This window comes from Arthrobacter sp. TJ-170, assembly GCF_058269305.1.
In genome coordinates this window covers 115,344-169,553 of the sequence record NZ_JBZCNL010000006.1, presented here as the reverse complement: position 1 = coordinate 169,553, position 54,210 = coordinate 115,344, and the positions used below count along the sequence as shown (strand labels likewise).

The window sequence follows — 54,210 nt, the reverse complement described above, 5'->3', positions numbered from 1 at the left end:
CAGTCCGGACCGACCCTCAGCTATTCACTCAACGCGCACAGCCCCTGGGAAGGCTACCGGGTCGCGGTGAACGGAACGCTCGGGCGTGCCGAGCTCGAGGTCGTGGAGAGAGCTGCGGTCTCCAACAGCACCGATCAGAAAAACGTGGTCGACCCAAGCGCCACCCCGGTGGAGGAGGACGACGCGGTCCGGGTCAACGGTGAACGCCTCATCCTCCAGCGCCACTGGGAGCCCGCCGTGGAAATCCCGATCGTGAACGGAGAGGGAGGGCACGGCGGCGGTGATGCCCTGCTGCTCGCGGACCTGTTCGAGGGGCCGGGGGATGACCCGCTCGGCAGGCCGTCCGGCTACCTGGACGGACTGCGCGCCGTCGCCGTGGGCATTGCCGGCAACGCGTCGCTCGAATCCTCGCTGCCCGTCAGGATCAGCGAGCTCAACCTCGGTGCGGATCTCGCCGCGGACCGTGCGGAGAACGGGCGAGTACGCCGTGGCTGAGCGGGCGCAGACCATGGTCCTCATCACGGGCGGCTCCGGCAGGCTTGGCCGCAGCGTGGTGACCGGCCTTGCTGGAGCAGGCTACGACGTCGTCTCCGTGGACCACGCGCCCGTCCCGGAAGGTGCGTTCCCAGCGCATGTCCGGCAGGAGTCGGTTGACCTGCTGGCGGCGGGCGAGGCCCGCCGGGTCATCGAAGAGCACCGGCCCGATGCCGTCATCCACCTTGCTGCGATCGCCGTCCCCTTCAGCGCCCCCGAGGATGTCATCCTCCAGACCAACAGCCAGCTCGCCTTCCAGGTCATGGGCGCGGCCACGGAGCTGGGCGTCAGCCGGATCATCACCGCGTCCAGTCCGACGGTGCTCGGCTACGGCTCACCGGCCGGGTGGATGCCGGAGGCGTTCCCCCTCGATGAGGAAACGACGCCGAAACCCTGGAACGCGTACGCCCTCTCCAAACTGCTCGCCGAACAGACCATGCGTATGTTCGCTGCCGCACAGGGCGACCGCATCCGTTACGCGGCGTTCCGGCCCTGCTATGTCATCTCGCCGGAGGAATGGGCGGGTGCGCCCACGCAGCAGGGGAACACCGTCGTCGAACGGTTGGATGATCCGTCGCTTTCCGCACCGGCCGTCTTCAATTACGTCGACGCGCGGGATGTGGCGGATTTCCTCGACGTCCTGCTGCAGTCCATGGACCGCATTCCGAATGCGGAAACGTTCTTCGTTGGCGCTGCGGACGCGCTCGCCCGTGAGCCGTTGTCCGTACTCATTCCGCGCTACCTTCCTGCTGTGGGCGCGCTCGCTTCCAACCTGAGCGGCACCAGCCCGGCCTTCTCGATTGAGAAGGCGCGCAGGCTCCTCGGGTGGGAACCTAAGCGCAGCTGGCGCACTGAACTCAGCGAATCTCAGGAGTCCGAGTTGGCCTCCACAATCCAGGAAGCCAGGTAAGTCATGCAGTTCAACGGAGTGCTGTTTTTCCCCGTCACACCCTTCTCACCCACGGGGTCAGTTGATACCGCAAAGCTTCGCGAGCACATTGAGTCCCGGCTCAGTCACCAGCCGGGTGGGGTCTTTCCTGCCTGCGGCACCGGTGAGTTCCACGCCCTCGACATCGAGGAGATCCGCGCCGTCGTCACGACGGCTGTGAGCGCTGTCGATGGGCAGGTCCCGGTGATCGCCGGAGCCGGTGGCCCGCTCGGCCACGCCCGCGCTGCGGCGAAGGTTGCGGAGGAGGCCGGTGCCGATGCGCTGCTCGTGCTGCCGCCCTACCTCGTAAAGGGCCCCACCGACGGGCTGGTTGCCTATGTCGAGGACGTAGCCGCCGCGTCGAGCCTTCCGGTCATCATCTACCACCGCGCCAACGGGGTGTTCACGGCCGACGCCGTTGCCCGGCTGGCCGCCAACCCGAAGGTGATCGGCTTCAAGGACGGTGTGGGCGACGTCGGCCTGGCACAGGAGATCGTGTCCGCAGTCGCAGCCACGGGTCGCACCGATTTCCAGTTCTTCAACGGCCTGCTGACCGCCGAACTCAGCCAGGGGGCCTACCGCGGACTTGGAATTCCGCTCTACTCTTCCGCGGCATTTGCCATGGCACCGGATATTGCCACCGCGTACTACCGCGCCTACATCGACAATGACGAAGCGGCCCGGCACCGCCTGCTCGAAGGCTTCTACGCACCGCTGGTGCGCCTGCGCGACCAGACGCCCGGCTTTGGCGTCTCGCTCATCAAGGCGGGCCTGCGGCTGGACGGGTTCGACGTCGGCTCCGTCCGCCCGCCGCTGGTCGACCCCACCGAGAGCCAGTTGGTTGAGCTCAAGGCGATCCTCACCGCCGGCCGGGAGCTCGTGGGAGCATGAGCCCGAAGATCACCGGCCTCACCGCACGCCTCATCACGGTGCCCCTGCGGCGCGCCTGGGGAGCGGACGTCCCGGAAAACCACTTCATCGCAACCACGGTGACCACGGACGACGACGGTGTGGGCCACGGCTTCTCCTGGACCCCCACCATCGGGCCGCAGGCAGTACTGGCGTTGCTGGAAAATGACATCGCACCGTTCATAGCAGGACTTCCTGCCCGCCCCGAGGAGGTCTGGGACGCGCTATGGGTCCGGCTCCACGAGGCTGGCGGGGGAGGGCTGACCACCATAGCGATGGCCGGCGTCGACCTCGCCCTCTGGGACCTGGCCGGGCGCCAGGCCGGCTGCTCGGTTCCGGACCTGTTGGGCCGGCGTCGTGAGAGCGTGCCGGTATACGGGTCCGGAGTGAACCTGCATTACAGCCTCGACGAGCTGGTTGAGCAGGCACAGCGCTGGGTCGCCGAGGGCAGGCAGGCTGTGAAGGTGAAGGTCGGGAAGCCGGACCTGCGCGAGGATGCCGAGCGCATCGCCGCAGTCCGGGAGGTCATCGGCCCGGATCGCGCGCTCATGATCGATGCCAATCAACGGTGGGACCTGCCCACCACCCTGCGCGCGCTTGAGTGGCTCGCAGAGTACGGCCTGCACTGGCTCGAGGAGCCCATTCGTGCCGACGACCTCTCGGCCTACCGCCGGCTGCGCCGCTCCTCACCGGTGCCCATCGCATTGGGCGAGAACGTGCACACCATCTACCGGTTCCGGGACTTCATCGAGGCGGACGCGGTCGACATCATCCAGCCCAACATCATCCGGGTCGGTGGCATCACTCCGTTCCGGCGCATCGTGGAGCTCGCGCGGGCCAACAGCATCGCCGTGGCCCCGCACCTGCTTCCCGAGCTTTCCGGTCAGCTTGCTTCCACCCTCGCGGAGACGGCGTGGGTCGAAGCGGTCGACGGCGCCACTCTGGGCGAGTTGGGCATCCTTGCCGGACCGTCGCCGGTCAGCATCACGGAATCGGGGCTCACCGTGACCGGGCAGCCGGGACTCGGCTTGGAGTTCACCGCGCCGCGCTGAGTGCTCGGCCTGCTGACGCGAGGAGCGGGCCCACAAGCGCGGTCAGCTCTTCCAGTGCCGCAGCGGGATCCTCGTTGGGGAGGGCTGCCGCGTCGCGGTGTCTGCCCTGCCTCGGTGCCCGCGACGACGTCGACGGCGAGCTTCCAGCGAAGTGCGATCGCGGCGTGGAAGCCCAGACGTATCTCCTCGAAGGTGATGTCGTGTACCTCCAAGCGGAGAGCATCGGCGTAGCTGTCCAGCATCGTCATTGACGATCGGCACTACGACGCCGGCCAGGACATCACGTCGGCGGACCGACGAGAAGGCAAGTGATGCCAGGTCCGCTCCCACCGGACCAGCACCGACCGATTCCCAGTCAATGAGAATCGTCCCGGCGCCGGAGGAGAAGATGTTCGCACCGGCGGCGTCGTGGTGGCACAGCGTGTGCGGAAGTACTTCCAGGATTTTGCGGAAGCGGACTTGCTCGAGGATCAGTTGCTCGGCGCCGGCCAGTGGGTCACCGAGATGCGCGACGGCGTCGGGGTGGGCTCGGCGCAGCGTCGCCAACCCTTGTTCGACGGCTTCAGGCTGGCTGTGGCGGTCGATCCACTCCGTGAAGTACCAGGGCTCAGCGAGTTCGCGGTGGGCCCACTGACCTGCCATGCCGCCCAGGTCGCGTGCGGCGTCGAACTCCCGCCTGCCGTCATCCAAGAGGTACGGAGAGGCCAAACCAGAGCCCTCGGTATGCTTCTCGATCAGTGACCACGGCACGTTCCCACGGTCGACAGCTGCATACCCCCGGAGCCGACTTACCGTGCAGTGGGCGAGGAACGCATCGTAATCCAGGGGCGCCCGTTCGACTTCCGTCAGCGCGGTGACGTGGACGCCCACTGCCTCCGCGACGGCCGCCATCAGCGATTCCTCCATGCGGACAGGGTAACGCCCGGTCGAGGGAATAACTTCGAAGGAACATGTATTTGCATGTATATGCGTCGACCGCAGGGGCCGGCTGAAAGTTCCGGAGGACCACCATGACAGCGCAAACCCCGGGTCTGCACCACGTCACCGCCATCGCAGGTGACCCGCAGGCCAACGTCGACTTCTATATCCGTGGCCTCGGGCTCCGGCTCGTGAAGAAGACCGTCAATTTCGATGACCCGTCCACCTACCACCTCTACTACGGCGACGACGCAGGCAGGCCGGGCTCTCTCATGACCTTCTTCCCGTGGGGTCAGGTAGCGCCCGGGCGGATTGGTTCCGGCCAGTCGACAACCACTGCGTTCTCTGTCCCCGAGGGAAGCCTTGGCTGGTGGCAGGATCACTTCCGCGCCCTCGGCGTGGAGTCCTCCGTCGCGGGGGTCTCCGCGGATGAGGAGAGGTTGTCGCTGCGCGATCCCGACGGACTCCAACTCGACCTTGTGGCCTCCTCCATCTCCGACCCCCGAGATCCATGGGATTCATCCTTTGTCCCCGCTGAGCACGCCGTGCGCGGCCAACACTCGTCGGTGCTTACAGTCGCCAACCCTGAGCGCACACTGCGCGTGCTCACCGAAGACCTCGGCCTACGGATCACCGGCGAGTCACAGGGCCGTACCCGTCTGGAAGCGGGTGACGGCGGCGCAGGAAACACGATCGACGTCGTCGCTGATACGTCCGGGCAACCCGGCCTGGTGGCCGGCGGCACCGTGCACCACATCGCCTTCCGGGTCCCGGACAAAGCCACCCAGGAACTGTGGCGGCAGGACCTCGTTGAACGGGGCTTCGCCGTCACGGCCATTTTGGACCGTCAGTACTTCACCTCGATCTACTTCCGGGAACCGGGCGGTGTGCTCTTCGAGATCGCGACCGATACCCCTGGTTTCAACGTCGACGAACCGCTGCTTGAGCTTGGCCGGTCGTTGAAACTCCCGCCGTGGCTTGAACCCTCACGTGAAGACATCGAAGCGTCCGTGGCAGCCGTGGAAGTGCCGGAGGACAACAACGTACTCACCGGCCGCACCGCCGCTGGCTCCACCGACAACGCCTGATGGCCGGCCCACAGCTCACCGACTGGCCTCACCTGTACCGGGAGGGCGCTACTGACCGACCCGTGCTCCTGATGCTGCACGGCACCGGCTCGAATGAGCACGAGATCACCGCGCTGGCAGCGGAGTTGGATCCGAACGCGTCCGTTCTCGCGCCGCGCGGCCGGACGCAGGAAAACGGCATGCTTCGCTGGTTTGCGCGGCGTGCTGAGGGAGTGTTCGACGTCGACGACGTTCTTGTGAGAGCCGGTGAGCTTGCTGGCTTCATCGAGAACGCACGGGAGGGCTATGTTCTCGGCGACCGGCAGATCGTCGCTGTTGGCTTCTCCAACGGCGCCAATATTGCGCTGGCAACGGCGATGCTTCATCCCGAGTCCCTCGACTGCGTGATCGCATTCTCCGGGATGTACCCGTTCGGCGAGCGGCGCCAGGAGATCGACCTGTCCGGCAGCCGTTTCCTGGTGCTCAATGGACAAGCGGACCCTATGGCACCACTGGACAGTGTCACCACACTGGTGTCCGAGCTGCAGCGCCAGGGGGCCGCCGTCGGACAGGTTTTGCGGGCGGGCGGCCACGGCATTGATCGCTCGGACCAGAGCGCCGCCGTCGACTGGCTTGGCAGCCTGTAAAAAGAAGCACCTCTGATGGGTTCCGGCGTCGTGAAGCCACCAGAGCTGCGCAAAACTTCCCTAGATCTCCGGGGTCACCGGCCGCACATCAGACCTTGCGGTTATCCCGCACGTAAACCGTCAAGTCTTGCCGCTTGACTTGGAACATGCCCGTCGCTTCAACCAGCTCACTCAACTTCGTGTAGCCGTAATTCCGGGAGTCGAAGGAGGCCTGATTACTAATCTGATGGCCTACTACGCCCAAATGTGCCCAGCCATCATCTCCGCTAGCTGCGTCCACGGCGCTGCGCAGCATCAGCATTAGGCGGGCATCGCCTCTCAACTTCTGTGATTCGCGAGGCGCCGGTACCGTTCCGTTGCCTTCTGCTAGTTGCTGGCCGAGACCTTCAACATAGGTGAACTGAGAGCACGCGTTGATGAAAGGCTTGGGTGTCTTCTGTTCTCCGAATCCGTATACCTTGAGACCGTCGGTCAGCACGCGCATAACCAGTGGGGTGAAATCGGCGTCACTCGAAACGAAGGCAAATGCGTCAACCGATCGGGTATACAGCAGGTCCATGGCGTCAATAATCATCGCCATATCGGATGCGTTCTTGCCCGTGCTGTAGGCGAACTGCTGGATTGGACGGATTGCGTACGTGTGGAGTGTGTCTTCCCACGGCTTCATACTCGGGCTTTTCCAGTTGCCGTAGGCGCGTCGAATATTGGCCGTGCCATACCGGGCAACTTCCGCAAGGATCACATCGACCTTTGAAGCCGGCGCGTTTTCAGCATCGATCAGTAGGGCGATGCGCTTCTCGTCAGTCACTTGCTGAGCATGTCGGGGAACTGGCACAAGGTCAACTGCGCAAAACTTCCCTAGACCTCCAGGGTAACCGGCCGCAGGAGTCCGTTGACCTCGACCGTCGGCCAGCGCTCGTCAACGCTGAGCACTTTGATGCCCTCGGCGGTGAGGAGCACAGTGTCCTCGATCTTGACCCCTGGGCCGGACGGGTTCCACGTGAATGCCTGATTCAGTACCACCTCGTCATCGGTGGACGCCGTGACTCTCGGGTCCCTGCCCGCATACCCTGCGGGACCGCCCTGGTGATGCAGCCGCCACTGGTCCGGCCCAAAGCCGTGGGCGTCATACGAGCGCTGGATGACGTCGAAGATTGCATCCAGCCGCGCACCCGGGACCGTCGCCGCGAAGATGTCCGATTCAACTGCGGCAATCCGCGCCTCGGAATCGCGCTCGGCGGCCGTCGATCCGTCGAAACGAACCCAGCGCGTGACATTCGCGACCATGCCGTGTCGCCTCGCGCATACAACCGCCATCGCCCGCCGCCCCAACGGTGACGCCGTCGGGAGCGGGTGGCGGAAGGCGGAGCGTTCGCGGCCGTTGCACAGCAGGACCAGGGGCTCCGCGTCCATCGCGATGACCCGAGCTGCCAGTTCCGCGGAGATGTCACGTTCAGGCGTGTGCGGCCGCGCCGCTGAGAGGACATCGGTCATGGCCCGTGCTACCTCGCGGTTGAGCTCGGCGTACTGCTCGGCTTCGACCGGAAGGAGGGACCGCCGCGCCTCGCGCAGTTCCCGCCGGACGCTCGCCTCGTCGAGCGGTTCGGCTGGGGATAGCCGGCGGGCCACCTCGTCCACGGAACCGTGCCACGGGACGGGATGAACGACGACGCCGGTCGGCAACTCCTCGCGCATCAACCGGTCCGCCTCGTTGTTGAAAGTCACCAGGTGGTCCCGCTCGCGGTCAATCAGCAGGGCGGCGATCGGATCGCCCGCGAGGCTGATATGCAGGCGGCTGCCGCCCAGATACCAGGTCATAGCCGTGTTGGTGGTGAGCAGCAGGGAGTCATGGCCGGTGCGGTCGAGGATGTCGAGGACCCGACGGCGTTTGATCGCACGCTCGTCGGCGAGATCCGCTGTTGGCTCCGCGACAGACAGCCCGGGCTCTGAGGTGGTGGTCATGGATGCCTTTCTTCGGCCGCGAGTGCACGGATTGCCTCGGCGGTCAGGGCGCCGTCGGCAATGAGAACGGTGACGGAGCGGGTAAGCGGGGATTCGCGTGTGGTGGTAACTGGGCGGTCCCAGGCGAGTGCCAGACCCACTCCCGGGTAGCCTTCGGCCCGCACGAACCAAGGGTCAGCGGTGTTGTCGTCGGGCAGGAAGAGAAGCGTCGCCAGTTGACCATCGAAGGTCCCTTGCCAGCACAGCCAGTCGGACACGGTGCCGTGGACGTCCGCTTCACCGGAGGCGTCCGCCGTCGTAATCGCGGGGTTTTCGCAGGCGGGGAGGCGCCAGAAGAAGCCGCCGTAGCCACCGCCGTCCCGCCCGTTCGATCCCGGGCTTCCGAGGTGCACGGGACCGTCCATGACGGGAGTGAGGGCGAACTCGAGCGAGAGTGCCCACACTGCGTCACTCACGGAGCGCCAGGTGATCCGGCGCGTTTCGTGCAGTAGCGTGGCGCCGTCAGGGCCGCTCCAGCGAAGGGTCTCCTCGAGGAAATCATTCTGTTGGGTGATCGCGGTGCGGGAGATCCGGCCGTGGTCCGGGCGCCAGACGTAGCCCTGCTGCTCGCGCCGATAGGTGCGCCCGCCCCAGAAGTTGACGCCGTTGACGTCCTGAATGGCAACGCCGACCCCGAGGTGCCAGACGTGGTCAGCGGGGAAATGATCGGTGACAACCACTCCGCCGCGTGTCGTGAGCGGGTGCAGATAGGGGCGGGGCGCCAGCAGGGGAGTGACGGCGGAGCCGTCCCGGTAGGAGCCCACCGGGCGGCCGTCGAGCACAACAGGCAAGGACGACGACGCGCGCGCCCAGCCCGGATCAAGCTCACTGAACGTCGCCTGCGCCAGGCAGGCCCGCTGCAGGAGATCCTCGATGCCGTGTACGACGGGGCGCGCATCCTCCCCGTCGCCCTCCCAGGTGACGTACGCGGGGTCGATGGGGTGGGGTGGCGGTGCCAGCCGGACTGCGTCGAGGACCCGCATGAAAGCACCCGAGGAGTCGAGCGGACTGATCAGCGGAGTTCCGGCTGCTCGGTGCTCGAGGAGGTTTTCCAGCAGGTCGGCGCGCCCGAAGTGCTCAGCTACGGTCCCCTCGGCGGTGGTGACCGCCAGTTCGTCTTCGGTGTAATACAGCACGGCGGTCCCCTGTGTGCCGTGGAGCGTGACGCTGGGTCGCGTCTGCTCCGCGGCACACAGGGTAAGTGCGAGTGTGACGACGGAGCCGGGAGCTGTGCGCACCCGGATAGCCGAGGTGTCGTCGCACTCGATGTCGTGTGCCCGGTACAGGTCAGTCTCGACGGTAGCCACGTCGGACGCCTTCCTTGCACCAGCCACACGGAGGGCGGTCGCAACCGCATGGGCGAGTGGGTTCGTGGCCACGCCGTCGACCACGTCCACTCCATCCAGGGTCCGTTTCCCCGCCCAGCGTGAGCGCGCAAAGTAGCCCCGGGTTCGCACCCAGGCTCCGAGCGCGCTGACGCCGCGGACCGAACCCAGCGATCCCGATGCCACGAGATCGTCGATCCGGTCCAGCGCTGCCGAGCCCAGACTCTGAAACCCGGTCTGCACGGCAACGCCTGCTTTTTCCGCAGCAGTCAGAAGCGATTCGTATTGCTCCATCGACGCCACGGGAGGCTTCTCGACATACACATCCGCGCCCGCCGCGATCGCCGCGTGGGCGAGCGGCGCATGGGCCTGGATTGGGGTGGCGATAACGACGACGTCGGGCGCCACCCCTGCAGCAAGCAGGTCCTCCAGATTGTCGAACACGCCGACCTCGCTACCCAGCGTCCCCTCAGCGGGAGGGCGGGGGTCCGCCACGGCTACCAGCCGCGCGGCGCCCCCGGCCTCAAGCCGCCGAAGGTTGTCCAGGTGCCGGGCGCCGTACCCGTGGACGCCGACCAGGGCCACTCGCGCAACGCGGACGGATCCGTCGTGGCCCTGATGGTCGGCGGTATCTGCCGAGGAGTTCAGCGGACGGGGTGCGGGGTCGAGCATGATCGTTGTTCCGTTCCGGATGATCAGCCTGCGCTGATCATGCCTTCGATTTCGGCTGTCAGCTGTTCCGTTGCCTGCTCCGGAGTGAGCTTCTCGAACAGCACCTCGGAAACGTAGCGCTTGACCGTGTCCTGGACGCCGCCTGCACCCACGGGGGAGGGCAGCGGAGCTTCGGCCATGTCGGGGCGGATCTCGTCGAGGAAGTCCACCACGGTCTGATCTGTTTCATTCAGCTCCGGAGCAATGGCGGCAGCCATGTCGGGGTTCGCGGGAACCCCGCGGTCCACGAGCATCTTTTTTGCCGCCTCCGGGTTGTTGGCCAGGTAGTTCACAAACTTCGCAGCTTCCTCCTGGTCATCGGACTGGCTGGAAATGGACCAATACATCGACGCCTTGTAGTACATGCCGTTTTCGGAGGCATCGCCTGACTTCGAAGGAGGACGAAGCATCGTCACCTCACTGCCGCTCGCGGACTCCACCGCCGAGAGCTGGTTTGACCAGTACCACCCCATCGCTGCGCGGTTGGTTGCGAAACCACCGGCCTCGAAGGAGCCCGACATTTCCTCTGTGTACCGTGCGGCACTCGGTCCGCCGCCGTCGCGCACCTCGAGCAGGTGCTCGAACCAGGCGGTGACGTTCTCCGGTGAGTAGCCCACGGTTCCGGGCTCTTCGTCGTTGTAGAGGTTCTCCCCGTGCTGGCGGAGCCAGATACGCAGGTCGACATCCTGGGCGCCATATTCGGTGCCGACGATGTCTCCGCCCAGTTTCTCGCTCAGCTCCGCCGAGATGCGGTAGTAGTCGTCCCAGGTCCAGCTGGTGTCATCCGGGAGTTCCATACCGGCCTGCTCGAACAGGTCATTGTTGGCCATCACCACGTAGGCATTCTGCCCGGTCGACAGGCCGTACAGACCTTCCTCGTACCGGCCAAGGTTCAGCGACGCCTCATTGAACTTGGACGTGTCCAACCCTTCGAGGGTGCTGAGGTCCGCCAAAGCTCCGCGACCGGCGTATTCCTGCAGGTACTTCTCGTCCATGGTGATCACGTCCGGGGCGTCACGTCCCGCCGTCGTCGTAGCGAGTTTGTCCCAGTAGCCGCCGAAGTCGGAGTACTCACCCTCGATGGTGACGCCCTCGTTCTCGCCCTCGTACATGTCGATGATCTCCTGATTGGCCACATGGCGGGGGTCCGAGCCCCACCAGGAGAACCGCAGGTTGCCGTCACCGGCAGCAGCGCTGTCGCCGCTGCTGCCGCCGCAGGCGCCAAGGGTCATACTGAGCGCTACGACCGCGGTGGCGGCCGTGACTGCACGGGTTGCGCGAGAGAATCGCTTCATTGAATCTCGTCCTGTCTATCGGATGGATGTCGTTCGAGGATCAGAGGAGTCAGCCTGCGCTGATCATGCCTTCGATTTCGGCAGTCAACTGTTCGGAGGCCTGCTCCGGAGTGAGGTTGTCGAACAGGACCTCACCGACGTAGCGGACGATCGTTTCCTGCACGTTCCCTGCACCAACGGGTGAAGGCTTCGGTGAATCGGAAACCTCCGGAGCGATCTCCTCGAGGAAGGTAACGACGGTCTGCTGGGACTCGTCCAGCTTGGGCTCAATCGCGGTGGCCATGTCCGGGTTGGCGGGGACGCCGCGGTCAACGAGCATCTTCTCGGCGGCTGCAGGGTCATTCGCAAGGAAGTTCACGAAGTCGGCTGCTGCTGCCTGGTCGTCCGACTGGCTGGAGATGGACCAGTACATGGAAGCCTTGTAGTACATGCCGTTGTCTTCGGCGTTGCCGCTGGGTGAGGGAATCCGAAGCATGCGGACGTCATCACCGGTGGCAGACCGGAGGGCACCCAGCTGGTTGGACCAGTACCAGCCCATGGCGGTCTTTTTAGTGGGGAAGTTTTCGGCTTCGAAAGTGCCCGCAGCGGCCTCGGTAAACTGGGCAGCGCTGACGCCGCCGCCGGTGTCACGGACGTTGAGCAGGTGTTCGAACCAGGATGTCAGGGTCTCCTGCGAGTAACCGACCGTGCCCGGCTCGTCCTCGTTGTAGAGCTCCTCCCCGTTCTGGCGGAGCCAGATCCGCAGGTCCGCGTCCAGTGCGCCGTAATCGGTTCCCTTGACCTCGCCCAGCTTTTCGCTGATCTCGGCCGAGATCTCGTAGTAGTCGTCCCAGGTCCAGGTGGTGTCATCCGGGATTTCGACACCGGCCTCGGCAAAGAGGTCTGCATTGACCATCACGGTGTAGGCGTTCTGTCCGGTGCTCAGCCCGTAAACGCCGTCCTCGTAGCGGCCAAGGTCCAGAGCGGACTCAGGGAACTTGGACAGGTCCAGATTCTCGAGTTCGGTGAGGTCAGTCAGGGCGCCGCGGCCCGCATACTCCATGATGAACTTCTCATCCATGGTGATGACGTCGGGCGCGTCTCTGCCGGCCGTCGTCGTCGCCAGTTTGTCCCAGTAACCGGAGAAGTCCGAGAATTCGCCGGTGACGGTGACGCCCTCGTTGTTCGCTTCGTAAATGTCGATGATTTCCTGCGTGGCCTCGTGGCGGGGGTCTGATCCCCACCAGGAGAACCGGAGGTTGCCGTCACCGGCGGCTTCGTCGCCGCCGCTGCCGCAGGCGGCCAGGGATGCGCCGAGCACCACGGCCATGGAGGCCGCTGTTACGGCACGGAGGGGTCGGGAGAACTTCCTCATTGAATTTCTTTCCTAACTATCTGTTGTCTGTCGAGTTTTGCTTTTCAAACAGGGACGGCTATTTGATGCCGGTGGTGGCGATGCCCTTGACCAGGTACTTCTGACCGAACAGGAACACCAGGAAGACGGGCAGGAGGGAAACGATGGACATGGCGAACATGGAACCCCAGGAGGATGTTGCGGTGCTGTCCACGAAGGACCGCAGGGCGACCGGCACCGTATACATGTTCGGGTCGGTCAGGTAAATCAGCTGGCTGAAGAAGTCGTTCCAGGTCCAGATGAAGGTGAAGATGGTCGTTGTCGCGAGGGCGGGCACCATCAGGGGGAGGATGATGCGGGTGAAGATCCGCACGTGGCCGCAGCCGTCGATCCGCGCTGCTTCATCCAGCTCCTTGGGCAGCCCGCGAATGAACTGCACCATGAGGAAGACGAAGAACGCGTCCGTGGCCAGCAGCTTGGGAAGCACCAGCGGGATGAAGGTGTTCACCCAGCCCAGCTCGGAGAAGATGATGTACTGCGGCACGATGATCACGTGGATGGGAAGCATGATCGTCATGAGCATGATGGCGAAGAGCAGGTTACGGCGGCGGAACCTCAGACGGGCGAAGGCGTAGGCCGCCATGGAACAGGACACCAGGTTGCCGATGATGGAGCCGATGACCACGATCATCGAGTTGATCATGTAGTGCCCGAATGGTGACTGAAGTGCGTTCCACCCTTGGGTGTAGTTGCTGATCTCGAACGAGGTGAGCCAGAGGCCCGCCTCCCGGAAGATTTCGTCGTTCGGTCGCAGTGAGCTCACCAGCATCCAGAGCAGCGGGTAGAGCATGATGATGCCGAAGGCGGTGAGCGCAATGTGCTTGAGCAGTCGGCGTCCGGCGCTTCCGGTGACGTCCTCGTTACGGCTGCGGCGGCGGACCCGCGGCGGCTCGGGGGTCTCGTGTTGCCTGGTCGCAGGGGACGTAGTTGTCTGGGGCTCGATATTAGTCGTCATAGAACACCCACCATTTCGAGGCGATGAAGTTGATGAAGGTGAAGGCGGCAATGATGAGCAGGAGCAGCCATGCCATGGCTGAGGCGTAGCCCATATTGAAGTTGCCGAAGCCCTGCTGGTAGAGGTACAGGGTGAAGAACATGGTCGAATCCGCTGGGCCGCCCGTTCCGCCTGACACGACGAATGCCTGGGTGAAGGACTGGAAGGCGCCGATGATCTGCAGGACCAGGTTGAAGAAGATGATCGGGGTGAGCAGCGGGACGGTGATGGTGGTGAACTGCCGCACCTTCGATGCGCCGTCCATGGCCGCTGCCTCGTAGTACATCGACGGGATCTGGCGGAGGCCCGCCAGGAAGATCACCATCGGAGCGCCGAACGTCCACACGTTGAGCACCATCAGTGTGCCCAGCGCCGTGGAGGGATCGGCAATCCAGCCCATGCCCTCGATGCCCACAAGCGCCAGGAGCTGGTTGATCAGGCCGGAGGTTCCGAAAATCTGCCGCCACAGAACTGCGATAGCGACGGAGCCGCCAAGCAGGGAGGGCAGGTAGTAGACCGACCGGTAAAAGCTCAGGCCCCGCATGCCGCGGTCCAGGACCAGTGCGAGCGCCAGCGCTGCGATGAGCTGGAGGGGTACGGAGACGAAGACGTAGAGGAAGGTGACTCCGAGCGAGTTCTGGAGACGGCTGTCCTCAAACATCCGCATGTAGTTGTCCAGCCCGGTCCATTCGGGGGGCTGGAGCAGGTTGTAGTCAGTGAAGGAGAGGTACAGCGAAGCCGCCATCGGGCCGATTGTGATGACCACCAGGCCGATCAGCCAGGGTGCCAGGAACAGGTAGCCGGCCCGCTCTTCCTTCTTTTCCGCATCGGTCAGCTTTCGCTTCTTTCCACGCGGCTCTTTTTTCAGCCGCGACATCTCACTCAGAGCTGACATGGCCGGTCCTTTCCGCGATCGCGAGGGCGCGTGATCGCGCCGTCGCGCACGCGTCGCTGGGAGGCTTCATCGGGAACCTTCTGTCCGGTTGTAGGGCAAATGCTTAGGTCCGAGAAAACGCTTTCTCGGGATTGCACTTGACCCTAGTGTGTCATCCGCCACACGTCAAGGAAAACGTTTTCTGACGTGACCGGGAACTGTCACACTCCGCCCGGGAAGGAGTCCGGCCAGTCTTCCACCCGGATCCTGTTGATCTGTCGGACATCACCGAGCGTGCCCCATTCATTGCGCCCGAGCCGTGACAGCGGCTTGAGCAGATCCACGCGCGGATGGTTTCCGTCGAGCACGTGTTCGGAGACTGCCGCGTGCACTACCTCACCCAGAACCAGGGTGCAGTTGCCCACGGGGATCAAATTGTGCAGGCGGCATTCCAGCGCCACGGGTGATTCGTGGACCCGGGGGGCGCCTACAACGGTGCTCGGCTCGCGTTGCAGACCCGCGGCGTCGAACTCGCTAACCTCCGGGCCGAATGCCGTGGCCGTCGCGTTGACTCGTTCGAAGAGCTCCTCCGAAGTGAAGTTCACGGTGAATTCGCCGCGTGCGCGGATGTTGCGCAGGCTGTCCTTTTCTCCCACCGATGTGAACTGGATGATCGGCGGGTCCGTTGACGCAACGGTGAAGAAAGAATGCGGCGCGAGGTTGTCTACGCCGCTCTCGGATTGGGATGCCACCCACGCAATGGGCCGCGGCACCACTGTGGCGGTCAGTAGTTTGTAGAAGGCGCCAGCTGAAAGTTGGTCACGGTGGAAGTCCCTGCGCATGTACCGAGCGTATGTTGCGGCGGGGGTTAGCGCTCGCCACCGAGCAGTTCTTCGAGGCGCTCGTAGCCCTCGGTCATTCCGCCTTCCATCCCGGACTGCGCCATGCCGTCCCGAGCTTCCTGGGTGGGGTACACGGAGTGGCCCAGCAGTTTGGAGCGTCCGCTGCCCAGATCCTCGAACCGGAGGAATTCAAGGCTCACGACGTCGGGATAGCCGTCGAATTCGAACGTCTGGATGGCGAACTCGTTCTCCCGGACAGTGTGGAAGACGCCGCTGAAACCGTACGAAACGCCGTCGGGGCCGGTGTGGGTGTAGTGGTAGCTGCCGCCGCTGCGGAAGTCGTAGTGGTCCACCTCCGCGGTCATGCCGCGCGGGCCGAGCCACTGGGGAATGAGGGCGGGGTCCCTGTGTGCTTCGAAGACTGCCTCGACCGGGAAGTCGAACTCCCGCTCGAAGTCAATGAAGGGGACGCCTGCAGGGACGGAGAGTTTGAGTTGGTTGCTCATGATTGATCCTTGGGTGCGCGGCCGTTTCTGGCCCTGGATTCGAGTAGATCATCGAGTGCGCGGAACTGGCTCTCACGTACAAGCCTGTACTGGTCAATCCACGCGGTGAGCGCCTCCAGTTTTGCGGGGTTCAGGTGCACTGGGCGACGCTGCGCATCACGCGAGCGGGTCACCAGTTCGGCCTGTTCAAGAACCTGGATGTGTCTGGAGACCGCCTGCTTGGTGATGTTGAATGGCGCGGCCAATTCGTTGACGGTTGCCGGGCCACGGCTGAGGTGGGCAATAATGCTGCGGCGCGCGGGGTCCGCCAGGGCCATGAAAGCCCGGTCGAGATGGTCCGCCTCCGATTCCATTGTCAACCTAATCCTTTATCAACGAACTGGTTGAATACAAGGATAGACCTGACCGCGAAAGGGGTCAAGGGTTTCTAACGCTTGAGCAGTTCTTCCAGGCTGGTCGGTTCCGATCCGGTCAGGTCCCGGACCACCGTCGTCGTGCTTTCCAGCTGCCCGGAAGCGATGGCGGTGTACGTACTCACCCACGCGTCCAATTGCCAGTCGGGCACACCGTAGGAAGCACGGGAGGCGTAAGCCTCCTCGACCGTTTCCTCCTCATACCGGGTATTGCGGCCGGTCACGCGGGTGATGATGGCCGCGACCTCAGTGAGGGAGAGGGCTTCAGGGCCGGTGAGATCGTAGGTGCGTCCAACGTGGGCCTGTGGATCCTTGAGAACGACGACGGCAGCGCGCGCCACATCAGTCCGCGCCACTGCCGCTACCCGGCCGTCTCCTGCCGGTCCGCGCAGCACGCCTTCATCTCCCGCGAAGAGGGGCAGGACGTCGAGGTAGAAATTGTCACGCAGGAACGTGTGGCTCATTCCGGAGTCTCGGATGTGCTCCTCCGTTGCCCAGTGGTCCCGGCCCAGCGTGAAGGTTGCCTCAGGACCGGCGGCAAGGAAAGAGGTGTAGACGATGTGTTGGACTTCGGCTTCCGCGGCGGCGTCGATGAAGGTGCGGTGTTGATCCACGCGGTCTTCTGCCTCCGAGCCCGAGACCATGAAAAGCACCTCGCTGCCGCGGAGTGCATCAACGGCCGCCTCCCGGTCGGAGTATTCGGCCCGGGCGACCCTCCATCCCGGGAGATCCGGCGCCCGGGCAGGGTCGCGCACGATGAGTTTTTGTTCGTATCCTGCGTCGGACAAACGGCGGGCTACTTCCCCGCCTACGTGGCCGGTGGAGCCGGTAACCGCGATTCGTGGAGTCATGCTGGGTGGAGCGTTGAGTCCTGTCCGGATATTCCGAATTCACCGGGACTTTTCTTCACCGACACATGAGCGATGAGCCGGCGTCGTCCGTCTTCCCTACCGTGGAGCGGGTGTCCAGGCTGTTTGTCGCGATCGGTGATTCCTTCACGGAGGGTGTGGGGGACTGGGACTCCCGCTATCCCAACGGTGTGCGCGGATGGGCCGATCGCGTGGCGAAACAGCTGAGCAAACAGGACCCCACCTGGCGCTACGCCAACTTTGCCATCCGCAGCAAGCGGCTTCGGCAGATCATCGACGAGCAGCTGCAGCCCGCGCTCGACCTCAACCCTACGGTTGTCAGCGTTTATGCGGGCGGCAACGACATCCTCGAACTGCGCACCAGCATTACGCCCCTCATGGAAAGCTACGAGGAAATGGTGTCGCGCATCGCCGGAGCCGGAGCCCGACCGCTCCTCTTCACCGGATTCGACGTGCGGCTCCACCCGGTCCTGGAACCGATGCGACGCCGGAACTGGACCTACAATGATCACGTCCGCCGGATCGCTGAAACCTACGGCGCACTGCTCGTGGACTATTGGTGTTTCGACGAGTACCACGACCCCAGGCTCTGGGATGTCGACCGCCTCCACATGTCTCCGGCGGGCCACAAGAATATGGCCGCCCACGTGCTGCGCGTGCTGGGCGTCGATCATACCCTCACGTCTAAACCCCTCCGTCCCCGGCAGCGGTTCACCGTCGCCGAACTGCTCCGCAGGGAGTCGGCCTGGTGGGGCGAATGGGTGATCCCGATGTTTGGACGGCGCCTGCGCAACGTTACGCTCGGGGATCATCTTGAGCCGCGGTGGCCAACACCCATCCGTCCGGCTGAGGGACTGAAGCGATTGGCCGCTTCCGGGAGCGCTCACCTGGCGTCCCGGGACTAGGCCAACGGCGGCGGGCCCGTCGGCTCAGTCCTTCAGCGGGTCGTGCCCCCAGTTCATGAGCGAGTAGCGCCACTTTGAATGTTCGACGTCGGAGGACGGCTTCTGCGCAAGGTGCCGGTGAACGTAGCCAACCACCTTGCGCATGTGTTCAATGTCCGAGTCTGTCAGGTCGGCCTTCTTCGTGGACAGGATCTTTATGATGCGACGCCCGGACGCATGCCCAACCGATTCGCCGCCGTCGTCCTTCTGACCGACCTCCTGAGACTGATTCGTGTCCAGCCACTGGTCCAGCTCAGAAGCGGTCATATTGACCGCTTCCTTCCAGTCATCCCAGACCCCGTCAATGCCGGTGTTGTCACCCATGTCTACTCCTGCCCTCGTACACTGGTTGCATCATGACTTTCATCAACAAGTACCGCGTCCCGATTGTCTGGCTCGTCGTCATCGCTATGGTGGCCTCCGTTGGAGCAGGCTTCTTCGCCACCATCTTCTAGGCAGATCTGCCCGCTGAGGGCGTCACCACAACCGTCCGCTGCCCGGCGCCTGGATCCGCAGCCAGCGGTACCCGTATGGCGGCAGGCTCACTTTGAGGTCGTCGTCCGGTTCGATTTCCGTCTTCCTGTCCTCCAGTAGATCGGTGAGCGCGCCACCTCCGCGGGGCACGTCTCCGGCCTTGAGGGGTACTACAAAGTCCGCCGACTCATCAGAGAAGTTGTGGAAGAGGAACAGCGTATTGCCCTCCCAATCACAGCGATGGGCAAAGACGGCGGGATTGGCGATGTCGATCAGGGTGAAGGAACCCCACCCGAGTTCGGGACACTCACGATAACGCCGGATCAGCGTACCCATGAATCGAAGTAGCGATGAGCGGTCACGGCGGGACGCTGCCACGTTGACTTTTTCGGGCCCGAATTCGCCCTGGACAAGAGGAGCAACAAGCTTGTCCGGTGGCGCGGAGGAAAACCCGGCGCTGTCCTCGTCGGTCCATTGCATGGGCGTGCGCACGGCCATCCGGCCCTTCGCCGCCAGGTTTTCCCCCATGCCGATCTCTTCGCCGTAAAACAGCACGGGAGTGCCGGGCAGGGAGAACAAAAGCGAGTAGACCATCCGCATGCGCTGCTGATCGCCTTCAAGCATGGGAGGAAGCCGGCGCTTGAGGCCGCGATCGAAAATCTGCATGTTCTTCTCTGGTCCGAAAGCTTCGAACACCTCCTGCCGCTCTGAGCTCATCAGCTTGTCCAGTGTCAGCTCGTCATGATTGCGTACGAACGTTGCCCACTGGCTATCCGGGTCGATGGTGGGCCGGTCGGTGAGTGCCCGCGCCAACGGGCGGGCATCCCCGCGAGCCAGGGAAAGATACATCTGCTGCATTGTCACGAAGTCGAACTGCATAGTGAGTTCGTCCGCGGCATCGCCGAAAAATTCAGCCTGCTGCTCGTAGGGGAGATTGACTTCGCCCAGAAGGACGGCGTCGCCTGCCCGCCGTGAAAGGTACCGGCGCAGGTCCCGCAGGTAATCGTGCGGATCCCCAGCCTGTTTGTCGATACCCCGGGTCTCCAGGAAAAACGGAACAGCATCCACGCGGAATCCGGAGAGGCCCAGTTCCATCCAGAAGCCGATCGCCTTCGCGATTTCGTCGCGGACTTTCGGATTCGCGACGTTGAGGTCGGGCTGGTGCGAGTAGAAGCGGTGCAGATACCACTCGCCCGTCTTCCGGTCCTTGCTCCAGATCGAGTTTTCCTCGTCCGGGAAGACCACCTCGCCGGACGTATCCGGCGGTTCTTCCGACCGCCAGACGTAGAAGTCGCGGTAGGGGTTGTCCTTCGACGAGCGTGCCTGCTTGAACCAGGGGTGCTGGTCCGAAGTGTGGTTGACCACCAGGTCGGCGATGACCCGCATCCCGCGGTCCTTGGCGGTCCTGATGAACTCGACCACGTCGCCCAGGGTGCCGAGCCGTTCGTCCACCCCGTAGAAGTCAACGATGTCGTACCCGTCATCGCGCTGGGGAGATGGGTAGAAAGGCATGAGCCAGACGCACGTGACACCCAGTTCCGCCAGATAGTCCAGCCGCTGGGCGGCACCGGCAAAGTCTCCGACGCCGTCACCGTTGGAATCGCAGAACGTCTCGATGTCAAGGCAGTAGACGACCGCATTTTTCCACCAGAGGTCAGCGGTGTCGGTGATCCGCATCAGCGCACTTCCGGGAGGACGTGCTCGGCGAAGGCCTCGATGAACGGCTTCTGTTCTGTTCCCACATAGTGCAGGTAAAGCTCATCGAAACCAAGGTCCGCGAACTCCCGGAGCCGCTGGGCATGCGTGGCGAGATCGGCTGAAATCTGTACGGTGTCCCGAAGCTCCTCCTCGGTAAGGTCCCGGGTGGCTTCCTCAAAGTCGGACGGACGGGCGAGGTCCCATGTGGTCGGCGGCTTCACACAGTTCGAACTCCACTGCCTGTAAGCAACGTCCACGGCCTCCTCCTCAGTAGGCGCCCAGGACAGGTGTACCTGCAGGATGAGTTTCCCCTGACCGCCGTTGTCCCGGTAGGCGTTGATCATTTCCGTCAGCTTCTCGTGCGGCTGGTTCACTGTCACCAGGCCGTCGGCCCACCGTGCGCTTCGGGCGGCCGTTTCGACGCTCACCGCCGGCGCGATCAGCGGGGGCTTTACCTCCGGCGCATCCCAGAGCCGGGCCTGCTCCACGGTGACCAGGCCGCGGTGCGTGACTTCCTCGCCGTCGTGCATTCGCCGGATGATGTCAACACATTCTTCTATTCGCCGCTGGCGCTCCTCCTTGGGCGGCCAGGGATCCCCCGTGATGTGCTCGTTCAGGTTCTCTCCGCTGCCAAGGGCAGCCCAGAACCGACCCGGGAACATGCTCGCCAGTGTGCCGCTCGCCTGAGCAATGATGGCCGGGTGGTAGCGCTGCCCCGGAGCGGTTACGACGCCGAAGCGCAGCCTGGTGGTGGCAAGCGCGGCCCCCAGCCAGGACCAGGCAAAACCCGAATGTCCCTGCACCTCGGACCACGGTTCGAAGTGGTCGGAGCACATTGCGGCGTCGAAACCGGCCTGCTCCGCCAGCTGGACATCCTCTAGGAGCTGTCCCGGCGCGATCTGTTCGTGGGAGGCGTGAAAGCCGATGAGGGGCATACGGGGGCCTTTCCTTGGGTGGTGCTTGAACGCTTGAGCAGGTCCGTCCTAGTGTGATCAGCAGGCTTAGCAATACCTTTTGAGCCTATCTGTACTGCAGGTGGCCCTCAAGGGTGCTACCAGAAACTTCCACGTACCAGGAGGAACGCATGAGTGATCAGTACACATTTCAGAACCCCGTGACCCGTTTCCCGGAAATATCGCCACCCAAGCAGGACCAGCCGGAACCCGGGCTGGACCGCGACCTCGAGCCGCAGAGTGACCGCGGTGAAGAGTCGTACCGTGGCATGGGCCGCCTGGAGGGCCGGAAGGCTCTTATCACTGGAGCGGATTCAGGGATCGGCGCGGCAGTGGCGATCGCGTTCGCCCGGGAAGGCGCCGACGTCGCGCTTTCCTATCTGCCCGAGGAGGAAGCCGACGCCGATGAGATTGTCCGCCTGATCGAGGAGTGCGGGCGGACCGCGGTCAAGCTTCCCGGTGACATCAAGGACGGTGAGTTCTGCAAGGAGCTGGTCACGCGGGCGGTGGAGGGCCTCGGCGGTCTCGACATCCTGGTCAACAACGCAGGCAAGCAGATCGCGGTGGAGCGCCTTGAGGACCTGGACGACGAGCAGCTCGACCATACATTCAAGACCAACATCTACTCGTTCTTCCGCATCACACGCGAAGCGCTGCAGCACCTGCCGGCTGGATCGAGCATTATCAACACCACGTCGATCCAGGCGTACAACCCGTCGCCGACCCTGCTTGACTACGCGAGCACCAAGGCGGCAATCAACAACTTCACCAAGGGTCTCGCGCAGCAGCTTGCTCCTCGCGGAATCCGCGTGAACGCCGTCGCGCCCGGTCCGTTCTGGACGCCGCTTCAGGTGTCTGACGGGCAGCCGAAGGATGCGTTGCCCGAGTTCGGAAAGTCCACGCCGCTGGGTCGCGCCGGCCAGCCTACCGAACTGGCACCGGCCTATGTGTTCCTGGCATCGCCGGAGTCGAGCTATGTGCTCGGGGAGACCCTCAATGTCAACGGCGGAAGCCCGACACCGTAACCTGCGGGCTGCTGGCGGTTGGTGCCGGGAATGAACGCCCCGGGTAGTGCCCGGGCGGGACCGCCTCAGTCGGGGAAACGTGGCGGTCCCGCTCGGGGGGCTCTGGGAATACCAGTGCCGGCAGGAGGAGCCGGTGGTCTCGCCCGTCTCTGTCCTGCTCCATCAATATGACGGCCGCACCTTGGGAATTTCTTGGAGAAAATTCCCAGAAAAATAAGCGTGCTTACTGCTTCCCCTCAAGTGGGAGGGCGGGTTAACGTCGAAAAACATGGTTCCGTGTTCTCCAGCCCGTACAGATGAGTTGGCCGTCCAGGCCCGGAGCCACAATCGCGGAGGTATCCCCGTGTTCTTCCACAAGCAGGAATTGCAGTTCAAATCCACACCCGACAAGCCTGACGCCGTTTACGCAAGAAAGCTGCAGGAGGTCCTCGGCGGCCAATACGGTGAAATAACCGTTGCCATGCAGTACAGCTTCCAGGCCTGGAACACGCACATACCTGGCAAATACCGGGACCTGCTCTTCGGGATCGGCGCTGAAGAGTTCGGCCACGTGGAGATGCTGGCGACCATGATTGCCCAGCTGCTGGAGAAGGCGCCTCTTGGCATCACCGACGACGCCGTCCAGTCTGACCCCGCCATTGCCGCCGTCGTTGGCGGTACGGACATGCAGCAGGCAATCGTTGCCGGCGCCGGTGCGCGTCCCGTGGACAGCATGGGTAACCCATGGCAGGGCAGTTACATCACCGCCAGCGGGAACCTGCTGGCGGACTTCACAGCCAACGCCAATGCTGAAATGCAGGGCCGGCTGCAGGTCGCCCGGCTTTACCATATGACTGACGACCACGGCGTGCGGGACATGCTTTCCTTCCTGCTGGCGCGCGACACGATGCACCAGAACCAGTGGATGGCAGCCGCTCGCGAGCTTCAGGAAGAAGGGGCGGAGAATTTCCCCGTCCCCAGCAACTTCCCACTGAAGAAGGAAGAGCGAAGCGTGTCCTACCAGTACCTGAACTTTTCGGACGGCAAGGCGGCGTCTGAGGGGTCCTGGGCCTCCGGACCTACTCCTGACGGGCACGGCGAATTCACTTACCACGACGGTCCTACGACGTCGGCTCCCATGCCGCCGCCTACGCACCCCGATTCGCGTTTTTATGGAACCACGGAATTGCCGAACACCATGGAGAAAATGGCCGGCAGCGTGCAGGACAAGCTGCACAAGGAATAGGACTCATCCCTCAGCGGGCAGCCCTCTCACTCAGGTGCGGGGGCTGCCCGATGTTCGCACCTACCCAAATAGACAGTAGGCTTAGCACTGTGTGGTTTTAAGGGGACGACGACGTCGTCCACCGGGTAGGAAGGTTGTGCCATGAGGAGTCCCGAAGCGCGCGGAATCGCGAGCAAGGCTTTGCTGGAGTTGCTACCGCAGGAACCGAACGCCGAGGGCATAGACGCCCTGCACGGAGCGGTACGGGCTGCACTTGGAGGTTCCCCGGCAATACTGTCGGATGACGATCTCCAACTGACGCTCTTCTGTCTCTACGAACTGCACTACAGCGGTATCGACGGAGTCCACGCCGACTGGGAATGGGAGCCTGGCCTCATCGGGATCCGCCGTGAAATTGAGCGGGACTTCGAAGCGGCTCTGCGTGCCGCCGTCGACCTTCCCTCGCTGGAACCGCGCGACAGCGACGGCGTGGCCGCCGTTCTCTTCGAGCTGGCCGCTGCCGATACCGGCCCGAGCGTTTCGCGATTCGTCGCCAGGAAGGCCACCCTTGAACAGGCCCAGGAATTCCTGATCCACAAATCCATTTACCAGCTGAAGGAAGCCGACCCCCACACCTGGGCCATACCCCGCCTGAGCGGCCGGGCAAAGGCAGCCATGGTCGAAATCCAGGCTGACGAGTACGGTGGCGGGCGCCCCGACCGCATGCATTCCACGCTGTTCGCGCGCACCATGCGGGGGTTGGAACTCGAGGACAGCTACGGACACTACGTTGACGCTGTCCCTGCCCTTACACTCGCGTCCACCAACATGATGTCCATGTTCGGGCTGAACCGCAGGCTCCGAGGCGCCATAGTGGGCCACCTGGCAGCGTACGAGATGACCTCATCCCAGCCCAACCGCCTGTATGGCAACGGATTCCGGCGGCTTGGTTTCGGCGAGGACGTCACCTGGTACTTCGACGAGCACGTCGAGGCCGATGCCGTCCACGAACAGATTGCCGGTCGGGACCTCGCCGGCGGTCTGGTGGAAGCGGAGCCGGAGTTGCTCGAGGACGTGTACTTCGGGGCCTCCGCTGCCCTCACCCTCGACGGCATGCTCGGTGAGCACATCATGGCCGCATGGGAGAAAGGTCAGTCGTCGTTGCGGGCAACCGCACCCGCACCGGTATGACCGGGCCCGCGGCGACCTACATCCTGCCGCTGCGGTGGACTGAAGACAGCGGGATTGAGGCGCTGGCAGCCTACCTCGATGAGGTGAGGCAGTGGGCCGAAGTGCTCGTGGTGGACGGATCGCCGGACGGCTTGTTTGCTCATCACGCGGCAGTCCTCCCGTCCCGGGTTCGCCATCTTCGCCCACGGTTCGCCTGCCGAAACGGCAAGGTGGCCGGAGTGCTTACCGGGCTTGCCGACGCCTCGTGTGAGCGGATCATCATTGCCGACGACGACGTCCGCTACGACGCCTCCACATTCCAGCGCGTTATCGACCTGTTGGATGAGGCCGACATCGTCCGGCCCCAGAACTACTTCCTGTCTCTGCCGTGGCACGCCCGCTGGGATACGGGCAGGACGCTGCTGAATCGGGCTTTCGGCTCGGACTTCCCCGGCACCGTCGGCGTGCGCCGATCCATTCTGAGTGCGACCGGCGGCTACGACGGCGACGTTCTGTTCGAAAATCTCGAGCTCCTCCGCACGGTGCGTGCAGCAGGCGGGCTGGAACTGCGTGCGAATGACCTGTTCGTGGGCAGGGTCCCACCTCCAGTGGGGCACTTTCGCCGCCAGCGAGTGCGGCAGGCCTATGACGACTTCGCCCAGCCGCCCCGGCTGCTCCTGGAACTGTCCCTGCTTCCCACGCTCATCCTGCTTGTGCGACGCTACGGTGCGGTCTCCTGCCTGCCGGCAGCCGCCGTCGTCGTTGGTTTGGCAGAGCTGGGACGGCGACGGTGGGGCGGCAGGCAGGTTTTCCCGGCTGCCGCTCCGCTGTGGGCGCCCCCATGGCTGGCTGAGCGGATGCTGACTGTCTGGGTCGCGCTGGGTCTGCGCCTGACCGGCGGAGTGCCCTACTCCGGCTCAAAACTGACAAACGCAGGCAACTCCCTGCGGATGCTTAGGCGAAGGCACACGCCGGCGCGAGCTTGAGGGTTATTGCCGATCGCGTTGTAGTCCGTGCGGTCAATCCTGCGGTGGTACCGCATGCCGGCCAGTCCGCCCAGCACGGCGCCGGCCAAGCTGCAAGCAGCGCCACGACGACGGCGATGATGCCGGCCGTGGTCAGCGTGCCTTCATTCAACGGCCAGTATTCCGCCGACGTGGAAACAAGGACGCCACCCCGGCGGTGGCATGCTTGGGAGCATGGACTGGGAAATTCTTGTGACCGTAATCTGCGGGCTGGCCATTGCGGTTGGAGTGGCGGGCGTGGTCATTCCGATCCTGCCCGGCAGCATCCTGATCATCGTGGCGCTACTGGGGTGGGCACTCGCAGTAACGAGCGGTCCCGGTTGGGCTGCGCTCGCGGTGGGCGGCGCATTGGCGCTGGCGGGGCTGTTGGCTGGGACCATATTGACCGGGCGCAAGTTGCGTCAACGCAGGATCCCCGGGCGCTCCATCACCATTGGCCTGGTCCTCGGCGTGGTGGGCATGTTCGTTATCCCCGTGGTGGGACTGATCGTCGGCTTCGTCGTCGGTCTGCTGCTGAGCGAAGCCGCACGACTGCACGATTTCGGCGCCGCCCTGTCTTCGAGCGGTGCCGCGCTCAAGGCTCTGGGTGTTGGGATTTTGGTGGAACTCCTGCTTGCGTGTGCGGCGGGCAGCGCATGGGTTCTTGCCGTGTGGGCGCATTTCGCCATGCGCTGACCCGCCTGACGCTTCGCTTACCGCTTGTAGCCGCGGTTCTTTCCTCGGCCGTACTTGGAGTTGGTACGGCCCTGCTGGCGCTTACCGAGCACTTTCGAAGCAATGACCGGTGCGAGCATCCAGAGGATCTTCTTCAGCATATTGTTCCGCCTTTCGAGGAATGGACCTCCATAGTAAGCACACTGACTAATTACCTGTCGACCGGAAGGAGACGAATTCCCCGAGGGTGGTGAGCTGAGCGAGTCTGCATTCGGGCTTGAGGTACATCATGTGGCCGGCCTCGTGATAGTGATGGGAAATCCGGGCTCGCGCGTGTTCATTGAGCGCCATATGTGCGAACACGTACTCAGCTGCGAAGTGCGGAGTAGCGCCGTCCTGATATCCGTAGTCCACGTGCACCCGCAGCGCCGGATTGTGGACCATAAGGCGCTCGAGTACGTCGCTGACGTCAACGGGTGCGCCTTCGAAGGTCCGGTAGCTCCACGGTTGAACCCGTGCGGTGAGGATCTCGTAGGGAAGGTCGTTTTCATACCCGAGTTCGGCGCGTACGTAGTGGTTGATTGCCGCCGCAAATGGCCCGGTAATGGCACGCATGCTCGGATCATCCGTTGAGCTGGAGGACTGCAGGTTGGCGGGCGGAGCGGTGAATCGACCGTCAATCCTGCCCACTACCAGGCCCTCTGTCCTAAGCAGTTCCGCGGCGAATTCGTGGTACTCCCAGCGCAGGTTGGTGCGCCGGATGAAGGCCTCATCGAGGGTGGTGAGGGCACTGAGGCGGGCAACGGCGTCGTCGTATTCGGACTGTGTCAGCCGCGCGCCCTGGGTGAGGGCATACCCGAAGTCGCGGGAGGCGAATTCCTCCGCTTCACGAACCACGTCCGTTAGGTCCCTGCCGGGATGGCGGCCGTGATAGTGCGCAATCGCTGCGTAAGTCGGCAGGTGGAGCGCGTACGGGGTGTCGCTGCCGGGGAAGAACCGAAGGGTGGACATGTTCAGCACTGTCGAAATGAGTCCCAGTCCGTTGACTGCCATGCCGTAGGCGTCGAACAAGCGTCCTGCGACGGCAACCGCACGGAGTGTTCCATAGGACTCACCGACGAGGTACTTCGGCGAGAGCCACCGGTTGTTGCGCGTGGTCCAGAGGCGGATGACTTCGGAGACGAGGTCACGGTCTTCGATGAATGCGTGGAACTCGTCGGTCTTCTCGCCCTCGATGACCCGGGAGAAGCCGGTGCTCACGGGATCAATCAGGACCAGGTCGCTGTGTTCGAGCAGGGTCTCAGGGTTGTCCACAAGGCCGAAGGGTGGAGGAGTCATGGCGCCGACGTCGCCTGAGTCCACCCTGCGTGGGCCCAGCAGGCCGAGGTGCAGCCAGACCGACGAGGAGCCTGGCCCACCGTTGAATGCGAATGTGACCGGGCGGCTGGAGTCGCTGTTGTCCTTCGTGTATGCGATGACGAAGATCTCCGCCTTCGGTTTGAAACCCTCGGACTTGCCGTCCTTGGTCTCTTCACGGCGCAGCACGAGCCGCCCGGTTGTTGCGGTGTACGCAAGGCCTGAGGGCGTGGTGTGCTGCCGTGTCACGAAGTCGTCGCTGACTTCCTTGACAGCGGCCGGCTCACTCTTCTCGGCGGTGGTATCTTCGGTTGCGAATTCTTCAGCCATGACCCGAGCCTAGCGGTGGTTACGGAAGGCAACTACCCCCGTTTAGAGGTTTGCATGGTGTGGCCGACGTCCGCGCTCCACGGCTGATGCTGTTCGGGGCGGGCGAAGAAGAGGGCCGCAACCAGGCCGATGACAATAACCGTTGCCGGCAGGAGCAGCGACTGCCCCATTGCCGCAGCGTACTCCGCGGCGCGCTCCGGTGCGTCCACCGCATTATTGGCGACGAGCCGTGCCTGCATAATCGCCGCGATACCGGCGCTGCCAATCACGGCTCCTACCTGCCGTGTGGTGTTGTAGACGCCGGAACCCGCGCCGGCTAACGACGGCGGGAGGTTGCGTGTGGCTGTCAATGAAACTGGAGCCCAGATCCCTGCACTCGCCAGACCGATCAGCGCGATTGGCAACGTCAGGAGCCAGATCGGTGTATCCGGCCTGAGCAGCGACGCCAGCCAGAACAGCGCAACCGCCATGCCCGTAAACCCGAAGATGGCCATGTATTTCGGGTTGCCGCGCTGGACGAGTTTGCCGACGAAAGGAGCGAGCACACCGGAGATGACCGCCATGGGAACCAGCAGCATCGCAGCTTCCGTGGGGGACAGGTTGCGGACGTTCTGGGCATAGAGCATCAGTGGGAGGCTCATGGTGGTGATAGTGAAGCCCATCGACGATATTGCGGTGTTAGCCAGTGTGAAGTTGCGGTCGCGGAACAGCTTCAGAGGGATGAGCGGTTCCTTGCGGTTGAAGCGTTGCCAGAGGAGGAAGGCGCTGAACAGGACTGCTCCGGTGATGATAAGGGACCATACGGAGATTGGCCCTGCGATGGGGCCCCAGTTGTAGCTCTCGGCCTCCTGGATACCGAATACCAGGCAGAACATTCCTGCTGCGCTGAGAATAACTCCGAGGAGGTCGAAAGAGTGGCTATTGGTGGTTAGCTCGGGAACGTACCGGTAAGCAAGCACCAGGCCGATCACGCCCACCGGTACGTTGACGAAGAAGATCCACTCCCAGCCGAGAGTGTCCACCAGCACCCCACCCAGGATTGGGCCCACGAGAGTGGCTATGCCCGCGACGGAACCCCAGAGACCCATGGCAGAGCCGCGCCGGTCGGGTGGGAAAATCCGGGTGATGACAGACATTGTCTGTGGTGTCATCAGCGCGGCGCCCAACCCCTGGACCACCCGGGCGAGGATGAGCAGCTCGATGGTGTCGGCAAAGCCGCACAGGGCGCTGGACACAGTGAACACGGCGAGACCGGCGAGGTAGACCCGCCGGGGCCCGAACCTGTCACCCAGCCTTCCCGTGATGAGCAGCGGCACGGCGTAGGCAAGAAGATATGCGCTGGTGACCCAGATGGCGCTGTCAATATCCGCTTCCAGCGACTCCATGATGGCGGGGGTGGCAACGGACACGATGGTTGAGTCGACAAGGATCATGAAGAACCCGATGACGAGCGACCATAACGCCGGCCATGCCCGGATCTCCGTAGCGGAGGAACGCATGGTTCGAGGGTACAACCGGGCCCGGACATTTGGTTTCACGCCGGGATGCTGGGGTATCTTTGTTGCTGCGGGGCCTTAGCTCAGTTGGTAGAGCGTTTCGTTCGCAATGAAAAGGTCAGGGGTTCGATTCCCCTAGGCTCCACTTGTTTCCCCTGGTATCACTGGGCAGTTTCGGGTTGTTCCAATAATCGATATACCCAACGCGCCGCCGTCTCCCGGCTTGCCCGGTGAGTAAAACGCATCGTGCGCTAAACAGTGGTAGGAAAGAAACCATCCGTGGGCTGACAGGCTGCGAATTCCTAAGTCCGAACCACGATGAAAAGAGGTGGAGATGTCGGAAACAGATCTTTGGAGCACCGAAAGACTGCTGACCACCGCCGCCCGCCTCACCGAAAACGCCTGGAATGAACGTCTCCTCGCGATTGGAATAACTCACGCGGCCTTCATTGCTTTGCGCTCGATCGAGGCGAAGGGTCCGCTGTCCCAGACCGAGCTGGCGGAGCAGTTGCACGTCACAGCCCAAACCGTCGGCCGAACGCTGGTTCGCCTGCAGGACCAGGGGCTGGTGTCGCGCCAGAGCAGCGAGAATGACCGGCGAACGTTCGTCGTGAGCCTGACTCCACGCGGCAGTTCCCGGCTCTCTGAGGCCGAGCACCACGAACGGGAATTTATGCAGGACCTGCACCGTGCTTCTCCGGAACTGCGGCGGCTCTTGATGGAGCTGATCGAGGATCTGCTGCCCTCCCGGCCCGATCCGGCGGCAGCGGTCCAGCCGGAAGGAACTCCTGAATAAACAGAACAGGCCGGTGGCGCTGCATGTTTTTCATGCAGCGCCACCGGCCTGTCGAGCGTCAGTTACGGTGTGCTCGAGCTGTCCTTGACGTTGGACTTGGCATCCTGCGCGCGGTCCTTGACGTCGGACGCTGCGCTTGTGCCCTCTTCCTTCACCGTGTTGGCCGAATCGGTGGCGGTCTCCTTCACAGAGTCCATCGCCTGCTGTGCCGGCTCCTTCATATCCTCAGCGACCTGCTTGGCTGCGTCAGAAACTTCGGAAACGAGCGGCTGGGCCTTCTCCTTGACGGTTTGAGCCGCCTGCTTCTCTTTCTCGCTTGCGGGGATCAGCGATGCTGCAAGCAGGCCCGCACCGAATGCGATCAACCCGGCGGCGAGGGGGTTTCCCTGCGTCTTCGAGGTAATGCGCTGCGGTGCTGACTGAACGGCCCCGCCGGCCTGGTGCATTAGATCTCCCGCGGAGTGGGCTTTGCCCTTGGCCGAATAGGAAGCGTCCTGGGCGGAACCCGCCACGCTGTTTTTGGCGTCGTGGGCCGTGCCCATCACGCTGTCCTTGGCGTCCTGGGCCGTGCCCATCACACTGTCCTTGACATTGCCCAGCTTGCTTTTGACCTTGTCGGTCTGCCGCTGGGCGATGTTCGACGGGTTTACCTTATCGGCAACCGCGTCTACATCGGCGCCCAGTTCGCTGCGGGTGCGTTCAATGTCCGCGCGGATCTCATCAGGTGTCTGGTTCATGGCGTGTGCTCTCCTGGTTTCAACGTAGGCGGAATTTCCTTGGCTGTCTCAGCGGTCTGCGGCATGCCCTTGATCGATTTCATTTCCTTCTTGCCCTTCAGAGCGAGGACCGCAGCGATGATTCCCCAGATCACTGCAACGATCACTGAGGCCCAGCCGAGGCTCTCGATGAGGTCTGCCAAGCCCCACATCAGGGCGAGGGAAAGAAAGAGAAGTACAAAGTGCCCTGCGACGGCAGCGCCGCTCAACATTCCAGCGCCCTTGCCGGCACGGGTTCCGGACTCGCGCAGTTCAGCTTTCGCAAGCTCGAGCTCCTGGCGCATCAGCGTTGACAGGTCACGAGTGACCTCGCTGAGCAGCTCTCCGAGGGATGCATTCGAACCGCTGTCAGAACTCGACGGCGGCGGTTGCGCCGCGTGCGATCCGTGAAGGTGTTGTTCAGTCATTATCGGAAGTCCCTCCCTGATTCAGTCCCGCTTGCACCAGGCTGGCTGAGCGGAGTGGTGGGGGTGACGGTCGGCGTCGTCGTAGGCGGCGCGACCGGCGGGGTGTCAATGCCGGCACCGTAGGCCGGTACGTCGGTTCCGTACTCGTCCGGGACCGGCGGGTAGGTAGCAACGTGTTGTCCGCCCTTTGCTGAGCCGGTGGGTCCGTCCGACGAAGGCGAGCCGCTCGGGCCCGAGCCGCCTGTCATTCCGCGGGTAAGGCGCCCGGCGACGAGGCCTGCGCCTGCGGCAATCAGCAGGAATGTTCCTGGACGGCGGCGGGCAAAGCCGGTGACTTCATCCAACAGTGATCCCGGATCCCGGCCCTCAAGCCAGGATGCGGCGCTGTCGGTGCGCTGTGCCACCTGCTGCACGAGCTGCTGGGCGGTGCCGCCCTCGGACTTGTCAGCCATGGACTTGAGTTCGTCGGTGAGGGAACGCAGGCCTTCGGTGACACGCTGCTGCTGGCTGCCGGCCTGGTCCTTCAAGCCTGAACCAAGCTCGCCGACCAGGTTCTTAACCTGTGTGCCGGCTTCATTTGCCACGTTCTTCGCTTCTGCCCCCGCGGTCTGTGCGACGCCCTTTGCTGCGTCCGCGCCCTGCCGCCCTACATCCTTGGCTTCATCCTTCGCAGCAGACTTAGTGGACTGTCCCGAGGTTGAGGGGTCCTGTGCGCCCGGCGTTGAGGTGACCAGCGGGTCTTCTGACCAGTTCGTTGTGCTCATAATGACTCCTTTATTGATGTGGAGGACTCCTGGGAAGTAAGTCATCGCATCTACACAATAAGCATGCTTAGCATATGACCACAAGACCGCAACGAAAACTCTCCTTCAACCGACGGGCTCGCCGGGTCCTGCGTGGACAGTCAGCTTAGTATTCTGATCGAGAGACGGCTAGGGTCGTAGCTCGCAACGAGGGAGACATCATGAGTTCACCATCCGCATCATCCGGGAACGATGACGTCAGTATCGTCGCCTGCCCTGATGGCCCCCTGTTGGTGAGGGGGGATGTCCCCATTGTGACTCCGTCGGGAGAGCCGGTGCCCCGCCGTCGTAAGACCGTAGCGCTGTGCCGGTGCGGTGCTTCGGCTATCAAGCCGTACTGTGACGGAACGCACAAGCTAATCAATTTCCGTACCGAGCCGGATTTGCCCGACACTCAGGAGTAGGGGCAAAGCGAAAGGCGGCCGGTACCGCTGGAAAGCGGTACCGGCGGCCTTCCGCTCGGAAACCTTTGGGTTACTCCGCTATGTACATGTCCTGCCAGCCCTTGCCGATCTTTTGCGAGCCGCTGAAGCGTCCCGTCCCGTTACCGGTGTAGAGGTACAGTTCGCCGTTGCTGCTGCGTGCGATCAGATCGGCGTTGGAATCCGAGCCCCACGGTCCGGGACCGGCGAATGCTGTCATCCCGTTCCAGCCCGAACCGATCTGCGACGCGGCGAGGAAGCCTCCCTTACCATTTCCGGGGTAGAGGTGCAGCCCACCTTTGGAGTCCCGGGCAACCAGGTCAGACTTCCCATCTCCGCTGAAGTCTCCTGTGCTCAACAGTGCGGTCATCCCACCCCAACCCCGACCGATCTGAGTGGGGGTACCCCAACCGCCCTTACCGTTCCCGGGGTAGAGGTGCATCGCCCCGTCGCTGGAGCGGGCAATAAGGTCGGCGAAACCGTCTCCGTTGAAGTCGCCGGGTGTCACCAGGGCGCTCATGCCACCCCATTTACTTCCGATCTGGGCCCCTGGCTTGACACCGCCGGTTCCAGTGCCGGCGTAGAGCCAGAGTCGGCCCAGGCTGTCCTGGGCCATGACGTCGGCGATACCGTCTCCGTCGAAGTCACCGGGGAGGAGGATCATTTTCATGCCGCTCCACCCGGAACCAATCTGCACCCTCTGTCCGAAGGTCCCCGAGGCCGTGCTCGGGTACAGCCAGAGCCGACCGGATGAGTCGCGTGCGACGATATCCGGGTTCCCATCCCGGTTCATATCGGTGCGCCCGCCGGATGTGGCGGAAGGAGTCGCGACGGGCTGCGGGTTTGTCGCGACAGGGAACGGGTTCGTATTGATGGTGACTGAAGCGCCAGTATCTGAGACGGAGTTGATCTTGACGGCTGTTCCAGCGTGCGTCATGAACGTGCTGCCGGCCTGCCAAGCCGTGTTTTCCGCATAGTAACCAGGGAACGGCTTGCTCGAGGGCATCAGGAGAACGGAAGACGCCGGTGTGAGGCCGCCGCTCTGTACAATTTTCACTCCCCGGTTGCCGTTGATTGCAAGGTTCTTGTCGAAGCCGACGGGAACGCGAAGCTCCAGGTAGTAGATCTCACCGCTCTTCGGATCCGTGAACTTCACTGCCCGGTAGGCGTTGGAACCGGCCCATGGTCGAAGAGTGTAGGTTTTACTGCCGGACGCAACGCCGACGTTGAGAATCTCATCCCCGCGCCCAAATCCGCCGTAGTCCCAGAAACTGGAGCTGATGACCGGGGTGTCGAACCATCGGGAAATGCCCATCAGGTCTGATGTGTCACCGTAGTGCCGGATTTCACACCCGGAGCCGAAGGCGGCGGTATCCGTCTGGCCGGTGGTGCACTGCAGCGAATCAGCGTGCATGAGGCCCAGTACATGGCCAAACTCGTGGGTGAGTACGTTCGTGGTGAAGTTGCTCAGCTGGGAGGTGTGAGGCATAAGGATACGGCCGCTGGTGCCGCTGCTGCTCCAGCCGTAGCCCAGGTAGCCCTCCTTCAACGCTGTGGGGGTGAAGACCACCAATGCGGTGTACGGGCTGTAGGTCCACTTCAGTTCTGCAGTGACCTTGTTCATGATCTGGTCGTAGGAATCAGTGGACTTCGCGGCCGTCTTGTGATTGACGACTCTCGACGCTACTGACATCGAAAGCCGTCCGTTGGACATGCTCTTCCAGTAGGCGCTCGATACGCCGATGGCGTTTTCGGCAGTTGTGAACGGAACCGTTGCGGTGCTGTCGGCCAGGTCTATCGTTACAAGCCGAACCTTGATGTCGCCCGCGCGGGACAGGGTGCCGCCGGCACCGAGCGGCGACGTGGCAGCGCCCTCGGTCTCTGCATCGTGTGAATGGGCATCGTGGGGTGTCGAACCGGGTGTCGAACCCTCGTAGGTATGGTCGGGATAGGACGGTATGCCGCCCGGGAAAAGTTCATGAATCTCGGCCGGCTCCGTCTCGGCCGGCTCCGTCTCAGCCGGCGCTGTTTCGGACGGTGCAACCCCGGAATCCGGGCTCTGCTCCGCGGAATGGGTTGCGGTCGGAGACGGCTGAACGGTCTGCGCGGATGCCGGGTACACCCCGACAGAGAGGCTGCCCGCCAGGAGCAGGACGCCGGCGAGGGCAGCAGTGAAACGCTGAAGTGAAGGCATGAGAGTCCTTGGTGGTACGAGTGGGTCGGGGCCCACGTCGCAGTCTTCCCCGACAGCGACAACCGGCCGCTCGCAATCAGCGGCGCTTTATAGCCCCCCACCAAGTATGGTTTATCAATCGCCGGTAAATCGCTGGGAATTTGCAAAGGATTATGCAAAGAAGCTCAGTTTTACCGCAGGATCAACGCAACTGGAATGCCCAGCAGAAATTCGAATATATTTCTAATTGCCCAACCTAATTATGTGATTGAACGGGCGTTGCAAATTATGAGGCGCTGCGAGTAGCGCGCGCTGGCACAGGAGAGCTTGCCGAGCGGGGATCCAGATGTACGACGACGGTGGCCTCCGGCGTGACAATCGGGCGGTTCAGTGCCATTTGCGCTAGCGCCAGCAGAAAGACGGGGAGGGAGAGCAGTACGAAGGTGAAGAGCCCGTACAAGGCGATGATCGCGTGGACGGGGGAGTGGAACAGGCTGGCGATGAACGTTGCGCTCCCCAGCCAGGTCCAGAGCCAAAACAGCGCTACGGCATAAATCACTGTTCGGGCACGCCGATATTTCAACGGATAATGCACCCGCCGCCGCTTCATTTTATTGTGACCCCCAGGTCTCGCGGATCCCGCGCCCCGCGAGTTCCTCCAATGATAATAAGCCCAGGGAAGCTTTTGTCGCCTGGCTGCCGCTTTGAATGAATTGGAGCGGAAGCCAGGCGACAAAAACTACAGGAAACGAACGTGTTCGGGGGTGAGGTCCTCTACGCGGGTAACTCCGAGCAGCTGCATGGTGCGCGTGATTTCCTTCTCGAGGATGGCGACAGCACGGTCGACGCCGGCCCGGCCTCCGGCCATGAGGCCATACAGGTACGCGCGGCCGATCAGCGTGAAGTCAGCACCGAGGGCGAGGGCCGCAACAATGTCGCCGCCGCTCATGATGCCGGTGTCCAGCATGATCGACGTCTTGCCTTTCAGTTCGGCAGCGACGTCAGGAAGAAGCCGGAGGGGTATCGGTGCGCGGTCGAGCTGGCGCCCCCCGTGGTTGGAAAGCACAATGCCGTCCGCACCATGATCCACTACCTTTTTGGCGTCATCGCGAGTCTGAATGCCTTTCACAACGAGGTTGCCCTTCCAGACCTGGCGCAACCAGTCCAGGTCATCGAAGGTAAGGGTGGGGTCAAACATGGAATTGATGAGATCAGCGACGGTGCCCGAGTAGCGGTTGAGCGAGGCGAACGCCAACGGCTCATGCGTCAGGAAGTTGAACCACCAGGCCGGCCGGTAGGAAGCGTCGATGACCGTTTTAAGGGTCAGCGCCGGCGGAATGGTCATGCCGTTTCGGACGTCGCGGAGGCGGGCACCGGCTACAGCGGTGTCCACGGTGACCATCAGCGTGTCGTTGCCGGCGGCGGCTGCCCGCTCAATCAGCTCCATTGACCGCTCGCGGTCCGTCCAGAGGTACAACTGGAACCAGTTCCGCCCCGCGGGTGCTGCCTTGGCGACGTCCTCGATCGACGCGGTTCCCATGGTGGAGAGCGTGTAGGGGATTCCGGCGGCTTCCGCAGCCTGCGAGCCCGCGTACTCACCCTCGGACTGCATCATGCGGGTGAAGCCGGTGGGTGCGATGCCGAACGGCAGAGCGGATTCCTTGCCCAGGACCGTCACCGATGTGTCGACCTTCTCTACGTTCCGCAAAATGCCCGGCCGGAATTCAATGTCGAGGAATGCCTCCCGTGCACGCCGCAGCGTAATTTCCGCTTCCGCAGCCCCGTCGGTGTAGTCGAACGGTGCGGTGGGCGTCCGTCGCTTCGCAATGGCACGAAGATCACCGATGGTGTTGGCGCGGCCCAACCTGGCGCTTTGGCTGAACTCCGGCTTCTTGAACTGCATCAAGGGGGCCAGGTCAGCAACTTTGGGGATCCGGCGCTTGAGCGCTTCGGGCGTGTAGGACATGGGAAACCTTCGCGTCGAGATGTGGTCCGACCACAGTAGCGCCATGTGGTCTGACCATGCAAGCTAAACTTGCTGCATGCGTACCCATCAACTCGTGCAATCCTGGCTGGAGGACCAGCTCGCGGCCGGACGGCTGGCAGTCGGTGATCGGTTGCCGGGCGAACGCACCGTGGCGGAGCAACTGGGCATCTCCCGTGCTTCGGCTCGGGAAGGCATACGCGTACTGGAAGCAATGGGTATTGTTCGTGCGGGCGTCGGCTCCGGGCCGGGGGCAGGCACCGTTATTACTGCCAATCCGGCGGCCGCGTTGGGAGCCGCGCTCCGCCTGCACATGGCGACGTCACACCTGCCCATTGAGGACATTGTGCAGACGCGACTGCTGCTCGAGACGTGGGCTGCCGAGCATGCCGATCCTGCCGCACCCGCCATGGAAGATGCTGCTGCGCTGCTTGCTGCAATGGATGCCTCAGCGCCCGATGAGAAGGAATTCCTGCGTCTTGACTCGCTCTTCCATGTTGCGCTCGCCGAAGCGGCCGGCAATGTGCTGGTCGGAGCGATGATGTCGTCGCTCAGGGAATCGATCGAGGGCTATACGCTGCGGCTGACGCGCACCCTGCCCGACTGGGCAGCCACGTCGGCCCGCCTTCGCGCGGAACATCACGACATCCACGACGCAATCAGGAACGACGACGGCGCGCTCGCCGCCCGGATTGTTGCGCGCCATATCGAGGGTTTCTATAAAGAAGCCGGGTTCTAGGCCCGGCTACTGGTCCTCCACTGCGTGGAGCCCGCTTCTGCCGCGGACATGGCGCTGGGGCTCGGCGAGTTCCTCGATCGCAGCGCGGAGGTGTGATCGCAGCTCTGGAGACAGCAGCGCCTCATCCGAAACCAGGGTGCGCTCAATGTCGCGGCCCTTCTCCAGTGTTGCGAGGCCCTTCTCAGTGATCCGGACCGTCTGACTGCGCCGGTCGTCGTCGCCCCGCGTGCGTTCGATGTGTCCCCTGGCCTCAAGGCGATTGAGTGTTTTCCCAATGGTCTGCGCCTGCACATGCACTAATTCAGCGAGCTGGGCCTGCCGAAGCGGCCCATAAGTTGCCAATACGGCCAAGGCCGTAAACCCGGCGTGGGTGACATCCAGCTCCGCGAGGCGCTGATTCCAAGATTGCTCAACTAGCCGCGCCGCTGTTGTAAGGAGCCGGCCTGTCGACCAGGCTGAAAGATCGGGCATGCGCTTTCACCTTCCCTGTCGAAACCGTTTATCCAACTAATCATCAGCTTACTTATGATTGGTCTGGAATCAACCGTGCTACCCGGGAAAGGTACCTGTCAACCCTGAGGAGCTCGAGAGGAGGGCCCTAAGCACCCATTCTGACGCGTCGGCTGCATAGCGCCCGGCGTCGTTCATTGCGGCTGCTACGGAAGGCGCGGTGTCAGCCAGACTGCGCGCCTGCACCACCCCGTGGGCGGCCAGATCGGCCTGCGACAGCGTGATGCGGCCGGCCACCGCGAGGACCGGGAGGCCCAGGTCCCGGGCTCGATCCGCCAGGCCCAGCGGTGCCTTCCCAAACTGGGATTGCGCGTCAAGCGAACCTTCACCGGTGAGCACCAGATCTGCCTCTGCCAGTTTTCCGTCCAGCCCGGTGAGTCCTGCCACCAGATCGAAACCGGGCTCCAGTGAAGCATTCGCACAGGCGAGGAAAGCGGAGGGGAAACCACCGGCGGCACCGGCACCGGGCTGCTGGACATTGTTCCCCGTGGTGTCCTGCAGCAGCTGCGCCCAGTGGGCGAGGGCGGCGTCGAGCGTCGCGCGGAGGTCTGCGTCCGCTCCCTTCTGCGCGCCGAAAATATGGGCGGCGCCGTCGGGCCCGTACAACAGGTTCTGCACATCGACGGCGATGCGTAGCTGAGCGGTTTGAAGGCGGGGATCAAGGCCGGAAAGATCCAGGGAGGCCGCCCGGGACAGGGCAAGCCCACCCAGGGGGAGCTCGGCGCCGTCGTGGTCAAGAATCTTCGCGCCGAGGGCACGCAGCGCGCCGGATCCGCCGTCGGTCATGGCTGATCCGCCTACGCCAAGCACAATCTCCGTAGCACCGGCGTCGAGCGCGGCCGCCAGCAGTTCGCCGCTTCCGTAGCAGTGCGCTGCGCCCGCCGATTCCATAGACGGGGTCACGAATTCCAGCCCACTGGCGCGAGCCGTTTCGATCACGGCAGTGGAACCCATGAGCGCCCACGGGGCCGTAACGGTGTCCTCGAGCGGCCCATGGACGCTTGTCTCGTTCCGGACACCGCCGGATGCCAACACGGCCTCAAGCGTTCCTTCACCGCCGTCCGCGATGGGCTGCACAGTGATGTCCGCATCCGGCATGACCCGGCGAACCCCCGCGGCCATCGCCTCGGCAGCCTCCGCGCCTGTCAGGGTGCCCTTGAACTTGTCCGGTGCAATCAAAATCCTCATGACGCTGATCCTGCTCCTGCCGATTCACGGATGATGACTTCGCCCATGACCGGAGCCGGCGGCGCCTGGTCGGGATTCAGGGCGAGGTTGGCTGCTTCTTCGCCCAACTGCTCGAGCGGCAGGTGGACCGTGGTGAGCGCGGGGAAGTAATCGCGTAGCGGGGGAATGTCATCGAAGCCTGAGACAAGGGCGTCCCCGGGCACCGCAACGCCGAGGGCCCGCAGCCCGGCGATGGCACCGATCGCCATGACGTCATTTACCGCCAGCAGGCAGGCCCCGCGCTCGCCGTTCAACTCCTCCCAGCAGCGCTGCGCGGCCTCGAAACCGCCCTCTCGGCCGAAGGAACTGCCGACGACGGCGGCAGGCTCCAGCCCTGCTTCATTGAGGGCAGCAGTGAAGCCGGCGACGCGGTCGCGTGCGGTATTCAGCTCGCTGGGGCCGGCGAGGATGGCGAACCTGGTGATGCCGAGCGACACGAGTTTCGAGACCAGGGCCGCGGCGCCCTCAGAATTTCCCACCGGTACGGTCAAGCCGGAGCCGCGCATGCCCCCAATGGTCACGACCCGACCACCGTTCTGCTGGTACCGGGCCAGCTCCTGTTCGAGGTCGGGGTCGGGCTGTGCACGGCGCGAACCCGCCAGGATGATCGCGTCGGTGCGATGGGAGGCGAAGGCGGCGACGGCGTCGTGCTCTGCGCTTTCGGAGGGATCGGTGCTGGCGAGCAGGACCTGCCGGCGGTAGTTCCTGGCCGCGTGCTGGACGCCGCGGGCGATCGAGGAGAAGTAGGGGTCGGAGATGTCGTGGACAACCAGGCCGACCAGCCCTGTGGAGGAACGTGCGAGGGCCTGGGCCTGCGCGTTGGGGACATATCCGAGCTCGAGTGCCGAGGCGCGGACCCGCTCGGCGATATCTTCAGCCGGACGGCGCGACGAGCCGTTCAGTACCCGCGATGCTGTGGCCAGGGAAACGCCGGCGTGGCGGGCAACGCCGGACAGGGTTACAGCGGCCACCGGGCTCCTTCGGTTGGTGGGTTTCCCTGCTGACTGCGGAGGTGAGGCTCCCGGCCCGGCCGGAGCCTCACAATCTTTCCATTCAGCGAGGAAGGGGGTTGACGTGGTCCTGATCACCACTCTATATTGGAAAGCGCTTTCCACCAACATTCTTCACTCTCCGGGAGTAAACGTGACAGAGACCAAGACCATCCGCATCGCGATGAATGGCATCACCGGCCGGATGGGGTACCGGCAGCACCTGGTGCGCTCCATCCTGCCCATCCGTGAGCAGGGTGGCGTCACCCTTGCCGATGGAACAAAAGTTCAGGTAGAACCCATCCTCGTAGGACGCAACGAAGCGAAAATCCGCGAGCTGGCCCAGCAGCACAAAGTAGAGCACTGGACCACCGACCTGGACGGGATCATCGCCGACCCCACCGTCGATGTTGTCTTCGACGCCTCCATGACCTCCCTGCGTGCCGCAACCCTCAAGAAGGCAATGGCTGCCGGCAAGCACATCTACACGGAGAAGCCGACGGCGGAAACCCTCGCCGAAGCCGTCGAGCTGGCCCGGATCGCCCAGGAAGCCGGCGTCACCGCCGGTGTTGTACACGACAAGCTCTACCTGCCGGGTCTCGTGAAACTGCGCCGCCTGGTCGATGAAGGCTTCTTCGGACGCATCCTCTCCCTCCGCGGCGAGTTCGGCTACTGGGTCTTCGAGGGCGATCACCAGCCCGCGCAGCGCCCATCGTGGAACTACCGCAAGGAAGACGGCGGCGGCATGACCACCGACATGTTCTGCCACTGGAACTACGTGCTTGAGGGCATCATCGGCAAGGTCAAGACCGTCAGTGCCAACACCGTCACCCACATCCCCACCCGCTGGGATGAGCAGGGCAAGGAATACAAGGCAACGGCCGACGACGCCGCGTACGGCATCTTCGAACTCGAAACTCCCGCGGGCGATCCTGTGCTCGCGCAGATCAACTCCTCCTGGGCTGTTCGCGTTTACCGCGACGAACTCGTTGAGTTCCAGATCGACGGCACCCACGGTTCGGCCGTCGCAGGCCTCAACAAGTGCGTTGCCCAGCAGCGCGCCCACACCCCCAAGCCCGTGTGGAACCCGGACCTGCCCGTCACAGAGTCCTTCCGCGACCAGTGGCAGGAAGTTCCGGCCAACGCCGAACTGGACAACGGCTTCAAGCTGCAGTGGGAGGAATTCCTGCGGGACGTGTCGGCCGGCCGCGAGCACCGGTTCGGTCTCCTGTCGGCAGCCCGCGGCGTCCAGCTCGCTGAGCTCGGCCTGCAGTCATCCGCCGAGCGCCGTACTCTCGACATCCCGGAGATCACGCTATGACGTCGCTCTACCTTCCCACTGCGGCCGGCTCGCTTGAGCGCTACGAGCTCGCTCCGACCACCACCTGGGCGAAGCCCACGGCACCCCTCACCGCCCGCCACGCCTACGCGGCCGCGCATGTGATCCCCGAGGTCACCGCCGACAACACTCCCGGCGCGCCCGCCGTCCTTGACTGGGATACCACGCTCGCCTATCGCCGGGAGCTGTGGTCCTACGGCCTCGGCGTCGCCGACGCGATGGACACCGCCCAGCGCGGCATGGGCCTGGACTGGCCGGCCACGCAGGAACTGATCCGCCGCTCCGGGGCGGAGGCTGCCGCCGTCGTCGGTTCCAATGCTGACGCGACCCGCGGCAAAACTGTCCGTGATCTCCTTGCCTGCGGCGCCGGCACCGACCAGCTGGACCTGGCGAACCTGCCGGCAGGCCGGGCGGGACTGAACGCCGTTGTCGAGGCCTACCGCGAGCAGATCAAGGTGGTGTCCGACGCCGGCGCGAAGGTCATCCTCATGGCTTCCCGCGCGCTCGCCGCCGTGGCGCAGAGCCCCGCCGACTATCAGTACGTCTACGGGATCCTGCTGGCCGAGGCCGAGGAGCCCGTAATCCTGCACTGGCTCGGCACCATGTTCGACCCGGCGCTGAGCGGTTACTGGGGCAACAACGACGTCGACGCTGCCACCGGCATCTTCCTCGACCTCATTCGCGCACAGCCGGAGAAGGTGGACGGCGTGAAGGTGTCTCTGCTCGACGCGGCACACGAGACCGCGCTGCGTGCCGCCCTCCCCGAGAGCGTTCGGCTCTACACCGGCGATGACTTCAACTACCCGGAACTCATCCACGGCGACGGGACGCACTACTCGGATGCGCTGCTTGGCATCTTCGCGGCGATCTACCCCGCCGCATCAGCCGCTTTGCAGGCGTACGACGAGGGCGACGCGGACGGCGGGCGCGCAATCCTGGATTCCACACGGGACCTGGGCAAGCACATTTTCAGCGCGCCGACCTTCTACTACAAGACCGGCGTCGCGTTCCTGTCCTGGGTCAACGGGCACCAGCCCGGGTTCCAGATGGTGGGCGGACTGCACTCCGGGCGTTCGGCACTGCATCTGGCGGATACCTTCCGCCTCGCCGACAAGGCCGGGCTCCTGGCTGATCCGGATGTTGCGGCGCACCGCTTCGAGTGGCTGCTCGCAAGCTACGGGGTGGGCGCATGAGCCGTCTCTCGCTGAACACCGCCACCACGAAGAACATCACGCTGGCGGAAGCGGTAACCTTGTCCGCCGACGCCGGACTGACCTCGATCGGTGTCTGGCGGGACCGCGTCGCCGAGGTCGGACTGGACAAGGCAGTTCGCCTCGTATCGGAAGCCGGCTTGTCCGTCTCCAGCCTGTGCAGGGGCGGGTTCCTGACCGCTGCCGATGAAGCGGGCCAGGCAGCGGCGCTTGCCGACAACACCCAGGCCATCATCGAAGCGGCAACGCTGGGCACCCGCGAGCTGATCATGGTGGTGGGCGGTCTTCCCGCAGCCGGCGCGCTCATCGGCGGCCCCGCCGTCGACCCTTCCGCGCCCGGCGCGAAGGACGTCGCCGCGGCACGTCAGCGGGTTGCTGACCGGATCGCGGAACTGGTTCCGGTAGCGCAGGAGCACAATGTACGGCTGGTGCTGGAGCCCCTGCACCCGATGTACGCAGCGGACCGCGCGGTGCTCTCCACACTGGGCCAGGCATTGGACCTCGCGGCACCCTTCCCCGCGGAGACTGTCGGCGTTGTCGTCGATACCTTCCACGTCTGGTGGGACCCAGCACTTGAATCCTCGATCCAGCGCGCCGGTGCGGAGGGGCGCATTGCGTCCTACCAAGTGTGCGACTGGAATCTCCCGATTGCGGCCGACGCACTGCTCTCCCGCGGGTACATGGGTGACGGTTACATCGACTTCGAGACGATCACCCGGTGGGTTGCCGCAACCGGCTATGCGGGCCCCGTCGAGGTGGAAATCTTCAACCAGGAGATCTGGGATTCACCGGCCGCCGACGTGCTCGCGACAGTGAAGGCCCGTTATGAGTCGCTCGTGGAGCCGTACCTGTAACCCAGCGCCAAAACTGCCGGAAAGGGGCAGGATCGTGGGAAAGGTCCCACGATCCTGCCCCTTTCCGGCATATCTGCGGCTTACTAGGCTGGGTGCATGAGCGGAAACGACGTGCTTGTCGAGGCTTTCGGGCGAATCCCGGACGCGGTGTCCCGTGCGGTGCAAGGGCTCGACGCCGGTCAGCTCGCCTATCGGCCGAGCCTCCCTGACGGGTCGGGCGCCGCAGGCAACAGCATCGGCTGGCTCATCTGGCACCTCACCAGGGTGCAGGACAACCACCTGGCCGACGCCGCCGGCCGCGATGAGCTCTGGCTCACCGATGGCTGGTTCGACAGGTTCAGCCTTGACCTGCCGCGCGAGGACACAGGCTACGGGCACAGCACCAGCGAAGTCGACAAGGTCCGCCTCGACTCCTCCGAGCTGCTCATCGAGTATCACCGGGCGGTGCACGCACGCACCATGAAGTTCGTTGAGAACCTCAACGAGACCGACCTGGACCGGATCATCGACACGTCGTGGGACCCGCCTGTCACTCTCCGCGTGCGGTTGGTGAGCGTCATCGAGGATTGTGCCCAGCATGCGGGGCAGGCTTCATACTTACGAGGGCTTTTGGTCTGACCCCTCGACCGGTACAGATTCGCCGTTCCGTGCACGATCGCCGGACAATTTCCACGATCCTGCCACTTTGGAACGATTCTGCGGCCTTCAGGACAAACCCGTCACCCTCAGCGTGATGTTGAGCCGTCCATCCAAGCCCAACGCGGGATCGGCTGTTCCGGGATAGGTCTTCATCACCCCGTGGTACGCCAGCCGGGATTCGCCTCCGAAGACGAACAGGTCGCCCGACTCCAGTCGAACGTCCATCCACGGCCTGTTCCGGTTCTGGGTGTTTCCGAAGCGGAAGAGGCAGCTGTCTCCGATACTCAGGGACACCACGGGCGCAAGGGACTTCTCTTCCTTGTCCTGATGCATGCCCATTTTCGCCGAGGCATCGTAGAAGTTGATCAGCGCCGCGTCGGGTTCATAGCCCTCACCGCGCACGCCGTAAGCAGCTTCCACGGCGTCGCGCCCCAGATCGGCCAGCCACGAAGGGAACCGCGCAACCTGCCCGCCGCCGACGTCGTCCGCTGTCCGGCTGTAGCGGTAGGGGACCCAGTGCCAGCCCAGGCAGACGGTCTGCACGGACATCCGTGATCCGTTCGGCATCCGCGTGTGCCGCATCGGCACCGGCCCGGCAGCCCACTCCCGGCACGCCGCGATGAGCTCGCGCTGGCGTTCCAGGCCCAGCCAGTCCGGAACGTGCACGGCACCAGGTGCGACGACGGCAGGTTCGCGGGGCAGGAGAGTGGCCATGGGTTCATTCTCTTCCATTGTGTGTCCGAGTACTGGGGGATACGCTCACTTCGACCGACATGCCAGGAGGAGAAGCCATGCCCCACCGAGAGACCTTTCGTGACGGAATGCCTTGCTGGATCGACCTCACCAGTTCGGATCCGGGAAAGTCAGGGCGGTTCTACAGTCAGTTGCTCGGCTGGGCGGTCGAGGACATGGGCCCGGACTACGGTCACTACACCAAGTTCCTCAAGGAGGGTCAGGCAGTCGCCGGGCTGTCCGGGAAGCCCGAGGGGTCAGCCTTCCCGGATGGCTGGGTCACGTACTTCGCCGCCGGGGACATTCCGGCACTGACCGAGAAGGCGGCGCTCGCGGGAGCCGAGATTCTGGTTGCGCCGTTCACTGTCTCGGACCAGGGCAGCGTTTCGCACCTCGCGGATCCGTCCGGAGCGACCTTCGGACTGTGGCAGGGGGACAAGCTGCCTGGTTTCGGGATGCATGGTGAAACAGGCGCCGCCGTCTGGCATGAGCTTTCAACCCGGCTATACCGCCGGTGCGTGGACTTCTACACGAGCGTTCTCGACTGGGAACCGCAGGTGGAGAGCGACACCGACGACTTCCGCTACACGACAGGTCTGCTGGACGGGGAGCAGCAGGCAGGAATCATGGACGCAGCGAACCTGCTGCCCGAGGGTACTCCGTCCGCGTGGGGCGTCTACTTTGGAGTGGACAACACGGACGACGCCGCGGCTCGCGTCCAAGAGCTCGGCGGCACCCTGATTTCAGACCCGGAGGATTCGCCCTACGGTCGACTCTGCACCGCAACGGATCCAACAGGCGCCGCCTTCAAGCTGATCGCGGGCTAGGAGCGCTCCTCACGCAGGAAGTGCAACTGCGCCGCCACCGACTGCTCCGCTGCACGGCGCACGGAAGGGTCGACGTCGTCGTACACCCGGTCGGTGACGGAGCCGACGTCGGCCTGCTCCGCTGAGAGGCCAAGCGCCAGGAGCGCAGCCCGCACCTGATCGAGCCGCTCCAGGCGGTGCGTCCGGTACGCGCGGGTGATGTCGCCGAGGTCCGGAAGGATTGGGCCGTGCGCTGGCAGGACGGTCGCGCTTCCCATCGCCTCGAGCGCGTCGAGTGACCGGAAGTAGTCGCCCAGTGTCCCGTCCGGGTAACTGAGCACCGTGGTGCCGCGGCCGAGGATAGTGTCCCCGGTGAGGACGGAACCGTCGGGGCCGTCGTCGGGCAGGTGAAAGCACACTGAATCGGCGGTGTGCCCCGGCGTGGCGAGGACGTTGATCCGCACTCCGCCGGCGGAGAGAACCTCGCCGTCGGCCAGCGAATTGGCGCCGTGACAGTATTCCTGGTCGAGCGCGCGCACCGGAGCGCCCGTCAATTCATGGAACCGGGCACTTGCCTCGGTGTGGTCCCGGTGGTGGTGGGTGATGAGCACCAGACTCACGGGCCCTGCTGACTGCAAGGCATCGAGGTGTGCATCGTCCAGCGGGCCCGGATCAACCACCGCGACGGCTTCCGATTCCGGGGAAGCGATGACGTAGGAGTTGGTACCGTCGAGGCTCATGGGCCCCGGGTTGGGTGCAAGCCGGAAACGGGTCAGCGGCCCGCTGGGCGTGAGGGCGTCGTCGTTCTGGGTCACCTGCTAGCGGACTGTCTCGCGGACCTCACCGAAGGGGACCTCGGGGGAGACCTCAGCCTGCGTGTCGGGTCCGAGGCCCGTGGTGATCAGGACGCCATGCTCGCCTCCGGCCACGGACTGCTTGAGAACGGGTATCACGGCAGCAGCGGTGCTGTCGTCCAGTCTCGCGAGGTAGGCGCGGTAGGAATCGGGGAGGTCTGCGTAATCCGTCATGGTCCCCAAACTACGCCCGCGTGCCTCGCGCAACAACCGCTGAACCTCCTCATCCTTCACCTGCTCGAAGCGGTGGTAGGCACTGCCCACCGCCGGCAGGTTCGCAGCGGACCAAGGGTTGATCAGTTCGTCAACCAGTTCACCGACCGTTTCCGCAGCGGAGGTCAGGAATACCGGCGCAGCGGCGATGATCCGGGAAGCACCGGCACTCCGGAGGGCGGCCACTGCGGCGCGCATCGTGGCTCCGGTGGCTACGCCGTCGTCGACAATCACCACGGTCTCACCGTCCACCGCGAGCGGCTCCATCCCCCCGCGGTAGAGCCGTTCACGACGCAGGAGTTCGGCCTGCTCACGTTCAGCAACACGGGCGAAGACAGCGTCGGCATCCCTGAGGCCAGCCAGGACATGGGCGTTACGGACGGTCTCGATCGAGCCGCCGATCGAGGCGATTGCGCCCATCGCCAGCTCGGGAAATTCCGGGACGCCCACCTTACGCACCATCACGACGTCGAGCGCCGCTTCATATACATCGGCCACCACCGCGGCGACCGGAACGCCGCCCCGCGGCAGGCCGAGGACCAAAGGCTTACTGCCGGCCAGTGCCGGTTCCAGCGCGATGGTCAGTTGCCGACCGGCGTCTTCACGGTCAGCGTAGCGGCCACGTTCTGTTCGCGGTGTCATCTTCCAGCCCTGCTCGGCGGAGGGGTCTTTTATTCGAGCTCAGAGAATGATAGACCGACAGTAACCTTAGCATTTGCGAGTCAGACGGCACCGACCCCGACGAAGAAGGAGACAGGTCATGGCAGAGCGGGGCAATACCACCCACGGTCCAAACCTGGACGATCAGCTCAAACACGAAACTCAGGGGCTGGTACAGGGGAACCACCCCACGCGCGCCGAAGAATGGCGCGAGGCGGAAACCATGGACGACGGCGAGGGCGAGATTACGGTCCAGGACGTTCAGCCGGACTACGACCCGGGGATCGACCCGGCGCAGGCGAGCGACGCTGCCGATGACGGGCCGCTCACCGAGACGATCGAGGAAAAAGTCAGCAATGACGAAGAGGAGTCGAAGTGACCAGCACCTTGCACACGCTTGCAGATCTGTACCGGAAGCCCGGTCCATGGCTCACCGTTTATACGGATGCCAGCACCGGTACGGTCGACTCGCTCCACGCAGACGACGTCCGCCCCGAGAACATTGCAGCTGCCCTTGAGGAGGCTGGCGCGTCCAAGGACGACCGTAAGGCGGTGGCCGACGCCCTTCGCCAGTCCGCAAAGGGTATGCCGGATCCAGTGGCCCGCCTGATCGTCGCGAGGAACGGGACTGTGGAACTGGACGAGTTCCTCCCGGGACCTCTTGCCCTGCCGGAATTCACTTCCGTAAACGATGTCCCGAATCTGTGCCCCCTGCTCTGGCACCGCCCGGACGATTTCGCCTACGTGGTAGCTGAGGTGGGCCGGGACGGCGGTGAAATCCACCTTCGCCACGCAAACGGCCTGCAGGACGACAACACGGTGCATGTCGAGGGCTCGACCGAGAACCTCAAGAAGGTAGAGCGCGGAGGCTGGTCCCAGGGTCGTTACCAGCACCGGACGGAGAGCATCTGGAAGGCCAACGCCGCCGATATTGCCGGTGAGATTGACCGGATTGTTCGCAGCTGCCGCGCGAGACTGCTCGTTGTGGCCGGAGACATCCGGGCCAGAGGGCTCGTGGCGGAGCAGCTGAGTGAGCAGTCCAAGGAGATCCTCACGATCATCGAGAGCCACAGCCGCACCGATGGAGCGGACAAGGAAGCCTACGCTCAGGAAATCGACAAGCGGGTTGCCGAGTGCATCGCGCGCAGGCAGACTCAACTGCTTGAGCGGTTGAACAATCAGAAGTCCCGGCCCAACCCTGAGTCGACCGAAGGCATCGGGTCGGTGGTACACGCGCTCCAGCAGGCCCAGGTCGACACCCTGCTCCTTGAAACCGAGGGCCTCCACGGTCACCGGCTGCTCGCCTTGGGAGCGGAACCGTGGACTACCGAGGTGGACGGGGAAACAGCGGGCGCACCCGTGCTCGGAGAGGTGCCGGCGCCGTCCGCGTTGCTGCGTGCGGCGGTGCTCACAGACGCAGAGGTGGCGCTGTTCCCCTCGGGCGCGCTCGACGGAGGGCCAGTGGCCGCGCTGTTGCGCTGGCCGGTGGGACCAACCGTACCTGTCGCCGGCTGATGGGTGACCGGCTGGTAGCTGACGCCGTCATTGAACGGTTGACCGCATGGGGCGTCGACCGGGTGTTCGGCTATAGCGGTGACGGAATCAACCCGGTGCTCGGCGCGATGCGGCGCGCCGGGGCACCAGAGTTCGTTCAGGCCCGCCACGAGGAGAATGCCGCCTTCATGGCGGTCGGCCACGCCAAGTACACCGGCGGCGTCGGAGTGGTGCTTTCGACGCAGGGTCCGGGCGCCGTGCACCTCCTTAACGGACTGTACGACGCGCGGATGGACAGCGTGCCCGTGGTGGCCGTAGTAGGACAACAGAGCCAAACGGTGCTCGGCTCGGCCTACCAGCAGGAAATCGATCTGCAGAGCCTGTTCAAGGACGTCGCCTCGGGTTTCCGACAGCAGGTGAACAGCCCAGACCAGGCGCCCATGGTGATCGACCGGGCATTCAAGGCGGCGCTTGCCACCCGGTCTCCTGCCGTCGTCATCCTTCCCCACGACGTGCAGCAGGAGCCCGCGCCGGAACTCGAGCACGAGCATGGCGTCATCCCCTCCGCAGCGCTCTGGAGTCCGGGGACGGTTATCCCGCAAAAGCAGGACGTGCACGACGCCGCCGCGCTTGTGAATTCCGGATCGAAACTTGCGCTGCTCGTCGGGCAGGGAGCGCGGGGTGCGCAGGCAGAGGTGGTGGCGCTCGCGGAGAAGCTGGGCGCCGCCGTCGTCACGAGCCTGCTGGGGAAGCCGTACGTCGATGAAACCCTGCCCTACGCGGCGGGCACCATGGGCCATTTGGGCACCACCGCCAGCGGGTGGGTAATGGCGAACTGCGACACCCTGCTGATCATCGGGTCGAATGATCCGTGGACCGAGTTCTACCCTCCTCCGGGTGCCGCGCGCGCTGTGCAGATCGACAGCGATGCAAAGGCGATCGGAAACAGGTACCCGGTCGAGGTGGCGGTGACGGGGGATGCTGCCGAATCGCTCCGAGCTCTCCTGCCGCTGGTCGAGGGACGCATCGGGTGGCGTGGCGATGTCGAACGGCACGTCGACGCGTGGCGGGGGCTCAACGAAGCCCGCGCCATGACCCCGGCGAATCCCGTGAACCCGGAGCGCGCTGTCCGGGAACTGAACGGGCGCCTCCCCGATAACGCGCAGGTGGCAGTCGACGTCGGCAGCTGCGTCTACTGGTATGCCCGCCAGTTGCACCTGCCAAGCGGTGTGCCCGCGCATCTGTCGAGCACGCTGGCGAGCATGGGATGCTCCCTTCCATACGGAATTGCGGCGAAGCTCTCAGCTCCGGACCGGCCCGTAGTGGCGCTGACCGGTGACGGCGGCATGCAGATGACCGGGATGGCCGAACTGATCACGGTCAGTCGGCTCTGGAAGAGCTGGGCCAACCCCGTCTTCGCCATCTGCATCCTCAACAACCTCGACCTCGCCGAAGTCAGCTGGGAACAACGCGAAACCGAAGCGGAACCTCGTTTCCCGGACAGCCAGGACATCCCCGACGTGGATTACTCGGGTTTCGCGAAGCTCCTCGGACTGGATGGGATGAGGGTGGAAAACCCGGACGACGTCGGCCCCGCCTGGGACCGCGCGCTGGCCGCTGACCGCCCCTTTGTTCTGGACGTCCGCACTGACGCCAGCATCCCGTTGCTTCCGCCGTTCCCGGCCGGTGAGACCTTGGCGGAGTCGATGGAGGAGGGTCTGGAGGCCGAGGAAAATGCCCACGCTCTGGAGCTGCTGCGTGAGTATGTCCGGCTGGAACGGACGCACAACCCGAACTGAGGGCACCCGAACTAGCTGGCGGAAGCCGGTCCCCGCCGCTCACGCCGGTAGTTCCGGAAAGTCAGCAACAGCCGGTGGGCAGTGATCACCAACGCCAGCCAGGCAAGCCCGAGGGTCCAGGCCACGGCCACGTCGGTGACCCAGTGATGCCCGAGATATACGCGTGAGAGACCCATCGTGAAGGCGAAGAGGACGGCTGCTGTGACGGTCAATGCCCGAGCCCGTTTCGAGTGCTGACGCAGTACCAGCAGGTAAGCCAGGATACCGGAAATCACGACGGCGTTGAGCGTATGCCCGCTGGGAAATGACGCTGACATTTCGTACGGCGGCACTGCGAACTCGCGGTCCGGGCGAAGCCGCCCGATGGCGTCCTTGCTCAGGACCGTCATCAGGAGGGAGCCGCCGGCGGCGGCGACCATCAAAATCAGCGGCGTATATGAGCGCCGGGCCACCACGAGGGCAATTGTTGCACCGAGCGCGAGGATGGGCATGCCGAGCGGTCCGCCGATATGCGTGTATGCCGTGACTGCACCGTTCAGCCACGGCGATCGCATGGCGAGGGCAGTATCGAGGGCGGGCTGGTCAAGGACCGCGATTCCGTCTTCATCCGACACCGCTTCATAAACTTCGGCTGAGGCAACCGTGAGGGCCACGGCTCCGCCGATGCCGATAGCCATCAGCAGCAGGAGCGCCCACCGGGGCCCCACCCACTGCGCCAGCCGCCGAACGCAGGTGACCAGAAACCGACCGACCGGCGTCGCCCACCGGGTCAGGTCTCGTGTACCGACGTGATGTTCTTCGTGCTCCGGTTCCTGAAATGACATCTTTCGAGGGTAGCAACGCTGCCCGTAACCCGCTGGCCGCAGGGACGCGGCGTAGGCTGGCCGCATGAACACACCAGCCCAAAATCTGCTGCGCGGCTTGCCCGTGTTCCCCGAGGAGATGCGGCCGTTCGATCCGGCCTCCGCGCCCGAATCCCCGCTGGACCTGTTCACCCAGTGGCTCGGCGCAGCGATCGACGACGGCGTCCCCGCCCCTCACGCGGTCACCGTCTCGACAACCGACGACGACGGGCGCCCTGACGCACGCGTGGTCATCCTCAGAGACCTCGACGGCCGCGGATTTTCCTTCGCCACCAGCAGCGACAGCCCCAAAGGTCGGCAGCTTCAGGCAACGCCCTACGCCGCGCTGACCTTTTTCTGGCAAGCGGCTGGCAGGCAGGTGCGCGTCAGCGGCGCCGTGACGCCGGGAACGGCCGAAGAGAACGACGCCGACTTCCGCCGCCGCCATCCCGCTGCACGTGCGCTGGTGCTGGCCGGGCCGCAAAGCGATGTCATTGCCGAGGCAGAATCGGTGAGCGCCGCCGTCGAGCGTGAACTCGAGGGGATCGAGGACAGGGGATCGGCAACGTGGACGGTCTACACGGTGGCGCCGGAGCGCGTGGAGTTCTGGCAGGCCGACCCTGAGCGCCGCCATACCCGCCTGCGGTACGTGCGCAGTGGTGAGGGCTGGCGTCGCGAGGTCCTCTGGCCATAGCCCCCCGAAGTTTTGTCGCCTATCTGCCGTTGGAACGCGGCCAAAGGCGCAGATAGGCGACAAAAATTCCTAGTGGCCGAAGGAGTCCGAGTCCGTGATGTCGCCGTCTCCGGTGTCGAGCGCGGACAGCGACTCCACCTCATCCTGGGTGAGCTCGAAGCCGAACAGGTTGATGTTCTGCTTGATCCGCAATGGATTGGCCGACTTCGGAATTGCCACGAGTCCGAGCTGAAGGTGCCACCGCAGGACGATCTGCGCCGGCGTCATGCCGTACTTGTCGGCGAGACGGTCCACGGCCGGATCCTGCAGCAGGTCGCTGCCCTTTCCGAGAGGGCTCCATGACTCAGTGACGATCCCATGCCTGGCGTGGAATTCGCGCGTCTCAGCCCGCGTGTGGCGAGGGTCGAGCTGGATCTGGTTGACGTCCGGCACGAGTCCCTCGTCGAGGACGCGCTGCAGGTGGGCAGGCTTGAAGTTGGAGACGCCGATAGCCCGGATCAGGCCGTCCTCACGCAGCGCAGCGAGACCCTTCACGGCATCGACGTAGCGGTCCTGAGCCGGATTGGGCCAGTGCACCAGCAGGAGGTCGATGTAGTCGACGCGCAACCGGGTGGCGCTCTGTTCGAATGCCTTCCGGACGCCGTCGACGCTGTGCCACTGCTGGTTGAACTTGGTGGTGATGAATACCTGGTTCCGCTCAATCCCTGACCGCCGGATCCCTTCACCGACCCCAGCTTCATTGCCGTAGTTCTCTGCCGTGTCGAACAGGCGGTACCCCTCGGAAACGGCTTTCTCGACGGCGCCGGCTGCCTCGTCATCATCGAGCGGCCAGGTGCCCAGTCCGAGTACCGGAATGGACACACCGCTGAGAAGCTCGATGGTCGGTGCCGCTGCGTCAGTCATGTTCTCCTCGTATCGGTCGGTGGTGCGTGCGCTTCACCCCAGCTTTCTAGTTGGGACCGTGGTGCGTCAATCCGAGGTTCGACGAGCGTCTCGGCGAGATGGTGGTGCAGGAAGGAACGGGCAGGCAGACTGGAACCGTGAGTCAAGGCCACATCCCATGGGTGCTGCACGTTGATCTGGACCAGTTCATTGCTGCGGTCGAGGTGCTGCGCCGGCCCGAACTGGCAGGAAAGCCGGTGATAGTGGGTGGCCGCGGCGATCCTGCGGAGCGCGCGGTGGTATCGACTGCGTCCTACGAGGCCCGTGCATTCGGCGTCGGCTCCGGAATGCCTTTACGCACCGCCGCACGCAAGGTGCCGGACGCTGTGATCCTGCCCGTTGATTCCGAGGCGTACCTGGCCGTATCGGAGACGGTAATGGCCACCCTGCGCGCTCAACCGGCTGCCACCGTTCAGGTGCTGGGCTGGGATGAAGCCTTCGTGGGAGTCGAAACTGATGACCCGGAGGGATATGCCCGGCGAATGCAGGATGCGGTGCTTGAGAGCACGCAGTTGCACTGCAGCGTCGGTATCGGCGACACCCTTGTGCGGGCCAAGGTCGCCACGGGGTTCGCCAAACCGGCAGGACTTTTCCGCCTCACCGTGCATAACTGGCTGGACGTGATGGGGGACCGGCCCACCATCGACCTGTGGGGTGTCGGGCCCAAGGTTTCCCGCCGTCTGGCAGGGCTCGACATC

General features: G+C 64.2%; 57 protein-coding genes and 1 tRNA gene (2 of these 58 running past the window's edge). 26 read left to right on the top strand and 32 right to left on the bottom strand.

The annotated features are described in order from the left end of the window. The 4 genes in view from AC4D1W_RS12660 to AC4D1W_RS12645 are tightly spaced (at most 13 nt apart) and all read left to right on the top strand, a layout consistent with a single transcriptional unit that may run on beyond the window. Positions 1-495, top strand: the end of a protein-coding gene (locus tag AC4D1W_RS12660; RefSeq protein ID WP_490898964.1) for a Gfo/Idh/MocA family protein. Its footprint begins 924 nt before the window's first position; 495 of the gene's 1,419 nt are visible here — the last part of the coding sequence; the start codon falls outside the window, past its left edge; the stop codon is at positions 493-495. Positions 496-508: 13 nt separating this feature from the next. Beyond that, positions 509-1,444: an NAD-dependent epimerase/dehydratase family protein gene (locus tag AC4D1W_RS12655; RefSeq protein ID WP_490899011.1), complete on the top strand. Its 936-nt coding sequence runs from the start codon at positions 509-511 to the stop codon at positions 1,442-1,444. Positions 1,445-1,447: 3 nt separating this feature from the next. Next, the gene (locus AC4D1W_RS12650; RefSeq protein WP_490898963.1) at positions 1,448-2,353 is read left to right on the top strand and encodes a 5-dehydro-4-deoxyglucarate dehydratase; all 906 of its coding nucleotides are present in this window, start codon (positions 1,448-1,450) and stop codon (positions 2,351-2,353) included. Continuing rightward, positions 2,350-3,423, top strand: coding sequence for a mandelate racemase/muconate lactonizing enzyme family protein (locus AC4D1W_RS12645; RefSeq protein WP_490898962.1), 1,074 nt, complete (start codon positions 2,350-2,352; stop codon positions 3,421-3,423). Before AC4D1W_RS12650 ends, AC4D1W_RS12645 begins: the two co-directional genes overlap by 4 nt. A 42-nt stretch (positions 3,424-3,465) precedes the next feature. Here the strand turns inward: AC4D1W_RS12645 and AC4D1W_RS12640 are convergent, their stop codons facing one another. Beyond that, the gene (locus AC4D1W_RS12640; RefSeq protein ID WP_490898961.1) at positions 3,466-4,329 is read right to left on the bottom strand and encodes a phosphotransferase family protein; all 864 of its coding nucleotides are present in this window, start codon (positions 4,327-4,329) and stop codon (positions 3,466-3,468) included. 104 nt (positions 4,330-4,433) lie between these two features. Here AC4D1W_RS12640 and AC4D1W_RS12635 point away from each other — a divergent pair, with 104 nt between their 5' ends. Continuing rightward, positions 4,434-5,429 (top strand): ring-cleaving dioxygenase, encoded by a 996-nt coding sequence (locus AC4D1W_RS12635; protein ID WP_490891852.1) that lies wholly within the window; start codon positions 4,434-4,436, stop codon positions 5,427-5,429. After that, the gene (locus AC4D1W_RS12630; protein ID WP_490891853.1) at positions 5,429-6,055 is read left to right on the top strand and encodes an alpha/beta hydrolase; all 627 of its coding nucleotides are present in this window, start codon (positions 5,429-5,431) and stop codon (positions 6,053-6,055) included. Before AC4D1W_RS12635 ends, AC4D1W_RS12630 begins: the two co-directional genes overlap by 1 nt. 88 nt (positions 6,056-6,143) lie before the next feature. On the opposite strand, the gene AC4D1W_RS12625 is transcribed toward AC4D1W_RS12630, so the two are convergent. The 11 genes from AC4D1W_RS12625 to AC4D1W_RS12575 all read right to left on the bottom strand — a co-directional run bounded on the left by AC4D1W_RS12625 (position 6,144) and on the right by AC4D1W_RS12575 (position 17,260). Next, positions 6,144-6,863, bottom strand: coding sequence for an NYN domain-containing protein (locus AC4D1W_RS12625; protein ID WP_490891855.1), 720 nt, complete (start codon positions 6,861-6,863; stop codon positions 6,144-6,146). Between the two features lie 50 nt (positions 6,864-6,913). Then, complete coding sequence (locus tag AC4D1W_RS12620; RefSeq protein WP_490891857.1) at positions 6,914-8,017, bottom strand: M24 family metallopeptidase; 1,104 nt, start codon at positions 8,015-8,017, stop codon at positions 6,914-6,916. Continuing rightward, entirely contained in the window at positions 8,014-10,053 is a 2,040-nt protein-coding gene (locus AC4D1W_RS12615) for a DUF6807 family protein (RefSeq protein WP_490898960.1), read from the bottom strand. Before AC4D1W_RS12615 ends, AC4D1W_RS12620 begins: the two co-directional genes overlap by 4 nt. Before the next feature lie 23 nt (positions 10,054-10,076). After that, complete coding sequence (locus AC4D1W_RS12610) at positions 10,077-11,387, bottom strand: ABC transporter substrate-binding protein (RefSeq protein WP_490898959.1); 1,311 nt, start codon at positions 11,385-11,387, stop codon at positions 10,077-10,079. Positions 11,388-11,436: 49 nt separating this feature from the next. Next, the gene (locus AC4D1W_RS12605) at positions 11,437-12,741 is read right to left on the bottom strand and encodes an ABC transporter substrate-binding protein (protein ID WP_490891861.1); all 1,305 of its coding nucleotides are present in this window, start codon (positions 12,739-12,741) and stop codon (positions 11,437-11,439) included. Positions 12,742-12,799: 58 nt separating this feature from the next. Further along, complete coding sequence (locus tag AC4D1W_RS12600) at positions 12,800-13,735, bottom strand: carbohydrate ABC transporter permease (protein ID WP_490891863.1); 936 nt, start codon at positions 13,733-13,735, stop codon at positions 12,800-12,802. After that, positions 13,725-14,669, bottom strand: coding sequence for a carbohydrate ABC transporter permease (locus tag AC4D1W_RS12595; protein ID WP_490891864.1), 945 nt, complete (start codon positions 14,667-14,669; stop codon positions 13,725-13,727). Before AC4D1W_RS12595 ends, AC4D1W_RS12600 begins: the two co-directional genes overlap by 11 nt. Before the next feature lie 200 nt (positions 14,670-14,869). Then, a complete protein-coding gene (locus tag AC4D1W_RS12590) occupies positions 14,870-15,490 on the bottom strand; it encodes a flavin reductase family protein (RefSeq protein WP_490891866.1) in 621 nt (206 codons plus the stop codon). A gap of 26 nt (positions 15,491-15,516) precedes the next feature. Next, positions 15,517-15,996, bottom strand: coding sequence for an SRPBCC family protein (locus AC4D1W_RS12585; RefSeq protein WP_490898958.1), 480 nt, complete (start codon positions 15,994-15,996; stop codon positions 15,517-15,519). Further along, a complete protein-coding gene (locus tag AC4D1W_RS12580; protein WP_490891868.1) occupies positions 15,993-16,349 on the bottom strand; it encodes an ArsR/SmtB family transcription factor in 357 nt (118 codons plus the stop codon). The genes AC4D1W_RS12585 and AC4D1W_RS12580 overlap by 4 nt, the downstream gene beginning before the upstream one ends. Before the next feature lie 74 nt (positions 16,350-16,423). Beyond that, positions 16,424-17,260 carry an SDR family oxidoreductase gene (locus tag AC4D1W_RS12575; RefSeq protein ID WP_490898957.1) on the bottom strand — a complete coding sequence of 279 codons (837 nt, stop codon included), beginning with the start codon at positions 17,258-17,260 and terminating at the stop codon, positions 16,424-16,426. A 65-nt stretch (positions 17,261-17,325) separates the two neighbouring features. Between AC4D1W_RS12575 and AC4D1W_RS12570 the strand changes: the two genes are divergently transcribed. Beyond that, entirely contained in the window at positions 17,326-18,183 is an 858-nt protein-coding gene (locus AC4D1W_RS12570) for an SGNH/GDSL hydrolase family protein (protein ID WP_490898956.1), read from the top strand. Between the two features lie 24 nt (positions 18,184-18,207). On the opposite strand, the gene AC4D1W_RS12565 is transcribed toward AC4D1W_RS12570, so the two are convergent. The 3 genes from AC4D1W_RS12565 to AC4D1W_RS12555 form a co-directional block, all read right to left on the bottom strand. Next, complete coding sequence (locus AC4D1W_RS12565; RefSeq protein ID WP_490891872.1) at positions 18,208-18,546, bottom strand: DUF3140 domain-containing protein; 339 nt, start codon at positions 18,544-18,546, stop codon at positions 18,208-18,210. A 153-nt stretch (positions 18,547-18,699) separates the two neighbouring features. Continuing rightward, on the bottom strand, positions 18,700-20,373 hold the full coding sequence (locus AC4D1W_RS12560) for an alpha-amylase family protein (RefSeq protein WP_490891873.1): 1,674 nt from the start codon (positions 20,371-20,373) through the stop codon (positions 18,700-18,702). Continuing rightward, a complete protein-coding gene (locus tag AC4D1W_RS12555) occupies positions 20,373-21,329 on the bottom strand; it encodes a TIGR03885 family FMN-dependent LLM class oxidoreductase (RefSeq protein ID WP_490891875.1) in 957 nt (318 codons plus the stop codon). Before AC4D1W_RS12555 ends, AC4D1W_RS12560 begins: the two co-directional genes overlap by 1 nt. A gap of 149 nt (positions 21,330-21,478) precedes the next feature. Here AC4D1W_RS12555 and AC4D1W_RS12550 point away from each other — a divergent pair, with 149 nt between their 5' ends. The 5 genes from AC4D1W_RS12550 (at position 21,479) to AC4D1W_RS12530 (ending at position 26,446) form a co-directional block, all read left to right on the top strand. After that, positions 21,479-22,372, top strand: a complete 894-nt coding sequence (locus tag AC4D1W_RS12550; RefSeq protein ID WP_490891876.1) for an SDR family oxidoreductase — start codon at positions 21,479-21,481, stop codon at positions 22,370-22,372. Between the two features lie 343 nt (positions 22,373-22,715). After that, the gene (locus tag AC4D1W_RS12545) at positions 22,716-23,597 is read left to right on the top strand and encodes a manganese catalase (protein WP_490891877.1); all 882 of its coding nucleotides are present in this window, start codon (positions 22,716-22,718) and stop codon (positions 23,595-23,597) included. Between the two features lie 141 nt (positions 23,598-23,738). Beyond that, entirely contained in the window at positions 23,739-24,767 is a 1,029-nt protein-coding gene (locus AC4D1W_RS12540) for an iron-containing redox enzyme family protein (RefSeq protein WP_490898955.1), read from the top strand. Then, entirely contained in the window at positions 24,716-25,732 is a 1,017-nt protein-coding gene (locus AC4D1W_RS12535; RefSeq protein WP_490898954.1) for a glycosyltransferase family 2 protein, read from the top strand. Before AC4D1W_RS12540 ends, AC4D1W_RS12535 begins: the two co-directional genes overlap by 52 nt. Before the next feature lie 213 nt (positions 25,733-25,945). Then, positions 25,946-26,446 carry a DUF456 domain-containing protein gene (locus tag AC4D1W_RS12530; protein WP_490891883.1) on the top strand — a complete coding sequence of 167 codons (501 nt, stop codon included), beginning with the start codon at positions 25,946-25,948 and terminating at the stop codon, positions 26,444-26,446. Positions 26,447-26,463: 17 nt separating this feature from the next. On the opposite strand, the gene AC4D1W_RS12525 is transcribed toward AC4D1W_RS12530, so the two are convergent. The 3 genes from AC4D1W_RS12525 to AC4D1W_RS12515 are packed head-to-tail and all read right to left on the bottom strand — an operon-like array spanning position 26,464 to position 29,610. Then, complete coding sequence (locus AC4D1W_RS12525; RefSeq protein WP_490898953.1) at positions 26,464-26,586, bottom strand: hypothetical protein; 123 nt, start codon at positions 26,584-26,586, stop codon at positions 26,464-26,466. Between the two features lie 46 nt (positions 26,587-26,632). Continuing rightward, positions 26,633-28,111, bottom strand: coding sequence for a S10 family peptidase (locus AC4D1W_RS12520; RefSeq protein WP_490898952.1), 1,479 nt, complete (start codon positions 28,109-28,111; stop codon positions 26,633-26,635). A 32-nt stretch (positions 28,112-28,143) separates the two neighbouring features. Further along, positions 28,144-29,610: a DHA2 family efflux MFS transporter permease subunit gene (locus AC4D1W_RS12515; protein ID WP_490898951.1), complete on the bottom strand. Its 1,467-nt coding sequence runs from the start codon at positions 29,608-29,610 to the stop codon at positions 28,144-28,146. A gap of 69 nt (positions 29,611-29,679) precedes the next feature. Between AC4D1W_RS12515 and AC4D1W_RS12510 the strand changes: the two genes are divergently transcribed. After that, a tRNA-Ala gene (locus AC4D1W_RS12510) sits at positions 29,680-29,752 on the top strand. A gap of 189 nt (positions 29,753-29,941) precedes the next feature. Further along, entirely contained in the window at positions 29,942-30,403 is a 462-nt protein-coding gene (locus tag AC4D1W_RS12505; RefSeq protein WP_490898950.1) for a MarR family winged helix-turn-helix transcriptional regulator, read from the top strand. Positions 30,404-30,465: 62 nt separating this feature from the next. Here AC4D1W_RS12505 and AC4D1W_RS12500 read toward each other — a convergent pair whose 3' ends face one another. Genes AC4D1W_RS12500 through AC4D1W_RS12490 form a run of 3 tightly spaced genes read right to left on the bottom strand, consistent with a single transcriptional unit; the run spans position 30,466 to position 32,350 of the window. Next, positions 30,466-31,140: a DUF3618 domain-containing protein gene (locus AC4D1W_RS12500; RefSeq protein ID WP_490898949.1), complete on the bottom strand. Its 675-nt coding sequence runs from the start codon at positions 31,138-31,140 to the stop codon at positions 30,466-30,468. Continuing rightward, complete coding sequence (locus tag AC4D1W_RS12495; RefSeq protein ID WP_490891890.1) at positions 31,137-31,586, bottom strand: phage holin family protein; 450 nt, start codon at positions 31,584-31,586, stop codon at positions 31,137-31,139. Before AC4D1W_RS12495 ends, AC4D1W_RS12500 begins: the two co-directional genes overlap by 4 nt. Further along, positions 31,586-32,350 carry a hypothetical protein gene (locus AC4D1W_RS12490; RefSeq protein ID WP_490898948.1) on the bottom strand — a complete coding sequence of 255 codons (765 nt, stop codon included), beginning with the start codon at positions 32,348-32,350 and terminating at the stop codon, positions 31,586-31,588. The genes AC4D1W_RS12495 and AC4D1W_RS12490 overlap by 1 nt, the downstream gene beginning before the upstream one ends. A 200-nt stretch (positions 32,351-32,550) precedes the next feature. Here AC4D1W_RS12490 and AC4D1W_RS12485 point away from each other — a divergent pair, with 200 nt between their 5' ends. Next, positions 32,551-32,793, top strand: a complete 243-nt coding sequence (locus tag AC4D1W_RS12485; RefSeq protein ID WP_490891892.1) for a CDGSH iron-sulfur domain-containing protein — start codon at positions 32,551-32,553, stop codon at positions 32,791-32,793. A 70-nt stretch (positions 32,794-32,863) separates the two neighbouring features. On the opposite strand, the gene AC4D1W_RS12480 is transcribed toward AC4D1W_RS12485, so the two are convergent. The 3 genes from AC4D1W_RS12480 to AC4D1W_RS12470 all read right to left on the bottom strand — a co-directional run bounded on the left by AC4D1W_RS12480 (position 32,864) and on the right by AC4D1W_RS12470 (position 36,950). Then, a complete protein-coding gene (locus tag AC4D1W_RS12480) occupies positions 32,864-35,005 on the bottom strand; it encodes an FG-GAP-like repeat-containing protein (RefSeq protein WP_490898947.1) in 2,142 nt (713 codons plus the stop codon). A 265-nt stretch (positions 35,006-35,270) separates the two neighbouring features. Continuing rightward, the gene (locus tag AC4D1W_RS12475) at positions 35,271-35,579 is read right to left on the bottom strand and encodes a hypothetical protein (RefSeq protein ID WP_490898946.1); all 309 of its coding nucleotides are present in this window, start codon (positions 35,577-35,579) and stop codon (positions 35,271-35,273) included. A 144-nt stretch (positions 35,580-35,723) separates the two neighbouring features. After that, complete coding sequence (locus AC4D1W_RS12470) at positions 35,724-36,950, bottom strand: alpha-hydroxy acid oxidase (protein ID WP_490898945.1); 1,227 nt, start codon at positions 36,948-36,950, stop codon at positions 35,724-35,726. Between the two features lie 76 nt (positions 36,951-37,026). Here AC4D1W_RS12470 and AC4D1W_RS12465 point away from each other — a divergent pair, with 76 nt between their 5' ends. Then, positions 37,027-37,707: a FadR/GntR family transcriptional regulator gene (locus tag AC4D1W_RS12465; RefSeq protein ID WP_490891900.1), complete on the top strand. Its 681-nt coding sequence runs from the start codon at positions 37,027-37,029 to the stop codon at positions 37,705-37,707. Positions 37,708-37,713: 6 nt separating this feature from the next. Here AC4D1W_RS12465 and AC4D1W_RS12460 read toward each other — a convergent pair whose 3' ends face one another. The 3 genes from AC4D1W_RS12460 to AC4D1W_RS12450 form a co-directional block, all read right to left on the bottom strand. Beyond that, positions 37,714-38,178 (bottom strand): MarR family winged helix-turn-helix transcriptional regulator, encoded by a 465-nt coding sequence (locus AC4D1W_RS12460; protein WP_490891901.1) that lies wholly within the window; start codon positions 38,176-38,178, stop codon positions 37,714-37,716. Between the two features lie 78 nt (positions 38,179-38,256). Then, a complete protein-coding gene (locus tag AC4D1W_RS12455) occupies positions 38,257-39,405 on the bottom strand; it encodes a glycerate kinase (RefSeq protein ID WP_490898944.1) in 1,149 nt (382 codons plus the stop codon). Continuing rightward, positions 39,402-40,415: a LacI family DNA-binding transcriptional regulator gene (locus AC4D1W_RS12450; protein ID WP_490891904.1), complete on the bottom strand. Its 1,014-nt coding sequence runs from the start codon at positions 40,413-40,415 to the stop codon at positions 39,402-39,404. The genes AC4D1W_RS12455 and AC4D1W_RS12450 overlap by 4 nt, the downstream gene beginning before the upstream one ends. Positions 40,416-40,617: 202 nt before the next feature. Here AC4D1W_RS12450 and AC4D1W_RS12445 point away from each other — a divergent pair, with 202 nt between their 5' ends. The 4 genes from AC4D1W_RS12445 to AC4D1W_RS12430 all read left to right on the top strand — a co-directional run bounded on the left by AC4D1W_RS12445 (position 40,618) and on the right by AC4D1W_RS12430 (position 44,455). Then, positions 40,618-41,754 carry a Gfo/Idh/MocA family protein gene (locus AC4D1W_RS12445; protein WP_490899010.1) on the top strand — a complete coding sequence of 379 codons (1,137 nt, stop codon included), beginning with the start codon at positions 40,618-40,620 and terminating at the stop codon, positions 41,752-41,754. Next, positions 41,751-42,965 (top strand): dihydrodipicolinate synthase family protein, encoded by a 1,215-nt coding sequence (locus tag AC4D1W_RS12440; RefSeq protein WP_490898943.1) that lies wholly within the window; start codon positions 41,751-41,753, stop codon positions 42,963-42,965. The genes AC4D1W_RS12445 and AC4D1W_RS12440 overlap by 4 nt, the downstream gene beginning before the upstream one ends. Continuing rightward, positions 42,962-43,837, top strand: a complete 876-nt coding sequence (locus tag AC4D1W_RS12435) for a sugar phosphate isomerase/epimerase family protein (protein ID WP_490898942.1) — start codon at positions 42,962-42,964, stop codon at positions 43,835-43,837. Before AC4D1W_RS12440 ends, AC4D1W_RS12435 begins: the two co-directional genes overlap by 4 nt. A gap of 96 nt (positions 43,838-43,933) precedes the next feature. Beyond that, a complete protein-coding gene (locus AC4D1W_RS12430; protein ID WP_490891907.1) occupies positions 43,934-44,455 on the top strand; it encodes a mycothiol transferase in 522 nt (173 codons plus the stop codon). An 87-nt stretch (positions 44,456-44,542) separates the two neighbouring features. Here the strand turns inward: AC4D1W_RS12430 and AC4D1W_RS12425 are convergent, their stop codons facing one another. Continuing rightward, positions 44,543-45,190 carry an alpha-ketoglutarate-dependent dioxygenase AlkB family protein gene (locus AC4D1W_RS12425; RefSeq protein WP_490898941.1) on the bottom strand — a complete coding sequence of 216 codons (648 nt, stop codon included), beginning with the start codon at positions 45,188-45,190 and terminating at the stop codon, positions 44,543-44,545. Positions 45,191-45,267: 77 nt separating this feature from the next. Between AC4D1W_RS12425 and AC4D1W_RS12420 the strand changes: the two genes are divergently transcribed. Next, positions 45,268-46,035 (top strand): VOC family protein, encoded by a 768-nt coding sequence (locus AC4D1W_RS12420; RefSeq protein WP_490898940.1) that lies wholly within the window; start codon positions 45,268-45,270, stop codon positions 46,033-46,035. On the opposite strand, the gene AC4D1W_RS12415 is transcribed toward AC4D1W_RS12420, so the two are convergent. Further along, positions 46,032-46,829 (bottom strand): MBL fold metallo-hydrolase, encoded by a 798-nt coding sequence (locus AC4D1W_RS12415; protein ID WP_490898939.1) that lies wholly within the window; start codon positions 46,827-46,829, stop codon positions 46,032-46,034. The genes AC4D1W_RS12420 and AC4D1W_RS12415 overlap by 4 nt on opposite strands. A 3-nt stretch (positions 46,830-46,832) precedes the next feature. Then, complete coding sequence (locus AC4D1W_RS12410) at positions 46,833-47,723, bottom strand: phosphoribosyltransferase (RefSeq protein WP_490891919.1); 891 nt, start codon at positions 47,721-47,723, stop codon at positions 46,833-46,835. Positions 47,724-47,841: 118 nt separating this feature from the next. Between AC4D1W_RS12410 and AC4D1W_RS12405 the strand changes: the two genes are divergently transcribed. From AC4D1W_RS12405 to AC4D1W_RS12395, 3 genes are read left to right on the top strand one after another with little or no spacing between them, the layout of a single operon-like run. Beyond that, positions 47,842-48,120, top strand: coding sequence for a hypothetical protein (locus AC4D1W_RS12405; protein ID WP_490891921.1), 279 nt, complete (start codon positions 47,842-47,844; stop codon positions 48,118-48,120). Next, on the top strand, positions 48,117-49,256 hold the full coding sequence (locus tag AC4D1W_RS12400; protein WP_490891923.1) for a baeRF2 domain-containing protein: 1,140 nt from the start codon (positions 48,117-48,119) through the stop codon (positions 49,254-49,256). Before AC4D1W_RS12405 ends, AC4D1W_RS12400 begins: the two co-directional genes overlap by 4 nt. Next, on the top strand, positions 49,256-51,034 hold the full coding sequence (locus AC4D1W_RS12395; RefSeq protein ID WP_490898938.1) for a thiamine pyrophosphate-requiring protein: 1,779 nt from the start codon (positions 49,256-49,258) through the stop codon (positions 51,032-51,034). The genes AC4D1W_RS12400 and AC4D1W_RS12395 overlap by 1 nt, the downstream gene beginning before the upstream one ends. A gap of 11 nt (positions 51,035-51,045) precedes the next feature. Here AC4D1W_RS12395 and AC4D1W_RS12390 read toward each other — a convergent pair whose 3' ends face one another. Next, complete coding sequence (locus tag AC4D1W_RS12390) at positions 51,046-51,858, bottom strand: phosphatase PAP2 family protein (protein WP_490891926.1); 813 nt, start codon at positions 51,856-51,858, stop codon at positions 51,046-51,048. 64 nt (positions 51,859-51,922) lie between these two features. Between AC4D1W_RS12390 and AC4D1W_RS12385 the strand changes: the two genes are divergently transcribed. After that, on the top strand, positions 51,923-52,570 hold the full coding sequence (locus tag AC4D1W_RS12385; RefSeq protein WP_490898937.1) for a pyridoxine/pyridoxamine 5'-phosphate oxidase: 648 nt from the start codon (positions 51,923-51,925) through the stop codon (positions 52,568-52,570). A 69-nt stretch (positions 52,571-52,639) separates the two neighbouring features. Here the strand turns inward: AC4D1W_RS12385 and AC4D1W_RS12380 are convergent, their stop codons facing one another. Continuing rightward, positions 52,640-53,473 carry an aldo/keto reductase gene (locus AC4D1W_RS12380; protein ID WP_490898936.1) on the bottom strand — a complete coding sequence of 278 codons (834 nt, stop codon included), beginning with the start codon at positions 53,471-53,473 and terminating at the stop codon, positions 52,640-52,642. 98 nt (positions 53,474-53,571) lie between these two features. On the opposite strand from AC4D1W_RS12380, the gene AC4D1W_RS12375 reads away from it, so the two are divergent. After that, positions 53,572-54,210, top strand: partial view of a DNA polymerase IV gene (locus AC4D1W_RS12375; protein ID WP_490898935.1) — the 5' portion only. 480 nt of this gene lie beyond the right edge of the window; 639 of the gene's 1,119 nt are visible here — the first part of the coding sequence; its start codon is at positions 53,572-53,574; the stop codon falls past the right edge of the window.

Coding starts and splice junctions, on each gene's coding strand:
- AC4D1W_RS12655 (WP_490899011.1), top strand. CDS start 509: ATGGTCCTCATCACGGGCGGCTCCGGCAGGCTTGGCCGCAGCGTGGTG.
- AC4D1W_RS12650 (WP_490898963.1), top strand. CDS start 1,448: ATGCAGTTCAACGGAGTGCTGTTTTTCCCCGTCACACCCTTCTCACCC.
- AC4D1W_RS12645 (WP_490898962.1), top strand. CDS start 2,350: ATGAGCCCGAAGATCACCGGCCTCACCGCACGCCTCATCACGGTGCCC.
- AC4D1W_RS12640 (WP_490898961.1), bottom strand. CDS start 4,329: ATGGAGGAATCGCTGATGGCGGCCGTCGCGGAGGCAGTGGGCGTCCAC.
- AC4D1W_RS12635 (WP_490891852.1), top strand. CDS start 4,434: ATGACAGCGCAAACCCCGGGTCTGCACCACGTCACCGCCATCGCAGGT.
- AC4D1W_RS12630 (WP_490891853.1), top strand. CDS start 5,429: ATGGCCGGCCCACAGCTCACCGACTGGCCTCACCTGTACCGGGAGGGC.
- AC4D1W_RS12620 (WP_490891857.1), bottom strand. CDS start 8,017: ATGACCACCACCTCAGAGCCCGGGCTGTCTGTCGCGGAGCCAACAGCG.
- AC4D1W_RS12615 (WP_490898960.1), bottom strand. CDS start 10,053: ATGCTCGACCCCGCACCCCGTCCGCTGAACTCCTCGGCAGATACCGCC.
- AC4D1W_RS12610 (WP_490898959.1), bottom strand. CDS start 11,387: ATGAAGCGATTCTCTCGCGCAACCCGTGCAGTCACGGCCGCCACCGCG.
- AC4D1W_RS12605 (WP_490891861.1), bottom strand. CDS start 12,741: ATGAGGAAGTTCTCCCGACCCCTCCGTGCCGTAACAGCGGCCTCCATG.
- AC4D1W_RS12600 (WP_490891863.1), bottom strand. CDS start 13,735: ATGACGACTAATATCGAGCCCCAGACAACTACGTCCCCTGCGACCAGG.
- AC4D1W_RS12595 (WP_490891864.1), bottom strand. CDS start 14,669: ATGTCAGCTCTGAGTGAGATGTCGCGGCTGAAAAAAGAGCCGCGTGGA.
- AC4D1W_RS12590 (WP_490891866.1), bottom strand. CDS start 15,490: ATGCGCAGGGACTTCCACCGTGACCAACTTTCAGCTGGCGCCTTCTAC.
- AC4D1W_RS12585 (WP_490898958.1), bottom strand. CDS start 15,996: ATGAGCAACCAACTCAAACTCTCCGTCCCTGCAGGCGTCCCCTTCATT.
- AC4D1W_RS12580 (WP_490891868.1), bottom strand. CDS start 16,349: ATGGAATCGGAGGCGGACCATCTCGACCGGGCTTTCATGGCCCTGGCG.
- AC4D1W_RS12575 (WP_490898957.1), bottom strand. CDS start 17,260: ATGACTCCACGAATCGCGGTTACCGGCTCCACCGGCCACGTAGGCGGG.
- AC4D1W_RS12570 (WP_490898956.1), top strand. CDS start 17,326: ATGAGCGATGAGCCGGCGTCGTCCGTCTTCCCTACCGTGGAGCGGGTG.
- AC4D1W_RS12565 (WP_490891872.1), bottom strand. CDS start 18,546: ATGGGTGACAACACCGGCATTGACGGGGTCTGGGATGACTGGAAGGAA.
- AC4D1W_RS12560 (WP_490891873.1), bottom strand. CDS start 20,373: ATGCGGATCACCGACACCGCTGACCTCTGGTGGAAAAATGCGGTCGTC.
- AC4D1W_RS12555 (WP_490891875.1), bottom strand. CDS start 21,329: ATGCCCCTCATCGGCTTTCACGCCTCCCACGAACAGATCGCGCCGGGA.
- AC4D1W_RS12550 (WP_490891876.1), top strand. CDS start 21,479: ATGAGTGATCAGTACACATTTCAGAACCCCGTGACCCGTTTCCCGGAA.
- AC4D1W_RS12540 (WP_490898955.1), top strand. CDS start 23,739: ATGAGGAGTCCCGAAGCGCGCGGAATCGCGAGCAAGGCTTTGCTGGAG.
- AC4D1W_RS12535 (WP_490898954.1), top strand. CDS start 24,716: ATGGGAGAAAGGTCAGTCGTCGTTGCGGGCAACCGCACCCGCACCGGT.
- AC4D1W_RS12530 (WP_490891883.1), top strand. CDS start 25,946: ATGGACTGGGAAATTCTTGTGACCGTAATCTGCGGGCTGGCCATTGCG.
- AC4D1W_RS12525 (WP_490898953.1), bottom strand. CDS start 26,586: ATGCTGAAGAAGATCCTCTGGATGCTCGCACCGGTCATTGCTTCGAAA.
- AC4D1W_RS12520 (WP_490898952.1), bottom strand. CDS start 28,111: ATGGCTGAAGAATTCGCAACCGAAGATACCACCGCCGAGAAGAGTGAG.
- AC4D1W_RS12515 (WP_490898951.1), bottom strand. CDS start 29,610: ATGCGTTCCTCCGCTACGGAGATCCGGGCATGGCCGGCGTTATGGTCG.
- AC4D1W_RS12505 (WP_490898950.1), top strand. CDS start 29,942: ATGTCGGAAACAGATCTTTGGAGCACCGAAAGACTGCTGACCACCGCC.
- AC4D1W_RS12500 (WP_490898949.1), bottom strand. CDS start 31,140: ATGAACCAGACACCTGATGAGATCCGCGCGGACATTGAACGCACCCGC.
- AC4D1W_RS12495 (WP_490891890.1), bottom strand. CDS start 31,586: ATGACTGAACAACACCTTCACGGATCGCACGCGGCGCAACCGCCGCCG.
- AC4D1W_RS12490 (WP_490898948.1), bottom strand. CDS start 32,350: ATGAGCACAACGAACTGGTCAGAAGACCCGCTGGTCACCTCAACGCCG.
- AC4D1W_RS12485 (WP_490891892.1), top strand. CDS start 32,551: ATGAGTTCACCATCCGCATCATCCGGGAACGATGACGTCAGTATCGTC.
- AC4D1W_RS12480 (WP_490898947.1), bottom strand. CDS start 35,005: ATGCCTTCACTTCAGCGTTTCACTGCTGCCCTCGCCGGCGTCCTGCTC.
- AC4D1W_RS12470 (WP_490898945.1), bottom strand. CDS start 36,950: ATGTCCTACACGCCCGAAGCGCTCAAGCGCCGGATCCCCAAAGTTGCT.
- AC4D1W_RS12465 (WP_490891900.1), top strand. CDS start 37,027: ATGCGTACCCATCAACTCGTGCAATCCTGGCTGGAGGACCAGCTCGCG.
- AC4D1W_RS12460 (WP_490891901.1), bottom strand. CDS start 38,178: ATGCCCGATCTTTCAGCCTGGTCGACAGGCCGGCTCCTTACAACAGCG.
- AC4D1W_RS12455 (WP_490898944.1), bottom strand. CDS start 39,405: ATGAGGATTTTGATTGCACCGGACAAGTTCAAGGGCACCCTGACAGGC.
- AC4D1W_RS12445 (WP_490899010.1), top strand. CDS start 40,618: ATGAATGGCATCACCGGCCGGATGGGGTACCGGCAGCACCTGGTGCGC.
- AC4D1W_RS12440 (WP_490898943.1), top strand. CDS start 41,751: ATGACGTCGCTCTACCTTCCCACTGCGGCCGGCTCGCTTGAGCGCTAC.
- AC4D1W_RS12435 (WP_490898942.1), top strand. CDS start 42,962: ATGAGCCGTCTCTCGCTGAACACCGCCACCACGAAGAACATCACGCTG.
- AC4D1W_RS12430 (WP_490891907.1), top strand. CDS start 43,934: ATGAGCGGAAACGACGTGCTTGTCGAGGCTTTCGGGCGAATCCCGGAC.
- AC4D1W_RS12425 (WP_490898941.1), bottom strand. CDS start 45,190: ATGGCCACTCTCCTGCCCCGCGAACCTGCCGTCGTCGCACCTGGTGCC.
- AC4D1W_RS12420 (WP_490898940.1), top strand. CDS start 45,268: ATGCCCCACCGAGAGACCTTTCGTGACGGAATGCCTTGCTGGATCGAC.
- AC4D1W_RS12410 (WP_490891919.1), bottom strand. CDS start 47,723: ATGACACCGCGAACAGAACGTGGCCGCTACGCTGACCGTGAAGACGCC.
- AC4D1W_RS12405 (WP_490891921.1), top strand. CDS start 47,842: ATGGCAGAGCGGGGCAATACCACCCACGGTCCAAACCTGGACGATCAG.
- AC4D1W_RS12395 (WP_490898938.1), top strand. CDS start 49,256: ATGGGTGACCGGCTGGTAGCTGACGCCGTCATTGAACGGTTGACCGCA.
- AC4D1W_RS12390 (WP_490891926.1), bottom strand. CDS start 51,858: ATGTCATTTCAGGAACCGGAGCACGAAGAACATCACGTCGGTACACGA.
- AC4D1W_RS12385 (WP_490898937.1), top strand. CDS start 51,923: ATGAACACACCAGCCCAAAATCTGCTGCGCGGCTTGCCCGTGTTCCCC.
- AC4D1W_RS12380 (WP_490898936.1), bottom strand. CDS start 53,473: ATGACTGACGCAGCGGCACCGACCATCGAGCTTCTCAGCGGTGTGTCC.